Source organism: Ramlibacter sp. AN1133, from assembly GCF_037890035.1.
Lineage (GTDB): Bacteria > Pseudomonadota > Gammaproteobacteria > Burkholderiales > Burkholderiaceae_C > Ramlibacter.
In genome coordinates this window covers 1-55,958 of the sequence record NZ_JBBKTQ010000032.1, presented here as the reverse complement: position 1 = coordinate 55,958, position 55,958 = coordinate 1, and the positions used below count along the sequence as shown (strand labels likewise).

At 69.0% G+C, this 55,958-nt stretch carries 50 protein-coding genes (1 of these 50 running past the window's edge); 34 read left to right on the top strand and 16 right to left on the bottom strand.

All coding sequences use genetic code 11. The features are described 5' to 3' along the window. The 8 genes from WG923_RS27365 to WG923_RS27330 all read left to right on the top strand — a co-directional run. Positions 1-3: the 3' portion of an ABC transporter ATP-binding protein gene (locus tag WG923_RS27365; protein ID WP_340354196.1), read on the top strand. The gene continues 702 nt to the left of window position 1, outside the view; the window shows 3 of its 705 coding nt (coding positions 703-705); its start codon lies off the left edge, out of view; it ends in the stop codon at positions 1-3. A gap of 4 nt (positions 4-7) precedes the next feature. Further along, on the top strand, positions 8-988 hold the full coding sequence (locus WG923_RS27360) for a Bug family tripartite tricarboxylate transporter substrate binding protein (protein ID WP_340354195.1): 981 nt from the start codon (positions 8-10) through the stop codon (positions 986-988). Positions 989-999: 11 nt separating this feature from the next. Beyond that, positions 1,000-1,902 carry an NAD(P)-dependent oxidoreductase gene (locus WG923_RS27355; protein ID WP_340354194.1) on the top strand — a complete coding sequence of 301 codons (903 nt, stop codon included), beginning with the start codon at positions 1,000-1,002 and terminating at the stop codon, positions 1,900-1,902. 526 nt (positions 1,903-2,428) lie between these two features. Beyond that, the gene (locus WG923_RS27350; protein WP_340354193.1) at positions 2,429-3,367 is read left to right on the top strand and encodes a sulfide/dihydroorotate dehydrogenase-like FAD/NAD-binding protein; all 939 of its coding nucleotides are present in this window, start codon (positions 2,429-2,431) and stop codon (positions 3,365-3,367) included. A gap of 15 nt (positions 3,368-3,382) precedes the next feature. Beyond that, complete coding sequence (gene gltA, locus WG923_RS27345) at positions 3,383-4,879, top strand: NADPH-dependent glutamate synthase (protein ID WP_340354192.1); 1,497 nt, start codon at positions 3,383-3,385, stop codon at positions 4,877-4,879. 25 nt (positions 4,880-4,904) lie between these two features. Beyond that, positions 4,905-6,824, top strand: coding sequence for a 2-oxoacid:acceptor oxidoreductase subunit alpha (locus WG923_RS27340; RefSeq protein WP_340354191.1), 1,920 nt, complete (start codon positions 4,905-4,907; stop codon positions 6,822-6,824). Position 6,825: 1 nt separating this feature from the next. Then, positions 6,826-7,797: a thiamine pyrophosphate-dependent enzyme gene (locus WG923_RS27335; RefSeq protein WP_340354190.1), complete on the top strand. Its 972-nt coding sequence runs from the start codon at positions 6,826-6,828 to the stop codon at positions 7,795-7,797. Continuing rightward, on the top strand, positions 7,797-9,962 hold the full coding sequence (locus tag WG923_RS27330; protein ID WP_340354189.1) for a ferredoxin: 2,166 nt from the start codon (positions 7,797-7,799) through the stop codon (positions 9,960-9,962). The genes WG923_RS27335 and WG923_RS27330 overlap by 1 nt, the downstream gene beginning before the upstream one ends. Positions 9,963-9,978: 16 nt before the next feature. Here the strand turns inward: WG923_RS27330 and WG923_RS27325 are convergent, their stop codons facing one another. Continuing rightward, entirely contained in the window at positions 9,979-10,725 is a 747-nt protein-coding gene (locus WG923_RS27325; RefSeq protein WP_340354188.1) for a substrate-binding domain-containing protein, read from the bottom strand. Between the two features lie 10 nt (positions 10,726-10,735). Beyond that, the gene (locus WG923_RS27320; RefSeq protein ID WP_340354187.1) at positions 10,736-11,650 is read right to left on the bottom strand and encodes a LysR substrate-binding domain-containing protein; all 915 of its coding nucleotides are present in this window, start codon (positions 11,648-11,650) and stop codon (positions 10,736-10,738) included. Positions 11,651-11,748: 98 nt separating this feature from the next. Between WG923_RS27320 and WG923_RS27315 the strand changes: the two genes are divergently transcribed. The 8 genes from WG923_RS27315 to WG923_RS27280 all read left to right on the top strand — a co-directional run bounded on the left by WG923_RS27315 (position 11,749) and on the right by WG923_RS27280 (position 19,218). Further along, positions 11,749-12,438 (top strand): substrate-binding domain-containing protein, encoded by a 690-nt coding sequence (locus WG923_RS27315; protein WP_340354186.1) that lies wholly within the window; start codon positions 11,749-11,751, stop codon positions 12,436-12,438. Between the two features lie 19 nt (positions 12,439-12,457). Next, entirely contained in the window at positions 12,458-13,492 is a 1,035-nt protein-coding gene (locus WG923_RS27310; RefSeq protein WP_340354185.1) for an amidohydrolase family protein, read from the top strand. Positions 13,493-13,642: 150 nt separating this feature from the next. After that, positions 13,643-14,326 carry a 4-carboxy-4-hydroxy-2-oxoadipate aldolase/oxaloacetate decarboxylase gene (ligK, locus tag WG923_RS27305; protein ID WP_340354184.1) on the top strand — a complete coding sequence of 228 codons (684 nt, stop codon included), beginning with the start codon at positions 13,643-13,645 and terminating at the stop codon, positions 14,324-14,326. A 23-nt stretch (positions 14,327-14,349) separates the two neighbouring features. Beyond that, positions 14,350-15,291 carry an amidohydrolase family protein gene (locus WG923_RS27300; protein ID WP_340354183.1) on the top strand — a complete coding sequence of 314 codons (942 nt, stop codon included), beginning with the start codon at positions 14,350-14,352 and terminating at the stop codon, positions 15,289-15,291. Position 15,292: 1 nt separating this feature from the next. Continuing rightward, on the top strand, positions 15,293-17,011 hold the full coding sequence (locus WG923_RS27295; RefSeq protein WP_340354182.1) for a tannase/feruloyl esterase family alpha/beta hydrolase: 1,719 nt from the start codon (positions 15,293-15,295) through the stop codon (positions 17,009-17,011). A gap of 13 nt (positions 17,012-17,024) precedes the next feature. Further along, the gene (gene ligA, locus WG923_RS27290; protein ID WP_340354181.1) at positions 17,025-17,411 is read left to right on the top strand and encodes a protocatechuate 4,5-dioxygenase subunit alpha; all 387 of its coding nucleotides are present in this window, start codon (positions 17,025-17,027) and stop codon (positions 17,409-17,411) included. Beyond that, entirely contained in the window at positions 17,411-18,268 is an 858-nt protein-coding gene (locus WG923_RS27285) for a class III extradiol dioxygenase subunit beta (protein ID WP_340354180.1), read from the top strand. The genes ligA and WG923_RS27285 overlap by 1 nt, the downstream gene beginning before the upstream one ends. Continuing rightward, positions 18,265-19,218, top strand: coding sequence for a Gfo/Idh/MocA family oxidoreductase (locus WG923_RS27280; protein ID WP_340354179.1), 954 nt, complete (start codon positions 18,265-18,267; stop codon positions 19,216-19,218). The genes WG923_RS27285 and WG923_RS27280 overlap by 4 nt, the downstream gene beginning before the upstream one ends. Before the next feature lie 470 nt (positions 19,219-19,688). On the opposite strand, the gene WG923_RS27275 is transcribed toward WG923_RS27280, so the two are convergent. Continuing rightward, positions 19,689-19,928 (bottom strand): hypothetical protein, encoded by a 240-nt coding sequence (locus WG923_RS27275; RefSeq protein WP_340354178.1) that lies wholly within the window; start codon positions 19,926-19,928, stop codon positions 19,689-19,691. Positions 19,929-20,011: 83 nt separating this feature from the next. Between WG923_RS27275 and dbpA the strand changes: the two genes are divergently transcribed. Further along, on the top strand, positions 20,012-21,406 hold the full coding sequence (dbpA, locus tag WG923_RS27270) for an ATP-dependent RNA helicase DbpA (RefSeq protein ID WP_340354177.1): 1,395 nt from the start codon (positions 20,012-20,014) through the stop codon (positions 21,404-21,406). Between the two features lie 3 nt (positions 21,407-21,409). On the opposite strand, the gene WG923_RS27265 is transcribed toward dbpA, so the two are convergent. Next, positions 21,410-25,732, bottom strand: a complete 4,323-nt coding sequence (locus WG923_RS27265) for an Lhr family helicase (RefSeq protein WP_445322987.1) — start codon at positions 25,730-25,732, stop codon at positions 21,410-21,412. A gap of 74 nt (positions 25,733-25,806) precedes the next feature. On the opposite strand from WG923_RS27265, the gene arfB reads away from it, so the two are divergent. Beyond that, the gene (arfB, locus tag WG923_RS27260) at positions 25,807-26,208 is read left to right on the top strand and encodes an alternative ribosome rescue aminoacyl-tRNA hydrolase ArfB (protein WP_340354175.1); all 402 of its coding nucleotides are present in this window, start codon (positions 25,807-25,809) and stop codon (positions 26,206-26,208) included. Between the two features lie 7 nt (positions 26,209-26,215). Here the strand turns inward: arfB and WG923_RS27255 are convergent, their stop codons facing one another. Then, complete coding sequence (locus tag WG923_RS27255) at positions 26,216-27,469, bottom strand: DEAD/DEAH box helicase (RefSeq protein WP_340354174.1); 1,254 nt, start codon at positions 27,467-27,469, stop codon at positions 26,216-26,218. Continuing rightward, a complete protein-coding gene (locus tag WG923_RS27250) occupies positions 27,466-27,693 on the bottom strand; it encodes a hypothetical protein (protein ID WP_340354173.1) in 228 nt (75 codons plus the stop codon). Before WG923_RS27250 ends, WG923_RS27255 begins: the two co-directional genes overlap by 4 nt. A 96-nt stretch (positions 27,694-27,789) precedes the next feature. Here WG923_RS27250 and WG923_RS27245 point away from each other — a divergent pair, with 96 nt between their 5' ends. Beyond that, positions 27,790-28,233 carry a VOC family protein gene (locus tag WG923_RS27245; RefSeq protein WP_340354172.1) on the top strand — a complete coding sequence of 148 codons (444 nt, stop codon included), beginning with the start codon at positions 27,790-27,792 and terminating at the stop codon, positions 28,231-28,233. 3 nt (positions 28,234-28,236) lie between these two features. On the opposite strand, the gene WG923_RS27240 is transcribed toward WG923_RS27245, so the two are convergent. The 7 genes from WG923_RS27240 to WG923_RS27210 form a co-directional block, all read right to left on the bottom strand. After that, on the bottom strand, positions 28,237-29,019 hold the full coding sequence (locus WG923_RS27240) for an aldolase (RefSeq protein ID WP_340354171.1): 783 nt from the start codon (positions 29,017-29,019) through the stop codon (positions 28,237-28,239). A 22-nt stretch (positions 29,020-29,041) separates the two neighbouring features. Further along, complete coding sequence (locus tag WG923_RS27235; RefSeq protein WP_340354170.1) at positions 29,042-29,983, bottom strand: tripartite tricarboxylate transporter substrate binding protein; 942 nt, start codon at positions 29,981-29,983, stop codon at positions 29,042-29,044. Between the two features lie 247 nt (positions 29,984-30,230). After that, entirely contained in the window at positions 30,231-31,307 is a 1,077-nt protein-coding gene (locus WG923_RS27230) for a ketopantoate reductase family protein (protein WP_340354169.1), read from the bottom strand. An 81-nt stretch (positions 31,308-31,388) separates the two neighbouring features. Further along, positions 31,389-32,903 carry a tripartite tricarboxylate transporter permease gene (locus WG923_RS27225; protein ID WP_340354168.1) on the bottom strand — a complete coding sequence of 505 codons (1,515 nt, stop codon included), beginning with the start codon at positions 32,901-32,903 and terminating at the stop codon, positions 31,389-31,391. 16 nt (positions 32,904-32,919) lie between these two features. Then, the gene (locus WG923_RS27220) at positions 32,920-33,432 is read right to left on the bottom strand and encodes a tripartite tricarboxylate transporter TctB family protein (protein WP_340354167.1); all 513 of its coding nucleotides are present in this window, start codon (positions 33,430-33,432) and stop codon (positions 32,920-32,922) included. 28 nt (positions 33,433-33,460) lie between these two features. After that, positions 33,461-34,462, bottom strand: coding sequence for a tripartite tricarboxylate transporter substrate binding protein (locus WG923_RS27215; RefSeq protein WP_445322986.1), 1,002 nt, complete (start codon positions 34,460-34,462; stop codon positions 33,461-33,463). A gap of 40 nt (positions 34,463-34,502) precedes the next feature. Then, positions 34,503-35,750: a pyridoxal-phosphate-dependent aminotransferase family protein gene (locus WG923_RS27210; protein ID WP_340354166.1), complete on the bottom strand. Its 1,248-nt coding sequence runs from the start codon at positions 35,748-35,750 to the stop codon at positions 34,503-34,505. 131 nt (positions 35,751-35,881) lie between these two features. Between WG923_RS27210 and WG923_RS27205 the strand changes: the two genes are divergently transcribed. Further along, the gene (locus tag WG923_RS27205; protein WP_340354200.1) at positions 35,882-36,571 is read left to right on the top strand and encodes a GntR family transcriptional regulator; all 690 of its coding nucleotides are present in this window, start codon (positions 35,882-35,884) and stop codon (positions 36,569-36,571) included. A 25-nt stretch (positions 36,572-36,596) separates the two neighbouring features. On the opposite strand, the gene WG923_RS27200 is transcribed toward WG923_RS27205, so the two are convergent. After that, entirely contained in the window at positions 36,597-37,718 is a 1,122-nt protein-coding gene (locus WG923_RS27200; protein WP_340354165.1) for an ABC transporter substrate-binding protein, read from the bottom strand. 165 nt (positions 37,719-37,883) lie between these two features. Here WG923_RS27200 and WG923_RS27195 point away from each other — a divergent pair, with 165 nt between their 5' ends. The 6 genes from WG923_RS27195 (at position 37,884) to WG923_RS27170 (ending at position 45,019) form a co-directional block, all read left to right on the top strand. Next, the gene (locus WG923_RS27195; protein ID WP_340354164.1) at positions 37,884-38,885 is read left to right on the top strand and encodes an aldo/keto reductase; all 1,002 of its coding nucleotides are present in this window, start codon (positions 37,884-37,886) and stop codon (positions 38,883-38,885) included. A gap of 126 nt (positions 38,886-39,011) precedes the next feature. Next, positions 39,012-40,061, top strand: coding sequence for an ABC transporter substrate-binding protein (locus WG923_RS27190; RefSeq protein ID WP_340354163.1), 1,050 nt, complete (start codon positions 39,012-39,014; stop codon positions 40,059-40,061). 19 nt (positions 40,062-40,080) lie between these two features. Further along, positions 40,081-41,832: an ABC transporter permease gene (locus WG923_RS27185; protein ID WP_340354162.1), complete on the top strand. Its 1,752-nt coding sequence runs from the start codon at positions 40,081-40,083 to the stop codon at positions 41,830-41,832. 88 nt (positions 41,833-41,920) lie between these two features. Next, positions 41,921-42,994, top strand: coding sequence for an ABC transporter ATP-binding protein (locus WG923_RS27180; protein ID WP_340354161.1), 1,074 nt, complete (start codon positions 41,921-41,923; stop codon positions 42,992-42,994). A gap of 25 nt (positions 42,995-43,019) precedes the next feature. Beyond that, entirely contained in the window at positions 43,020-44,225 is a 1,206-nt protein-coding gene (locus WG923_RS27175; RefSeq protein WP_340354160.1) for a CaiB/BaiF CoA transferase family protein, read from the top strand. After that, positions 44,222-45,019 (top strand): enoyl-CoA hydratase, encoded by a 798-nt coding sequence (locus tag WG923_RS27170; RefSeq protein WP_340354159.1) that lies wholly within the window; start codon positions 44,222-44,224, stop codon positions 45,017-45,019. Before WG923_RS27175 ends, WG923_RS27170 begins: the two co-directional genes overlap by 4 nt. A 128-nt stretch (positions 45,020-45,147) precedes the next feature. Here the strand turns inward: WG923_RS27170 and WG923_RS27165 are convergent, their stop codons facing one another. After that, entirely contained in the window at positions 45,148-46,059 is a 912-nt protein-coding gene (locus WG923_RS27165; protein ID WP_340354158.1) for a DMT family transporter, read from the bottom strand. A 111-nt stretch (positions 46,060-46,170) separates the two neighbouring features. On the opposite strand from WG923_RS27165, the gene WG923_RS27160 reads away from it, so the two are divergent. The 3 genes from WG923_RS27160 to WG923_RS27150 all read left to right on the top strand — a co-directional run bounded on the left by WG923_RS27160 (position 46,171) and on the right by WG923_RS27150 (position 47,722). Beyond that, entirely contained in the window at positions 46,171-46,545 is a 375-nt protein-coding gene (locus tag WG923_RS27160) for a protocatechuate 4,5-dioxygenase subunit alpha (protein ID WP_340354157.1), read from the top strand. A 6-nt stretch (positions 46,546-46,551) separates the two neighbouring features. Further along, on the top strand, positions 46,552-47,388 hold the full coding sequence (locus WG923_RS27155; protein ID WP_340354156.1) for a class III extradiol dioxygenase family protein: 837 nt from the start codon (positions 46,552-46,554) through the stop codon (positions 47,386-47,388). A gap of 82 nt (positions 47,389-47,470) precedes the next feature. Then, positions 47,471-47,722 carry a hypothetical protein gene (locus tag WG923_RS27150; RefSeq protein ID WP_340354155.1) on the top strand — a complete coding sequence of 84 codons (252 nt, stop codon included), beginning with the start codon at positions 47,471-47,473 and terminating at the stop codon, positions 47,720-47,722. 142 nt (positions 47,723-47,864) lie between these two features. Here the strand turns inward: WG923_RS27150 and WG923_RS27145 are convergent, their stop codons facing one another. Continuing rightward, positions 47,865-49,010: an NAD(P)/FAD-dependent oxidoreductase gene (locus WG923_RS27145; protein WP_340354154.1), complete on the bottom strand. Its 1,146-nt coding sequence runs from the start codon at positions 49,008-49,010 to the stop codon at positions 47,865-47,867. 137 nt (positions 49,011-49,147) lie between these two features. Here WG923_RS27145 and WG923_RS27140 point away from each other — a divergent pair, with 137 nt between their 5' ends. The 5 genes from WG923_RS27140 to WG923_RS27120 are packed head-to-tail and all read left to right on the top strand — an operon-like array spanning position 49,148 to position 55,666. Then, a complete protein-coding gene (locus WG923_RS27140) occupies positions 49,148-51,934 on the top strand; it encodes a type I restriction endonuclease subunit R (RefSeq protein WP_340354153.1) in 2,787 nt (928 codons plus the stop codon). A gap of 35 nt (positions 51,935-51,969) precedes the next feature. Next, a complete protein-coding gene (locus WG923_RS27135; RefSeq protein WP_340354152.1) occupies positions 51,970-53,091 on the top strand; it encodes a restriction endonuclease subunit S in 1,122 nt (373 codons plus the stop codon). A gap of 43 nt (positions 53,092-53,134) precedes the next feature. Further along, positions 53,135-53,758 (top strand): nucleotidyltransferase domain-containing protein, encoded by a 624-nt coding sequence (locus tag WG923_RS27130; protein WP_340354151.1) that lies wholly within the window; start codon positions 53,135-53,137, stop codon positions 53,756-53,758. After that, positions 53,742-54,167, top strand: coding sequence for a hypothetical protein (locus tag WG923_RS27125; protein WP_340354150.1), 426 nt, complete (start codon positions 53,742-53,744; stop codon positions 54,165-54,167). The genes WG923_RS27130 and WG923_RS27125 overlap by 17 nt, the downstream gene beginning before the upstream one ends. Further along, positions 54,164-55,666, top strand: coding sequence for a type I restriction-modification system subunit M (locus WG923_RS27120; protein ID WP_340354149.1), 1,503 nt, complete (start codon positions 54,164-54,166; stop codon positions 55,664-55,666). The genes WG923_RS27125 and WG923_RS27120 overlap by 4 nt, the downstream gene beginning before the upstream one ends. Positions 55,667-55,958 lie beyond the last annotated feature (292 nt).

Genomic DNA, 55,958 nt, shown 5'->3' with positions numbered 1-55,958 from the left:
TAGTCCGATGAGCATTCGTCGCAGGACCTTCGCGCTGGCCGGCGTGGCCACCGCGCTCGCCACGCCGTGGCTGGCAGCGCAGGACAAGTGGCCCGCCAAACCGATCCGCATCGTCGTGCCTTTCGGCGCCGGCGGCGTCGCCGACCTCACCGCGCGCGCCGTGGGGCAGAAGCTCGGCGAGCAACTGGGACAGAGCGTGGTGATCGACAACCGTCCGGGCGCGGGCGGCGTGACGGCGGGCACCCTCGTCGCCCAGGCGGAGCCGGACGGCACCACCCTGCTTCTCATGAGCAACGGCACGGCGGTCAGCGAAGGCCTGTTCCAGAAGCTGCCCTTCGACGCGCAGAAGGACTTCGCGCCGATTTCCCTGCTGGGCACTTTCGACATCGCGCTGGTCGTGCCGGAGAACTCGCGTTTCCGCTCGCTGGCCGACCTGCTCGCCTACGCGAAGGCCAACCCGGGCAAGCTGAATGTCGCGACGGTTGCCATCGGCAGCACGCAGAACCTCGCGGCCGAACTGTTCAAGACCACCGCGGGCATCGACGTGCAGGTCGTGCCCTTCAACGGCACGCCGGCCGTGATCACCGCCTTGCGCGGCGGCTCGGTGGACGCCGCCGTGGAGATCCTCGCGCCCGTGAAGTCGCAGCTCGCCTCGAAGGCGCTGCGGGCACTGGCCACCTTCGGCGACCACCGGCCCACGGGCCTGCCGGACGTGCCGACCGCCGCCGAGTCCGGCGGGCCGCTCGCGCAGTTGCGCGTCGCCTCGTGGAACGCACTGGCCGCGCCGGCGAAGACGCCCGCGCCCGTGCTGCTGCGCGTGAACGCGGAGCTGAAGAAGGCGCTGGCGACGCCGGAGCTGAAGAAGAAGCTGGCCGACCTGAACGTCGACGCCCGCTGGAGCACGCCCGAGGACCTGGGCAACCTGCTGGCCAGCGAGATCCGGCGCTGGAGCGACGTGATCGCGCGGGCGAAGATCCCGCGCCAGTGAAGGAGGACGGCATGCAAGTCAAGCGCCTGGGCCTCGTCGGCTACGGCGAGGTCGGCAAGATCTTCGCCGGCGGCCTGAAACCCTTCGTGGGCGAAGTGGCCGCGTGGGACCTGAAGTTCGCGGATAGCGCCACGGCCGAGGCGGAGACGGGCCATGCGCGCACCCACGGCATCCGCGCCTGCACCTCGATGCGCGAGCTGTGCGAGGCCAGCGACCTCGTGATCTCCGCGGTGACGGCGTCGAACACGCTGGCGGTGGCACAGGAGGCCGCGCCCTTCCTGCGCGCGGGCGCCCTGTTCCTCGACCTGAATTCGGCCTCGCCCGGCACCAAGCAGGCAGCCGGCGCGGCCGTCGACGCGCGCGGTGCGCATTACGTCGAAGCGGGCGTGATGACCTCGGTGCCGCCCCACGGCGTGAAGGTGCCGATGCTGCTCGGCGGCGCGCGCGCCGCGCAGTTGGCGACCTTGCTGCAGTCCTGGGGCCTGGACGCCAAGGCGGTGAGCGAGCAGCTCGGCGTGGCCAGCGCGATCAAGATGTGCCGCAGCGTGATGATCAAGGGCCTGGAGGCGCTGGTCATCGAGAGCTACAGCACGGCGCGCGCCTACGGCGTGGAAGACCACGTGCTGCCCACGCTGCAGGAGACCTTCCCCGCCATCGACTGGGCGCAGCAGGGCGCGTACTTCTTCAGCCGCGTCGTGCAGCACGGCCAGCGCCGCGCGGAGGAGATGCGCGAGGCGGCCCACACGGTGCGCGAGGCCGGTTTCGCCCCGTTCATGACGGCCGCCACGGCGGACAAGCAGCAGTGGATGGCGGACCAGGCGCGCGAAGGCATCTTTCGCGGCCTCGCCCGGGGCGCGCCCTGGCAGGACTATGCGGACCGGCTGCTGGCCGCGCGGGGCGGAAGTAAGTCCTAGGGTTTCCTCGGATTGCAATGTCGCGTGGGCGTGATCCTTCGCGTTGATGCGCATCAAGGTCCCGCCCGGCCGCAAGCCTACGATGGCTTGCAAGAGGGTGCAGGGAGGATTTCCCAGGCTGGAACCAGGAGGTTCCGACCCTCTCCTCAGGGTGTCTCCATCCCCTTGGCCCTGAGGATTCGCGTGGCCCCCGGGCCGCGCAAGGCCGCCGTTCAGCTCCTGGCTGCGGCGGCCTTTTTCATGGCGACCGCCGGCCGCCGCGATCGGGCCCGCGGCCCGTGTTGCCCTCCATTTCGCAGCGGCACTGACGTCCCGGTGACTATTCGCGTTGCCATTGCGCGCACGCCTCCGGCCGCGCGCGGCCTTCATTGATGGCGGTCAACGTTCCGCCCTCCTTGACTTTCATACTCCTGACAACCATCGCGGCCCTTCGGAATGCGCAACGCGCACCGGCGATGGTGCAAAGAGCAGACGCCGCCCGAGCGAACCGAAGCGCACCGGAGCCGGCCGATCGGAGGCAAGCGCTATGTCCGAATTCGCTGTCGTGGCCCGCGAGGACTTCTCCGATGTCACCTTCCTGCTGGAGGTGCGCCATCCGCAGATGGCGCGCGCCGCACGGCCGGGACAGTTCGTGATCGTGATGCTGCACCCGCAGGGCGAGCGCATCCCGCTCACCATCGCCGACTACGACCGCGGCCGCGGCACCATCACCCTCGTGATCCAGGCGGTCGGCAAGACCACCCGGCAGATGCAGCAGGAGTGCCGCGTGGGCAGCGCGCTGTTCGCGCTGGTCGGCCCGATGGGCATGCCCAGCACCATCGGCAGCGCGCGCAAGGTGCTGTGCGTCGGCGGCGGCCTCGGCGTCGCGCCGGTGTTCCCGCAGGCGCGCGCGTTCAAGGAGGCAGGAGCGCAGGTCACCGCGGTGCTGGGCTTCCGCACCCGCGAACTGGTGTTCTGGGAGGACAAGTTCCGCCGCGCCTGCGACGACCTGATCCTGTGCACCAACGACGGCTCCGCCGGCATCCGGGGCCTGATCACCGACGGCGTGGCGCTGGCGCTCAAGCGCGAGCCGCACATCGAGGAGGTGATCGCCATCGGCCCGCCCGTGATGATGAAGGCGGTGGCCGAGGCCACGCGCCCGCACGGCATCCGCACCATGGTGAGCGTCAACCCGATCATGGTCGACGGCACCGGCATGTGCGGCGGCTGCCGGGTGAAGGTGGGCGGCGAGGTCCGCTTCGGCTGCGTCGACGGACCCGACTTCGACGGCCACCTGGTGGACTTCGACGACCTGATGGCGCGGCTGCACCGCTTCGACACGCAGGAGAGGACGGCGCAGTCGCGCTGGTCCGAGTCCTGCCGCATGCCGGAGCCGGCGCAGGAGCCCGCGCCACCGCAGTCCCGCGCGGCCGCGCCGGACGCCTACGAACTGCCCGATCCGGCCGAAGAAGTCTTCGGCGGCTAGCCAGGAGGGGATGCCATGGCCAAGAAGAAGACGATCCGCACCATCCCGCAGGAGCGCACCCCGATGCGCGAGCAGGATCCGCTAAGGCGCGCGCGCAACTTCGAGGAGGTCGCATGCGGCTACAACCAGGACGAGGCGCTGCGCGAAGCGGACCGCTGCCTGCTGTGCCCGGACCAGCCCTGCATCGGCGGCTGCCCGGTGGGGATCGACATCCCGGGCTTCATCGCAAGGGTGGCGGAGCGCGACCTGCGCGGCGCCTACGAGGTGCTCACCGCCACCAACCTGCTGCCCTCGGTGTGCGGGCGCGTGTGCCCGCAGGAGAACCAGTGCGAGGGCGAGTGCACGGTGGGCGAGTCGCTGGAGCCGGTGGCGATCGGGCGGCTGGAGCGCTTCGTCGGCGACACGGCGCTGCGCGAGGGCTGGGTCAGCGTGCCCTTCATCGAGCCGGTGCGACGGCGCGTGGGCATCGTGGGATCGGGGCCGGCGGGCATGGCCTGCGCGGCCGACATGGCCAAGGCGGGTTGCGAGGTGATCGTGTACGAGGCCTTCCACGAGCCGGGCGGCGTGCTGAAGTACGGCATCCCGGACTTCCGCCTGCCCAACCCGGTGATCGACGCCGAGATCGACAAGCTGCGCGCGCTGGGCGTGCAGTTCGAGTGCAACACGCTGGTGGGGCGCCTCTTCACGCTGGAACAGATGATCGCCGAGATGGGCTTCGACGCCGTCTTCGTGGGGGTGGGGGCCGGCTACCCGAGCATGCTGGGCATCCCCGGCGATTCGCTCAATGGCGTGCTCTCCGCCAACGAACTGCTCACGCGCTGCAACCTGATGCGCGGGCGCGACTTCCCGGCCTTCGACACGCCGCTGCCGGCGGGGCGGCGCGTGGCGGTGGTCGGTGCCGGCAACACCGCGATGGATGCGTTGCGCGTGTCGCTGCGGCTGGGGGCCGACAAGGTCCATTGCATCTACCGCCGCTCGCGGGCGGAGGCGCCGGCGCGGGCCGAGGAAGTGCATCACGCGGAGCAGGAGGGCATCGAGTTCCACTGGCTCACCAACCCGGTGGAGGTGCTCGGCGACGGCCAGGGCAACGTGCGCGGCATGCGCTGCGTGCGCATGGCCCTGGGCGAGCCGGACGACTCCGGCCGCCGGCGGCCGGTGCCGGTCCCCGGTAGCGAATTCGATTTCGAGGCCGACCTCGTCGTCTACGCGATCGGCACCAACGCCAACCCGATCATGGGCCAGACCTCGGGGCTGAAGCTGAACAAGTGGGGCTACATCGCCACCGACGACAACCTGGCGACCTCGATCGCGGGCGTGTTCGCCGGCGGCGACATCGTGACCGGCGCCGCCACCGTCATCGAGGCGATGGGGGCCGGGCGCAAGGCCGCGCGCGCCATGAAGGCGTACCTGGGCATCCGCGACGCGGCCCAGCCCTATCGCGAGGAGGGCGAGCCGGCCTTCCTGGGAATCGCGGCGCACGAGCGCAATTTCACGCGCGTGCACCTGGCCTGAGCAGCAACGCAAGCATGGGGACTCCATGGACGCATCCGTCATCCTGAATCCGCAACCGGCGCGCGAGGAGGCCACGGGCCGCGCGCCCGCGGCGCGCACGCGCCTGAAGGAGCACGTCGTCGAGATCATCAGCGACTCGGGCGAGGGCGCGCAGAAGTGCGGGCAGTCGCTGGGCTCGATCGCGGCCCAGATGGGCAACGGCATCTGGACGACGGAGATCATCCCCGCCGAGATCCGGCCGCCGGCGCGCAGCGTGGCGGGCGCCAGCGGCAACCGCATCCGCATCGGCGCGGGCGCGGTCACCAACGGCGGCGACAAGACCGACCTGGTGGTGAGCTTCAACGAGCAGGTGCTGCTGGGGCGGGTGCGGGCCGACGAACTCAAGCCCGGCTGCATCGTCCTGCTGGAAAGCATGTGGCGCACGCACAAGGACACGGCCGTCCAGGCCTCGTACGCGGGCACCTGCGAGCGCCTGCGCGCCGCCGGCTACCGCCTGTACGAGGTGCCGATGGAGCAGGAGTGCCGCAAGCTGGTGCCCGATGCGCGCCGCGGCAAGAACATGTTCGCGCTGGGCATGCTGTGCCAGATCTACGCGCTGGACCTGAAGCTCGCCGTCGACCAGATCGCGCACACCTTCGGCAAGAAGGACCGCGCGATCGTCGAGGCCAACGTCCGCCTGCTCGAATCCGGCCATCGCTGGGCGCGCGACAACCTGGACTTCTGCTTCGAGATTCCGGCGAAGCGCGCGACCGAGCCGCAGATCGTGGTCAACGGCAACACCGCGCTGGCGCTGGGCGTGCTCGCCTCGGGCATGGAAATCTGCGCGATGTACCCGATCACGCCGGCCACCTCGGCGTCGCACTACCTCGCCGAAGTGTTCGAGAAGGTCGGCGGGATCGTGCACCAGGCCGAGGACGAGATCGCGGCCTGCGCCTTCGCGATCGGCGCGTCGTACGCGGGCAAGTGCGCCGTCACCATCACCTCGGGGCCCGGCTACTCCCTCAAGCAGGAAGGCATCGGCCTGGCGGTGATGGGCGAGATTCCGCTGGTGGTGGTGAACGTGCAGCGCGGCGGGCCGAGCACCGGCCAGCCGACCAAGATGGAGCAGGGCGACCTGCTCACGGCCATCTACGGGAGCCACGGGGACGCGCCCAAGATCGTGCTGGCGCCCGGGACGATCGAGGAGTGCTTCTACGCCCCGATCATGGCGCGGCGGCTGGCCGAGACCTTCAACATGGTGGTGGTGGTGCTCACCGACGCCGGCCTCGCCACTTCGCAGCAGCCGTTCCGCCGGCCCGAGTTCAGCGCAAGCTGGATGGCGCCGCCGGTCGACCAGGCGCCCGTGCCGGAAGGCGCGCAGCCCTACGAATGGGACGAACTGACCGGCCTGTCGCGCCGCTTCAAGCCTGGGCAGCCCGGGGGCATGCACACCTTGACCGGGCTGGCGCACGACCGCGACAGCCACGTGGCCTACGACGCGGTGTCGAACCAGGAAGGCCTGCGCCGGCGCAGCCTCAAGCTTGCGGCGCTGCAGAAGACATTGCGGCCGCCGACGATCTTCGGCAAGCCCGAAGGCGAACTGCTGGTGGTCGGCTGGGGCAGCACCAAGGGCGCGATCGAGGAGGCCGTGGCCGGCCTGCAGGCGCAGGGCCATGCGGTGTCCTCGCTGCACCTGCAGTTCCTGCAGCCGATGGCACCCGGTATCAAGGAGGCCATGAGCGGCTTCCGGCAGGTCATGACGATCGAGGGCAACTGGAGCGACCGCCCCGAGGACGAACTGATCGACGACAGCAACCGGCGCTATGCGGCGCTGGCCACGCTGCTGCGCGCCCGCTTCCTGGTCGACGTCGACTGCTTCACCGAAGTCTGCGGGCAGCCGATCAAGCCTTCCACCATCCGCCGCGTGCTGCTGCAGCGGCTGCGCCATTCCGGAAAGGCGGCCTGAGATGGACCTGAGCTCACCCACCGAATGCCTGCTGAGCATGTGCGAGCAGCAGTTCGCGCTGGAGGACTACCAGGGCGGCGTGCCGCGCTGGTGCACCGGCTGCGGCGACAACGCCATCCTGGCCGCGGTGCAGCGCCTGTGCCGCGACGAAGCCCTGCGCCCGGAGCGCACGGTGTTCGTCTCCGGCATCGGCTGCTCCAGCCGCTTTCCGCACTACATGAAGACCTACGGCTTCCACGGCATCCACGGCCGGGCGCTGCCGGTGGCCGAGGGCGTCAAGATGTCGCGGCCGGAGCTCACCGTGTTCGTCAACACCGGTGACGGCGACTGCTGCAGCATCGGGGCGGCGCACTGGATCCATGCGATCCGCTACAACATGGACCTCACGGTGTTCCTGCACGACAACCAGGTCTACGGCCTGACCAAGAAGCAGGCCTCGCCGACCTCGCCGCAGGGCACCCGCACCAACACCACGCCGGGCGGCAGCTACCTCGCGGCGCTCAATCCGCTGTCCGTGACGCTGGGCGTGCAGAACGTCTCCTTCGTGGCGCAGGCGGTCGACTGGATCCCGGAGCTGCTGTACGACATCGTCAAGGCGGCCTACCGGCACAAGGGCCTGTCCTTCGTGCGCATCCTGCAGCGCTGCCCCGAGTGGCTGCCGGACGCCTGGGAACCCTGGATGCAGGACCCCAACCGGGTGCAGGTGCTGCACCACGCGGACGGCCTGCAGCCCAGCGCGGCCCTGTCGAAGATCTACCGCAACCAGCGCGAGCACGACCCGCTGGACCTGGATGCGGCGCGCGAGATCGCGGGGCACGTCGACGCCATCCCCGTCGGCATCCTGTATCGCGATCCGTCCGTGCCCTGCTACGAGCAGACGCGCGGCGGCGAGCGCATCGTCACGCCGGAGCGCACGCGCGCCGGCCTGAACGCCGAACTGGACAAGTACACCGTATGGCCCGAGGTGAAGTGATGCAAGCCGACACCCATGCCCTCGTCACCTTCTTCCTGACCGGTCGGCGCTCCGGCGAAGCACTCGAGCCGGTCGCCGGCCTGGGCCTGAAGCCTGCGCTGCTGGCCCCCTACCGGGACCTCGGGTCGCTGCGCTACGACTATCCGCTGGTGCTGGTCACCCAGGGCCGCGGCGCGGCGGCCGTCGAGTCGCTGTCCGGCCTGTTCGACCGCGCCCTGCGGCAAGCCGCGGCCGGCCCCGACGGCGAGCGCGTGCGCAAGCAGGACCTGCGCGTGGAGCGCGAGATCCGGCAGCTGGTCGCCGCCGGAACCACCGGATCGCTGTCGACGCTGATCGACCAGGCCGCGGCGCACGTCGCACGCGAGCCCGGCTTCGAGGACAGCCGGCGGCGGCTGCGGGTCGCGCTGGCCTGCGATGGCGAGCTGGCCGACTGCGACGCGGCGCTGCCGCGGCGGCTGTTGCGGCATCTGTGGCGGCAGGCGCAGGACGCCAAGGCGCGGTCCTTCGCCGCCAGGCTGCAACGGCTCACGTTGAAGCTCTCGGGCCTGCTGCAGGCGGACGTGGAGCGCTCCGTGCGCGGCGTGGCGCCGCAGCGGCTGCAGGCCAGCGTCGGCCCGGGCTTCGCCGATGCCTTCGATTTCGACGTCATGTCGCGCCTGCTGGCGCGCATCGCCTCCGGCGCGGGCCTGCCCGTGGCGCGCCGCCAGCGCATCCGCTCGCTGCTGGCGGTGCTCGGGTCGCAACGCTTCTTCCCGGCCGAGGGCACCGAACCCTACGGCTTCGAGTTCGACAGCTGCGCGGCGGCGCTGAAGGCCTGGCGCGAGCGGGCGCCCAAGCTGGCTGCACTGGCACGGGCGCTGGCGATGGCGGAGCTGGAAGTGCGCGGCGAATACGATCCCGCGCGCCACGATGCGCTGTTCGCGGCCGAGGACCCGCCCGAGCCGGAGGCGCTGGCTGACTTCCCCGACTACCTCGTGTGCGTGGCGGTGGAGCGCCTCGACGGCGGCGAGCACGCCCGCCTGATGGAGATCCTGTCCTCCCACCTGCCGGTCAAGGTCCTGCTGCAGACGGACGACCTCACCGGCGAAGCGGGCGCCGAGTCTCCGGGCATGCGCAGCCGCCAGCTGGCGAGCCTGGCCATGTGCCTGAACACGGCCTACGTGCTGCAGGCGGGAAGCTCGCACCTGCTGCAGTACCGCGAACGCCTGCAGCGAGGCCTCGCCTTCGGCGGCCCGGCCCTGTTCAGCGTGTACTCGGGAGCCGCGCCGGACGAGGCCCTGCCGGCCTACCTGATGGCCGCCGCGGCGATGGAAGCGCGCGTGTTCCCCGCCTTCGTCTACGACCCCGCCGCCGGCGCCAACTGGGCCGAGCGCTTCTCGCTGGAGGGCAATCCGCAGGTGGAGCGCGACTGGCCGGTGCGTGCGTTCGGCTACGAGGACCAGCGCCACCAGGCCATGGCGCAGGAGCTCGCCTTCACGGCGGTCGACTTCCTGGCGCTCGATGCGCGCACTGCGGCGGGATTCGCCCGCACCCCGGCGGACGCCTGGAACGGCCGCCTGGTGCCCGTCGAGGATGCCCTCGGCGCCGAGGGGCAGGGCCTGTTCGACCGCATCCCGAGCCTGCTGATGGTCGACAGCCACCAGCGCCTGCACAAGGTGGTGGTGGCGCGCAGCCTGCTGCGGCAAGCGGGACGCTGCCGCGACCTGTGGCACAGCCTGCAGGAGCTGGCGGGCATCCACAACTCGCATGCCGAGAAGGCGCTGGCGCGGGCGCAGCGCGAATGGAACGAGCGCGCGCGCGAGGAGGCCGCGCCGCAGGCGGCCCCGGCACCGGCGGTGGAGGCCGCCCCGGCGACGCCGGCGACCGCGACTGCCGTTGCCGCCGCGCCGCCGGCCGCCGAGGAGCCCCAGCGCTCCCCTGACGAGCCCTACATCGAGACCGCCCGCTGTTCGAGCTGCAACGAGTGCATCCAGCTCAATCCGAAGATGTTCGCCTACGACGCCAACCAGCAGGCCTACATCGCCGACCCGGCTGCCGGCACCTACGCCCAGCTGGTCGAGGCGGCGGAGAACTGCCAGGTGGCGGTGATCCATCCGGGCAAGCCGCGCAGCGCCGATGAACCCGGCGTGCAGGAACTGCTGAAGAGGGCGGAAGCCTTCGCCTGAGACCGGCGCGCGGGGTTCAGGGCGCTTCCATGCCCCGCGTGCGCAGGACGGACACGGCATCGGGGCCGCGCAGGGCCGCCAGCAGCGCGCGGGCTGCGGCGGCCTCTTTCGTCTGCGCCGCGAGCGCGCCTGCATACACGGTGTAGTTCTGGATCTCCGCCGGCAGCGGGCCGACCAGCACGGCCTCCGGCACGGCGAGGATCTCGCTGATCTGGTGGATGCCGACCTCGGCGCTGCCGTCGACCACGCGCGTGGCCACCAGCCCGCCCGGCACCAGCACCGCCTTGGCGCGCACCTGCGGCGCGATGCCCCAGCGCTCGAAGAGGCGGTCCAGGTACACGCCGCTGGAGCCGCCCGCCGCCGGGTCGATGTAGGCGACGGAGCGCGCGTCCAGCAGCACGGAACGGAACGCGTCCACGCTGGAGATGTCCGGCAGCGGCGCGCCCTTGCGCACCGCCACGCCGATCGCCACCCGCGCCAGCGGCACCGGCTCCGCGTCGGCCAGCTTGCCGGCTTCGCGCAGCGGCTTGAGCGAAGCGGGGCTGGAGAACACCACGTCGAACGCTTCGCCGCCGGCGATGCGCTTTTGCAGCCCGCCGGCCGTGTCGTTCTCGATGCGCAGCCTGTGGCCGGTCTGCTGCTCGAACGCCGGCTGCAGCGCCAGCACCACCGGCTTGAACGCACCGGCCGTCAGGACCTTCAGTTCCGCGGCGGCCACGGACTGGGCGGCGAACGCGCAGGCGAGGGCGAACAGCAAACGCATGGCACTCTCCTCAAAGGGCGTGCGCCACGACCGCTGGGGCCTTGGCGCGGATCAGGTCCAGCGTCGCCTTCTGCACCGGCGTGGCCGGCCGCTGCAGGCTCGTGGCCAGCGACAGCCGGATGCGCAGCGGCGGCGTGCCGATGGCCTGGGTGGTGTAGGCCGAGGGCCGCGGCGAGTTCAGCACCGCATTGCGCGAGAGGATGGCACAACCCGCGCCATCGAGCACGAGGTCGAGGATGGCGAACACGCCATCGATCTCCAGCGCCACGTCGGGCCGGCAGCCGATGTCCGCCATCTCGGCCTCCACGTGCATGCGGATCGCGTTCGGCCGGGTGGGGATCACGAGCGGCAGCCTGGCGACGTCGGCCAGCGAGATCGGCCCGGGCGGTGGGTCTTCGTGCAGGCCCGGAGGGCGGGCGCGCACCAGCACCAGCTCCTCTTCCAGCAGGGGCCCAAGGTCCAGCTCGCGCGAGGGCTGGGCGTTGTAGAGCACCGCGATGTCCAGGCGGCCGCTGACCAGGCCTTCCTGCAGCCCGCTGGACAGCCCCTCGCTGATCGACAGCCGCGCTTGCGGCAACTGCTCGCGGAAGGCGCGGGTGAGCGGCACGGTCAGCACGCGCGCCACGCTGCTCGGCAAGCCGACGGCGACGCGGCCCGCCAGCCCGCCGCGCAGGCGTCCCAGGTCCTCCCGCGCCCGCTCCACCTGGTGCAGGATCCCCCGGCCGTGCTCCAGCAGCAGCTTGCCCGCCTCGGTCGGCACGGCGCCGCGGCCGTTGCGCACCAGCAGGTTCTGGCGCAGCTCCACCTCCAGCAGGCGCACCTGGCGGCTGAGCGCGGGCTGCGCCACGTCGAGCTCGATCGCGGCCCGCGTGAAGCTGCCCAGCTCGGCCACGCGAACGAAGTACTCCAGCTGCTTGAGGTCCATGAATCCGAATACCTTCGCGGGCATTATGCCGAAGCGGCATAGCTGCTAGTCGCACGCTTCGCTGTTGCGGAGGCCGCAGCGCGCCCACAATCCGCGCCATGACTGCGACGCTCCAGGGCATCTCCTCGATGGCGACCCGCCAGCTGCTCAATGAACTGGCGCGGGTGTACGGACAGCGCACCGGCGCGCAGGTGGCGGTGGAGTCCGTGGGCGGCGTCGACGCGGCCCGGCGCGTGGCCGCCGGCGAGCCCTTCGACTTCGTGGTGCTGGCCGCCGATGCGATCGACAAGCTGGTCGCCTCCGGGCAGGCCGTGGCGGGCAGCCGCGTCGACATCGTGGAATCGGGCGTCGCCGTCGCGATCCGGGAGGGCGCGACCCGCCCGGACATCGCCAGCGAGGAAGCGCTCAAGCGCGCCGTGCTCGCCGCGCCGACGGTGGGCTATTCCACCGGCCCGAGCGGCGTGGCGCTGGTGAAGCTGTTCGAGCGCTGGGGCATCGCACAGGAGCTGCAGGGCCGGCTGGTGCAGGCGCCCCCGGGCGTGCCGGTGGGCTCGCTGGTCGCGCGCGGCGACGTCGCGCTGGGCTTCCAGCAACTGAGCGAGCTGATCCACCTCGAAGGCATCACGATCGTCGGCCTGATGCCGCCCGCAGCGCAGATCGACACCATCTTCGCCGGCGCGCTGTGCGCCGGCTCGCGGCAGCCGGACGCGGTGCGCGCGCTGCTCGCCTTCATGGCCTCCCCCGACACGGCCGCGGCCAAGCGCCGCTACGGCATGGAACCCGCCTGACCTGCAGGAAGGAAACGACATGAGCATCATCATCGACTGCCACGGCCACTACACCACCGCGCCGAAGCAGCTGGAGGACTGGCGCAACCGGCAGGTCGCCGGCCTCAAGGACCCCGCGCAGGAGCCGAAGGTCTCGGAGCTGAAGATCAGCGACGACGACATCCGCGAATCGATCGTGAACAACCAGCTGCGCCTGATGCAGGAGCGCGGCAACGACCTGACGCTGTTCTCGCCGCGGGCGAGCTTCATGGCGCACCACATCGGCGACTTCGAGGTCTCCAGCACCTGGGCCGCCATCTGCAACGAGCTGTGCCACCGCGTCGCGCAGCTGTTTCCCGAGCACTTCGTGCCGGTGGCGATGCTGCCGCAGTCGCCGGGCGTGGACCCGAAGACCTGCATCCCGGAGATGGAGAAGTGCATCCGCGAATACGGGGCGGTGGGCATCAACCTGAACCCGGATCCCTCCGGCGGCCACTGGAAGGAGCCGCCGCTGACGGACAAGTGGTGGTACCCGATCTACGAGAAGATGGTGGAGCACGACGTACCCGCCATGATCCACGTCTCCACCTCGTGCAACCCGTGCTTCCACACCACCGGCGCGCACTACATCAACGCCGACACCACGGCGTTCATGCAGCTGATCCAGGGCGACCTGTTCAAGGACTTCCCGCAGCTGCGCTTCATCATCCCGCATGGCGGCGGCGCGGTGCCTTACCACTGGGGCCGTTACCGGGGCCTGGCGCAGGAGATGAAGAAGCCGCTGCTGGACACGCACGTCATGAACAACGTGTTCTTCGACACCTGCGTGTACCACCAGCCGGGCATCAACCTGCTGAACACGGTGATCCCGGTGAAGAACGTGCTGTTCGCCTCCGAGATGATCGGCGCGGTGCGCGGCATCGACCCGACCACCGGCAACTACTACGACGACACGAAGCGCTACATCGACGCCTCGCCGATCCTGTCGGCCGAAGACAGGCACGCGATCTTCGAAGCGAACGCGCGGCGGGTGTTCCCGCGGCTGGATGCGCAGTTGGCCAAGCGCGGGAAGTAGAAAACCGGATACCGGACGCAGAGGACGCGAAGGGTACGCAGAGGACGCAAAAGATTCCAAAAGGAATTCTTTTCAATGTCTTTTTTGCGTCCTCTGCGTCCCCTTTGCGTCCTCTGCGTCCGGCTGTTCTGAATTCAGGAGAAACCCACCATGTACGAACTAGGCGTCGTCTACCGCAACATCCAGCGGGCGGACCGCGAAGTGGCCGATGCGCTGGCGCAGTTCGGCGCGTCGACCGTGCACGAGGCCATGGGCCGCGTCGGGCTGATGAAGCCCTACCTGCGGCCGATCTATGCCGGCGCGCAGGTCTCCGGCACGGCCGTCACCGTGCTGCTGCATCCCGGCGACAACTGGATGCTGCACGTGGTGGCGGAGCAGATCCGGCCCGGCGACGTCGTCGTGGCCGCCTGCACCGCCGACAACACCGACGGCTTCTTCGGCGACCTGCTGGCCACCTCCTTCCAGGCCCGCGGCGCGCGCGCGCTGGTGATCGACGCCGGCTGCCGCGACGTGCGCACGCTCACCGAGATGAAGTTCCCGGTGTGGAGCAAGGCCATCAGCTCCAAGGGCACGGTGAAGTCCACGCTCGGCTCCGTGAACATCCCCGTCGTCTGCGCCGGCGCCTATGTCACCCCGGGTGACGTGATCGTCGCCGACGACGACGGCGTGGTCTGCGTGCCCGCCGCGATGGCGCAGAAGGTGCTGGAGGCCGCCCGCGCGCGCGAAGCCAACGAGGGCGAGAAGCGCGCGAAGCTGGCCTCCGGCGTGCTGGGCCTCGACATGTACAAGATGCGCGAGCCGCTGGAGAAAGCCGGCCTGCGCTACATCGACTGATGTTTCCGGCGTACGGTGACACCATGAGCAAACCCACCTCTGGCGGCTTCGAGAAGACACCCGGCTGGCTGGACTGGTACGCCGGCCCGAGCAAGCCGCAATTCAAGCTGCCGCCCGACAGCGTCGATGCGCACTGCCACGTGTTCGGGCCGGGCGCGCAGTTCCCCTACGCGCCCGAGCGCAAGTACACGCCCTGCGATGCCAGCAAGGCGCAGCTGTTCGCGCTGCGCGACCACCTGGGCTTCGCCAGGAACGTGATCGTGCAGGCGACCTGCCACGGCGCCGACAACCGCGCGCTGCTCGATGCGCTGGAGCACTCGGACAACCGCGCCCGCGGCGTCGTGACCGTGAGGCGCAGCGTGACCGACCAGGAACTGCAGGACATGCACCGCGCCGGCGTGCGCGGCGTGCGCTTCAACTTCGTCAAGCGGCTGGTGGACTTCACGCCCAAGGACGAACTGATGGAGATCGCCGGTCGCATCGCCCCGCTCGGCTGGCATGTCGTGATCTACTTCGAGGCGGTGGACCTGCCCGAGCTGTGGGACTTCTTCACCGCGCTGCCCACCACGGTGGTGGTCGACCACATGGGCCGCCCCGACGTGAGCAAGCCGCTGGACGGCCCGGAGTTCGCGCTGTTCCTGAAGTTCATGCGCGAGCACCCCAACGTCTGGAGCAAGGTGAGCTGCCCCGAGCGCCTGTCGGTCTCCGGGCCCCCGGCGCTGGATGGCGAACGCAACGCCTACCGCGACGTGGTGCCTTTCGCGCGCAAGGTGGTCGAGACCTTCCCGGACCGCGTACTGTGGGGCACCGACTGGCCGCATCCGAACCTGAAGAACCACATGCCGGACGACGGGCTGCTGGTGGACTTCATCCCGCACATCGCCGCCACGGCGGAACTGCAGCACAAGCTGCTGGTGGACAACCCGAACCGCCTGTACTGGGCCGACGAGATCGAAGGGGGATGACATGAAGAAGCTCACGGGTGCCGCGGCGCTGCTGGTCCTGCTGGCAGCCTGCGCGAGCGCGCCGGCTCCGGCCCCGACGCAGGCGCCCGCCGCGCTCGCCGCCAACCTGCGGATCCCGCTCGGTGCCGACCCGCAGGCGACCTGCACGGGCCTGCAGGGAAGGACGATCCCGCCGTCGGTGATCGGCTTTCCCAGCGGGCCGGCGACGATCACGGCTGCCGTGATGGTGGAGGCCACATCGCTCGCCGTCGCGGACCGCGCCTCCACGCCGGCGGCCGCCATCCGGCCGGCCCTGCCGCAGCGCTGCAAGGTGCAGGGCCGCATCGCGCCGATCGATCCGAACGCGCCCGCGATCGAGTTCCAGGTCAACCTGCCGCTGCAGTGGAACGGCCGCTCGGTGCAGTACGGCGGCGGCGGCTTCAATGGCACGCTCGTTTCCGGCGAGGCGCTGCTGCCCGCCGCCCGCTACGACCAGCCGCCGCCGCTGGCGCAGGGCTACGTGACCTACGGGACGGACTCGGGCCACCAGACCCGGCAGGGCGACGCGCCGCAGGCCTTCGCCCTGAACAGCGAGGCCTTCCTGAACTTCGCCCACGCTTCGTACAAGAAGGTGCGCGACGTGGCGGTCGTCATCATGAGGACCGTGTACGGCCGCTCGCCCGAGAGGATGTACTTCGTCGGCAGCTCCGAGGGCGGGCGCGAAGGGCTCACGATGGCGCAGCGCTATCCCACCGATTTCGACGGCATCTTCAGCCGCGTGCCGGTGATCCACTGGACCGGGCTGCAGCACGCCGGGCTGCGCGACGGCCTGGCGCTCATGAACGGCGGCTGGATGAACCACACCCACGTGCAGCTGGTGCACGACGCGGTGCTGGCCGCCTGCGACGCCGCCGACGGCGCGGCGGACGGCATCGTGTCCGACCCGGTCGGCTGCCGCACGCGCTTCGACGTGACGAAGCTGCGCTGCACCGGCGCCGCGGCGCCCAACTGCCTCACCGAGGCGCAGGTGCGCGCGGTGCAGACGCTGCACTCGCCGCTCGACCTCGGCGTGGAGCTGGCCAACGGCCTGCGCACCTACCCGGGCCGCGGCCCGAGCGGCGAAGCCACGCCGGCTGGCGGCTCCGCCGGCGGCTGGGAAGCCTGGTGGACCGGCACCCGCAGCCCCTCCATTCCGCCGGTCGCGGCCAACGGCATCGGCTGGTTCTACGGCGCGGGCGCGATCCAGTTCATCTACGCGGTCAGCCCCAATGTCGATTTCCGCACCTACAAGGCCGCGGACCACGCCGCCCGGGTGCGCGAGGTGTCGGCCCTGATGGATTCGACCAACCCGGACCTGTCGGCCTTCGCGCGCCACGGCGGCAAGCTGATCCTGCTGGAGAACCTGGGCGACTACGCACAGAGCCCGTACGCCGGCATCGACTACCACCAGGCCGTGGTGCAGCGCATGGGCCGCGCCAACGTGGACCCGTTCTTCAAGCTCTTCACCGCGCCCGGCGTCGACCACGTGGGCACCGGCGCGCCGGGCAACGCGGAGCTGTTTGCCGCGCTGGTCGCCTGGGTGGAGCAGGGCCGGGCACCCTCGGGCCTGGTGCTGGTCGAACAGGAACCGCGGCCGCCCTTCGCCGTCAGGCGCAGCCGGCCGCTGTGCGAATGGCCGCAGTTCCCGCGCTACCGCGGCGGCGACCTGAACGCCGCAGGCAGCTTCGCCTGCGCGCAATGAGAGGAGGCTTGCGATGCCTTTGGACAAACCGTATGCCGGCATTCCCGGCACGACGATCTTCGATGCCGACCAGAGCCGCAAAGGCTACTGGCTCAACCAGTTCTGCATGTCGCTCATGAAGGCGGAGAACCGCGAGCGCTTCAAGAAGGACGAGCGCGCCTACCTCGACGAGTGGCCGATGAGCGAGGACCAGAAGCTGGCCGTGATGGCGCGCGACCTCAATCGCTGCATCGCGCTGGGCGGCAACATCTACTTCCTGGCCAAGATCGGCGCCACGGACGGCAAGAGCTTCCAGCAGATGGCCGGCTCCATGACCGGCATGAGCGAGGACGCCTATCGCGACATGATGGTGGCCGGCGGGCGTGCGGCCACCTGGGGCCGCGAGGAGGACAAGAAGTAATGGCGCGCATCACCGCATCCGTCTATACCTCGCACGTGCCGGCCATCGGCGCGGCGATCGACCTGGGCAAGGCCCAGGAGCCGTACTGGCAGAAGGTCTTCTCGGGCTACGAGTTCTCGCGCCAGTGGATGAAGGAGAACCGGCCCGACGTCGTGTTCCTGGTCTACAACGACCACGCCACCGCCTTCAGCCTGGAGATCATCCCCACCTTCGCGATCGGCACCGCGGCCGAATTCAAGCCGGCCGACGAGGGCTGGGGCCCGCGCCCCGTGCCCACGGTGATCGGCCATCCCGAACTGGCCTCGCACATCGCGCACTCGGTGATCCAGCAGGACTTCGACCTCACCATCGTCAACAGGATGGACGTGGACCACGGCCTGACGGTGCCGCTGTCGCTGCTGTGCGGGCAGCCGCAGGAGTGGCCCTTCAAGGTCATTCCCTTCGCCGTGAACGTGGTGCAGTACCCGGTGCCCAGCGGCATGCGGTGCTTCCGTCTCGGGCAGGCGATCCGCAAGGCCGTGGAGAGCTTCGACGAGGACCTGAACGTGCAGATCTGGGGCACCGGCGGCATGAGCCACCAGCTGCAGGGCCCGCGCGCCGGCCTGATCAACAGGGAATGGGACAACCGCTTCCTCGACCGCCTCATCGCCGAGCCCGAGGCGCTGGCAGCCGTGCCGCACATCGAATACGTGCAGGAAGCGGGCAGCGAAGGCATCGAACTGGTGATGTGGCTGATCGCGCGCGGCGCGATGGCCGACGTGGCGGGCGGCCCCACGCCCACCGTGAAGCACCGCTTCTATCACGTGCCCGCATCGAACACCGCGGTGGGCCACCTGATCCTGGAGAACAATCAATGACGCAGACCATCCGCATCGCGCTCGCCGGGCCCGGCGCCTTCGGCCTCAAGCACCTGGACGCGCTGAAGAACATCGCCGGCGTGGAGGTCACCTCCATCATCGGCCGCGAGCTGCCCAAGGCGCAGGAAGTGGCGCAGAAGTACGGTGCCAGGCACGCCACCACCGAACTGGACGAAGCCCTGGCGCGCCCGGACGTCGACGCGGTGATCCTGTGCACGCCCACGCAGCTGCACGCCCAGCAGTCCATCGCCGCCATGAAGGCCGGCAAGCACGTGCAGGTGGAGATTCCGCTGTGCGACCGGCTCGAGGACGGCCGGGCCGTGGTCGAGACGCAGAAGAAGACCGGGCTGGTCGCCATGTGCGGGCACACGCGGCGCTTCAACCCCAGCCACCAGTTCGTGCGCAAGCGCATCGAGGCGGGCGAGTTCCACATCCACCAGATGGACGTGCAGACCTACTTCTTCCGCCGCACCAACATGAACGCGCTGGGCCAGCCGCGCTCGTGGACGGACCACCTGCTGTGGCACCACGCGGCGCACACGGTGGACCTGTTCCAGTACCAGACCGGCAGCAAGGTGGTCCAGGCGAATGCCGTGCAGGGCCCGATCCATCCGGACCTGGGCATCGCGATGGACATGAGCATCCAGCTGAAGGCGGAGAACGGGGCGATCTGCACGCTGTCGCTGTCGTTCAACAACGAGGGACCGCTGGGGACCTTCTTCCGCTATATCGGCGATACGGCGACGTACATCGCGCGCTACGACGACCTGTTCAACGGCAAGGAAGAGAAGATCGACGTTTCGAAGGTGGACGTGTCGATGAACGGGATCGAGCTGCAGGACCGCGAGTTCATCGCGGCGATCCGCGAGCAGCGGGAGCCGAATGCGAGCGTGGCGAAGGTGCTGCCTTGCTACGAGGTGCTGGCGCGGCTGGAAAGGCAGCTGGGGTAGGACAGCGAAAACAAGACAGCCGAACGCAGAGGGCGCAGAGGTTGCGCAGAGGACGCAGAAGAGACCGAAAAGGAAACCTTCAGGTTTCTTGTGCGCCTCTCGCGTACTTTTGCGGGCCTTGCGTGCGGCTGTTCGGGTTCTTCGAGATTCGGTCCTGCACCAGGTGCTCCAGCACGGAGGCCGAGCCTTCGCCGGATCGGCGGCCGGCCATCTGGAGGGGGGCAGGGGTGGGGGCCGAGGCGTTGGGGTGCCCGCCCGGCGGGGGAAGGGTGTCGCGCATGCTCATCTCCGGGTGCAGGAACTGGACCTGTGGAGGCGCCGTGCGCTTCAGCCGGCTAGGGGCACGAGGGGAGCCGGCCAGGGGACAAGAGGGACTCTACTCCTTCGCCGGAGGACAGGTGCCGCCGGGAATCCACTTTGCACGCGCGAAGCACTCGCCTGGCGGGTGCCGGGAAGATTCGACGTTTCCCTCAGGAGGCCGGCTTGGCGTCCATCGCCATGGCCCAGGCGCCCCAGGCTTCGTCGGATGCGTGGCGGGCGGCCATCCATGCCTGGAACTCGGGCGTTTCCGTGACCTTGTCGGCACGGCCTTCGGCTTCGCATCGGGCCCGCGCGGCATCGAAGCGTTCGTGCGCGGATGCCTCGGCGGCCTGTCTCTCTTCGGCGGCGGCCTCGGCTGCAGCGACGGTCTCGTTCCATTCCTTGCTCATGGGGCCCCCCTGATAAAACCACAGTATGGGGCATGCGGCCCGGCCGCGCCGGGAAAGGGTCTTGGCTGTGGAATGATCGCGGGATGTCCCAAGCGCCCCCTGCCGGTTTCGATACGCTCGCCCTTGCCCCCTCCACGCTCGAGAACCTGAAACGGCTCGGCTACCTGCAGATGACGGCCATCCAGGCCGCCAGCCTGCCGCCCGCGCTGCTGGGCAAGGACCTGATCGCCCAGGCCAAGACCGGCAGCGGCAAGACCGCGGCCTTCGCCCTGGCCCTGCTGGCCAACCTCAACCCGCGCCGTTTCGCCGTGCAGGCGCTGGTGCTGTGTCCCACGCGCGAGCTGGCCGACCAGGTCACGACCGAGATCCGGCGCCTCGCCCGCGCGGACGACAACATCAAGGTCGTGACGCTCTCGGGCGGCGTGCCGCTGCGCGGCCAGACCGCGAGCCTGGAGAACGGCGCGCACATCGTGGTGGGCACGCCGGGCCGCGTGCTCGACCACCTGGATCGGGGCAACCTGCAGCTCGATGCGCTCAACACGCTGGTGCTCGACGAGGCGGACCGCATGCTGGACATGGGCTTCGTCGACGACATCGCGAAGGTCGCGCGGCAATGCCCGCCCAAGCGGCAGACGCTGCTCTTTTCCGCCACCTATCCCGAAGGCATCGCGCAACTGGCGGCGCGCTTCCTGCGCGACCCGGTCACCGTGCAGGTGGAGTCACAGCACGCCAGCGGGCAGATCGAGCAGCGCTGGTACGAGGTGCGCGAATCCGAGCGGCTGCCCGCGGTGGCGCGCCTGCTGGACCACTTCCGCCCCGCCAGCACGCTGGCCTTCTGCAACACCAAGGTGCGCTGCCGCGAGCTGGTCGAACTGCTGCAGGCGCAGGGCTACAGCGCGCTGGCGCTGCACGGCGACCTGGAGCAGCGCGATCGCGACCAGGTGCTGGTGCGCTTCGCCAACGGGAGTTGTTCGGTGCTGGTCGCCACCGACGTGGCCGCGCGCGGCCTCGACGTCGCGGGGCTCGCTGCCGTGATCAACGTGGACGTGACGCCGGACGCCGAAGTGCACGTGCACCGCATCGGCCGCACCGGCCGGGCCGGCGAGACCGGGCTGGCCTTGAGCCTGGCGAGCCTGGACGAGATGGGCGCGGTGGGCCGCATCGAGCAGCTGCAGGGCCGCGAGTCGCAATGGCATGCCCTCACCGAGCTCACGCCCGCGCCGGGCGAGCGCCTGCTGCCGCCCATGGCCACCATCCACATCCAGGGCGGCCGCAAGGAGAAGATCCGCCCCGGCGACGTGCTGGGCGCGCTGACGGCGGACCTGGGCTACACCCGCGAGCAGGTCGGCAAGATCGACATCAACGACTTCGCCACCTATGTGGCCGTGGAACGCGGCATCGCGAAGGACGCGGTGGCGCGCCTGAACGAGGGTCGCATCAAGGGTCGCGGGGTCAAGGCGCGGCTGCTGAAGGACTGAGGGTCACGACAGGCCCGGCGGCGGCACGACGTAGCTGGCCGGCTGCTGGCGCCGGATCAGGAGGTTCTTCACCTCCCATTGCACGGCCGCCTCCAGCTCGCGCAGGTAGCGGATGTCGCCGCCGCTTTGCACCGCGATCGGCACGCCGCCTTCGAACAGCAGCCGGTTGCCGGCCAGCCGCGGCACCTTGTCGCCGGGCGTGACGATGCCGGCCAGGTTCAGGGGATCCAGCGCGGAGATGGCGACCCGTTCGCGGCCCGGCGTCTTCGCCGTGCGGCGCAGCGCCGCGGCGGCTTCCGGCAGCGCGAACTGCTCGCCGGAGAAGCCGCTGACGAAGCGGCCGCCGCGCACCTCGCCGCGCGCTTCCAGCCGGCGCAGCACGTAGTACAGCTCGCGCCAGGGCGGCAGGCCTTCCTCGCGTTCCAGCAGCTTGCGGAACAGCACGCCATAGCGGCGCAGCAGCACGCGGGCGATGTGCTCCACGTGGGGCGCCGCCAGCGCGCCGGGCGCTTGCGCCGGTGCGCGCGCACGGCGCGTGAGCGACCAGCGGCCGGCATCGTCCATCGGGTCGTGCGCGCCCCGCTTGCGGCGCAATTTGTTGCGCTTGTCCTCTGGCATCACGAGCGCACGCAGGCCGGCGAAGGAGTCGCAGGTCACCAGGCCGTGCGCCACCAGTTCGGCCAGCGCCTGTTCGGCCTGCGTGCCCAGCAGCCGCGCGTCGCGCTGCAGGTCGGCGAAGAAGCTCGCGCCGTGGGTGCGCAGCACCTCCAGCACTTCGCGCGCCTTGCCGGAGAGCGCCGCGTCGTCATCGCTCGCCGTGCCGGCGGCCTGCTGCCAGTGGGCGAGGGCCTCGCGCTCGCACAGGAGCACCGGCGTGCCGCGGATCGGCCCGGTCTTGCGGGCCGCCGCATCGCCCGGCTCGGTCGGGCGCCACCACGCCACGCGGCCCACGGCGCACAGCTTGTCCAGCATGGGCGGCAGGTAGTCGGCGACGCGCGCCGACAGCAGGTCTTCCTCCCAGGCCGCCGCCGGCGCAGCGTGGCCTTCGAGCTGGCGCAGCACGTCGGCCAGGCCGCCTTCGCCCTGCCGGCGCTCGTCGCCCTCGCTGGTGGCCAGCTGGTGCCATCGGAACAGGAAGCGCATGAACTGGGCCGGCGGCACCGGCTGGAACTCGGCGCGCAGCTTCTCGCGCGTGCCGCGGTGGATGCGCGCGAGCAGGCGGCGGTCGCACCATTCGTCCGCGCCGGGGGCGCCGAAGGCCCCGCGCATCACGGCGCCTTGCGCTTCCAGCTGCAGCAGGGCCGCCAGCAACGCATTGCCGTCGATGCCGAGCGGCGCGCCCAGCTCGGCGGCGGTGACGGGGCCGAGCAGCTCCAACCGTCCCCGGAGGATTTCGCGCAGCGCGTCCTCGCTTGCGGGCCGTTGCGTGGCGATCGGCGCGATCGCCGGCGCCGCGTGGGGGAACAGGGCCAGCCACTCGTGCAGGCGCTCCGCCGCCACCCACACGGTGTCGCCGCCCGGCGTGGCGATGCGCGCGATGCGCCGCTGCCGCACCAGCACCTCGGTGAATTCGGGGAAGGGCGCCTCGGCGGACGTGAGGAAGCCGTGCACCACCAGCGCGTCGTGCAGTTCCTCGGCGTCGCGGATCTCGGGCCAGGCGTCCTCGCGCACCTGCGCGATCACCTGCGGATCCAGCCGGCCGACGTCCTGCACCGTCTGCAGCTCGGTGAAGGGCCGCATGCTGACGGCCTTGGTGCGCCGCTCCTCCGCCGCGCCGTCGTCCAGGAAGGCATAGGGGCGGGCGTTGAGGATCGCGTGCGACAGCGGCGAGGGCGTCGGCAGGTCGAGCGCGGTGATCCGCACCTCGCCGCGCTCGATGCCCTGGAGCAGGCGCACGAAGCCGTCGACGTCCATGGTCTCGTGCAGGCAGTCGTGCAGCGTCTGCGCCACCAGCGGGTGCTCGGGGATCTCGCGTTCGCCGGCCAGGTTCTCCGCGCACGCGAGCTGGTCGGGGAAGACCACCGTGAGCAGGTCCTCGGCGTCGCTGCGCTGGAACTGCGGCGGCACCTTGCGGCCGCCGTTCATGCGGCGCACGGCCAGCGAGGCGGTGGCGTTCCAGCGCCAGCGGGTGCCGAACATGGGCGCATCCAGCAGCGCCTGCACCAGCACGTCGCGCGCGGTGGCCGATTTCAGGTAGTGCCGCACCTCGTCGAGCGCGAAGCTGTGCGTCGGCCCGAGCGACAGCACGATGCTGTCTTCCAGCGCGCTCGCTTGCAGCTCGAAATTGAACTTGCGGCACATGCGCTTGCGCAGCGCCAGGCCCCAGGCGCGGTTGATGCGCGAGCCGTAGGGCGAATGGATCACCAGGTGCGTGTCGCCCACCTCGTCGAAGAAGCGCTCGAACACGATATGGCGGCGGCTGGGCAGCACGCCGAGCGCTGCGCGCGAGGCCGCCAGGTACAGCGCGAGCTGGTGCGCCGCGGCCTCGGGCAGGTGCAGCGCCTCGCGCAGCCAGCGCTGGCAGGCCGCCACGCCGTCCTCCAGCACGGTATCGGCGGTCTCGCAGATGCGCGACACCGCCTCGCACAGTTCGTCGGTGCGGCCCAGGCTCTCGCCGAGCCAGAAGGGCATCGTGGGCGGCTGGCCCTTCGCGTCCTCCACCATCACCTTGCCGGTCTCCACCTTGGCGATGCGGTAGGAGGTGTTGCCCAGCTGGAAGATGTCGCCGGGCAGGCTCTCGAAGGCGAAGTCCTCGTTCAAGGTGCCGACGCGGTGGCCTTCGGGCAGCAGCACCACCTCGTAGTCGAACTGGTCGGGGATCACGCCCGCGTTGGTGACGGCGGCCATGCGCGCGCCGCGGCGGGCGCGCAGCATGCGGTTGACGGCGTCGTAGTGCAGGTAGGCACCGCGGCGGCCGCGGCGCGTGGTGTAACCGTCGGCGAGCATCTGCACCACCTGCTCGAATTCGTTCAGGGTGAGCTCGCGGTAGGGTTGCGCGCGGCGCAGCACCTCGTACAGCGCATCGAGTTGCCAGTCGCGGCAGGCCGTCTCGGCGATCAGGTGCTGCGCCAGCGCGTCCAGCGGCTGGTCCGGCACGCGGATGCGATCGAGCTCGCCGCGATCCACCGCCGCCAGCAGGGCGGCGCATTCCAGCAGGTCGTCGAGCGCCAGCGGGAACAACCGCCCCTTGGGCACCGCGCCGATGGCGTGGCCGGCCCGGCCGACGCGCTGCAGGAAGGCGTTGATCGCGCGCGGCGAGCCGAGCTGGCAGACCAGGTCGATGTCGCCGATGTCGATGCCCAGTTCCAGCGAGCTGGTGGCGACCAGCGCCTTCAACTCGCCCTGCTTGAGCCGCTGCTCCGCGTGCAGCCGGTGCTCGCGCGCCAGGCTGCCGTGGTGCGCGGTGACGTGCTCCTCGCCGAGGCGTTCGGCGAGATGGCGGGCCACGCGTTCCGCGATGCGGCGCTGGTTGACGAAGATGAGCGTGGTGCGGTGCTGCGCCACCATCTCGGCGAGGCGGTCGTACATCTCGGCCCACACCTCGGTGGGCATCACGGCGCCGAGCGGCGAGCGCGGCATCTCGATCGCGAGGTCGCGGTCGCGCACGTGGCCGGCGTCGATGATCTCCACCGGCGCCTCGCGCGCCCCGACCAGGAAGCGCGCCATGGCGTCCAGCGGCTTCACCGTGGCCGACAGGCCGATGCGCACCGGCGGCTGCGCGCACAGCGCCTCCAGCCGTTCCAGCGACAGCATCAGGTGCGAGCCGCGCTTGCTGCCCGCCACCGCATGCAGCTCGTCGACGATCACGCTCCTGACGGACTGCAGCATCGCGCGGCCCGACTCCGAGCTGAGCAGGATGTAGAGCGACTCGGGCGTGGTCACCAGGATGTGCGGCGGCGCGCGGCGCATGCGCTCGCGCTCCGCGGTCGGCGTGTCGCCGGTGCGCACGGCGGCGCGGATGCCCACCTCCGGCAGGCCCGTGGCGGCGAGCTGCGCGCGGATCCCCGCCAGCGGCTCCTGCAGGTTCTTGCGGATGTCGTTGGACAAGGCCTTCAGCGGCGACACGTACAGCACGTGCACTTCGTCCGGGAGCCCGCGCGCGAGCCCTTCGCGCACGAGTTCGTCGATGGCGGAGAGGAAGGCGGCGAGGGTCTTGCCGGAGCCGGTGGGGGCGGCGATCAGCGCGTGGCGGCGCCGCGAGGTGACGGCCCAGGCCTGCGCCTGGACCTCGGTCGGGCGGCCGAAGCGGCCCTGCAGCCACGCGGCCACGGCCGGATGGAACGGAAGCGGGGACACGGACCTATTGTCGCCGGTGGCCGGTATCATCGTCGGCAGTGTGGCCGGCGCGGCGATGCGGATCCGCCGCCCCGCGCGCCGCGCGCCGACGACCGCTTCCCACCATGCCCTCCCTCGTCCGCGAAGACGAAGTCGAATTCACCGTGATGCGGTCCCAGGGGCCCGGCGGGCAGAACGTCAACAAGGTCTCCACCGCGGTGCAGTTGCGCTTCGACATCCGGGCGTCCTCGCTGGCGCCGGGGACCAAGGAGCGCCTGCTGGCCCTGCCGGGACGGCGCGTCACCAAGGAGGGCGTGCTGGTGCTGAAGGCGCAGACCACCCGCAGCCAGGAGCAGAACAAGGCGCTGGCGCTGGAACGCCTGGAGGAGATCGTGGCCCAGGCAGCGGTCGTGCCGGAAATCCGCCGGCCCACGAAACCGACCTACGGCTCCAGGCAGCGCCGGCTGGAAGGCAAGGCGATCCGCTCGCAGGTGAAGGCCGGGCGCAGCAAGAAGATCGAGGACTGAGCGGCCTTCAGCGCCGCGCGGTTGCGGCGGCCGCGGCCGCCCTGAGCTTGTCCTTCTTGCTGGGCCTGCGGCCCTTGATGCCGCCCGTGCCGGATTCGGCGGGCTGCGCCACTTCCACAGGCTCGAATCCCGCGATCTGCTCGCGCGTCAAGGCCAGGTTCTGCCGCTTCTCGATCAACCGGAAATGCGCCTCGGTGGCGGCGCTGACGAAGCTCACGGCCAGCCCGCTGGCGCCGGCGCGGCCGGTGCGGCCGATGCGGTGCACGTAGTCGTCGGGCGAGCGCGGCAGGTCGTAGTTCACCACGACCTCGAGCCCCGGCACGTCGATGCCGCGCGCGGCGAGGTCGGTGGTGACCAGCACGTCGATGAGGCCGTCCTTGAAGTCCGCCAGCACGCCGCTGCGCTGCGACTGGCTCAGCTCGCCATGCAGCGGCGCGGCGGGGATGCCACGCTCGACCAGCTTGCGCGCCACGTGCTCGGTGGCGTAGCGGGTGGCCACGAACACCAGCACGCTGCGCCAGTCGCCCTCGTGCACCAGGCGGCGCAGCAGCTCGGTGCGCCGCGGCGCGTCGACCGCGATCGCCCGCTGCACGATGGCCGGCCCGGCCCCATCCGGCAAGGAGGCCTCGATGCGCACGGCGTCGTGCAGCAGGCCGTCCGCCAGCTCCTGCACCTGCGGCGGGAAGGTGGCGGAGAACAGCAGGTTCTGGCGCCGCGGCGGCAGCGCCGCGAGCAACCGTTCGCGTTCGGCGGAAAAGCCCAGATCCAGCAGGCGATCGGCCTCGTCCAGCACGAGGGATTCCACGGCATCGAGGCGCAGCGCATTGCGCTCCATCAGGTCCAGCAACCGGCCCGGCGTGGCCACCACGACGTCGGCGCCGCCGCGCAGGCCCATCATCTGCGGATTGACGGAGACGCCGCCATACACGACCGCCATCTTGGGCGGATGCGCCAGCGCGGCGCCCAGGCGGCGGAACACCTCCCCGACCTGTGCCGCCAGTTCGCGCGTGGGCACCAGCACCAGCACGCGCACGCGCCGTGCCCCGTGCGGCTTGCCGGCCGCCAGCCGCTGCAGCAGCGGCAGCGCGAAGGCGGCCGTCTTGCCCGAGCCCGTGGGCGCGAGGCCCAGCAGGTCCTGGCCGCGCAGGAGCGGCGGGATCGCCTCGGCCTGGATGGGGGAGGGCGTGGTGAAGCCCGCCTCCCGGCACGCCTGCGAGAGCGGCGCCGAGAGCCCGAGCGAGGCGAAGGTGGTGCCCGTCATGGCGACCGGTGCAGCCGCGGCGCGGACAGCGCCTGCAGGCTCTCGGTGATCGCGGCATCGACGTCGCGCCACTTCCCCGCCAGTTGCGCGGCGGCCAGCGCCTTCTCGAGCGCGCGCAGGTCGCGCACGCTGGGCGCCACCTTCACCTGCGCGATCGCGGCCGCCGGATTGCCGGCGCGCAGGAGCGCCAGGACCTTGTCAGGCCAGGGGGAGGGACGTGCCAAGTCGGTCTTTCATCGATGCGGTGAAGCCCGCATTGTCCGCCCGCGGGCCCGCGCCGCGCTAAGCTTGCGGTTTTGCAGTACCCAGCGCCTTTCCCCATGCAAGCTCCCGCCACCAATCCCGCCCCCCTGTCGCCCTTCCACCTCGCGTTCCCGGTGCACGACCTCGCCGCCGCGCGCCGCTTCTACGGCGAGCTGCTCGGCTGCCCCGAAGGCCGCAGCTCCGACGAGTGGGTGGACTTCAACTTCTACGGCCACCAGATCGTGGCGCACCTGGCACCGTCGGAGACGGGCGCGGCCCAGCGCAACGCCGTCGACGGCCACGGCGTGCCGGTGCGGCACTTCGGCATCGTGCTGCCGATGGCGGACTGGGAAGCGCTGGCCGCGCGCCTGAAGGCGCAGGGCACCGCATTCGTGATCGAGCCCTACATCCGCTTTGCGGGCCAGCCCGGCGAACAGGCGACGATGTTCTTCCTCGACCCGTCCGGCAACGCCATCGAGGTCAAGGCCTTCGCGGACATCACGCGCCTGTTCGCGAAGTAGGCGTCAGCCCAGCACTTCGTCCCCTTCGCGCCGCAGCACCCTGCGCGCGAAGTAGTGGAAGGTGGCGCCGGTCGCCTTGGGCTTCAGGCGGTAGTCGTGCGCTTCCTTGGCGTATTCGGCGCGGATCGGCTGGATCTCGCCGGCCGACTGCGCCAGCAGCTGCATGCGCGCGGCCCGCTCGATGAAGACGGACAACTGCGCGGCCTCCTCGATGGTGCCAGTGGCCACCAGCTGGCCGTGGTGCGCCAGCAGGATCGCGCGCTTGTCGCCGAGCGCCTCGTGGATCAGGCGGCCTTCCTCGTCGCCGATCGGCACGCCGGGCCATTCCGGCAGCCAGGCGCAGTCCTCGTGGAACATGGTGGTGTCCATGTGCGCCACCTTCAGCGGCTGGCCGATCAGCGACAGCGCCGATGCGTAGGGCGGGTGCGTGTGCACGATCGCGTTGACCTGCGGGCGGTGGCGGTAGATCCACAGGTGGAAGCGGTTCGACGGGTTCACGAAGCCCTCGCCTTCCAGCAGGTTCAGGTCGTCGTCGCACAGCACGATGTTGGACGCGCGGGCCTCGTCGAAGCCGAGGCCGAAGCTGAGCATCCAGTAGGTGCCGGGGCGCGGGCCGCGCGCGGTGATCTGGCCCGCCAGGCCGGACTCGTGCCCTTCCGCCGCCAGGATGCGGCAGGTGAGGGCGACCTTCTGCTGCGCGGACCAGTCCGGGACCTGGAAGAACTTCTCCATGTTCCGGGTGGTCTGCTCGTGGTAGGCCTCCTTGGGCCGGATGACTGCGTTCATTCTTCTTTCCCCAGGGTGGCCTTCAATCGGCCGTGATGCGGGCCTGGCGCGCGACGCCATGCCAGCGCTGGATCTCGCGCTTGACGTACAGGCCCAGCTGCTCGGGCGAGCTGGCCGGAACGGTGGTGCCCTGGACCCACAGGCGCGCCTTGAAGTCGCTGCCGTTGGCGACCTTCAGCACGGCCTGGCTCAACTGCCGCACGATGGCCTTGGGCGTGCCGGCGGGTGCGTACAGGGCGTAGTCGTTGCTCACGGTGAGTTCCGGGTAGCCCAGCTCCGCGATGGTGGGCACGTCCGGGAACAGCGGGCTGCGCTGCGGGCTCGTCACCGCGTACGGGATCACCGCGCCGGACTTCACGTGCGGCTGCAGGGTGATGGCCGTCTCGAACAGGATCGGGATCTCGCCGGCGACGAGCGCCGCCGTGGCCGGGCCGCCGCCGCGGTAGGCGACGTGCTGCAGGTCCAGTTGCGTCGAGCGGCGGAACTGCTCGGCGACCAGGTGGAAGACGGTGCCGTTGCCGGCGGAGCCGTAGTTGGCGAGCTGCGCGTTGCCCTTCCTCGCCGCGGCGATGTAGCTCTTGAGGTCCTTCGCCGGCACCTTGGCGTTGGCCGCGAGCAGCACGGTGGCCGAGGCGACGAGCGAAATCGGTTCGAAGGCCTTTTCGGTGTCGTACGGCAGACGCGTGTAGACGGAGGGATTCACGACGTGGCTGGAAGGCGCGAGCAGCAGCGTGTAGCCGTCGGGGGCCGCCTTGGCCACGATGTCGGTGCCGATGACGCCGCCGGCGCCGCTCTTGTTGTCGACGACGAACTGCCCCTTCATGCTCTCGCCCAGGCGCTGCGCCAGAAGGCGGCCCACCACGTCGGCGCCGCCGCCGGGCGCGAAGGGCACGACCAGCCGCACGGGCTTGGCGGGATAGTTCTCGGCCTGGACGCCGAACGGGGCCAGGAAAGGAACGGCCAACAGCACCGCTGCGGCACGCCGCGAAAAACCACTACGCATGTTCTCGATCTCCCTGATGGGCCCGCCAGGCGGCAGGCGCAGGCCAATCTAGGGGTGCGCAGGCGCGGCGCCCGTCAGGGTTATCGCCAGCGGCAGCCGCGCCGGCGTGACAAGCGCCACGCCCGCAGTGCGCGCCGTCGACATAGGAAAATGAGCGACGCGATCGCGCCGCCCTTTTGCCGTATACGCGCGCGGGCGCCGGGGCCTGCTACTTCACGCCCGCCTTGCGCCGGTTCGCCTCCAGCCGCCGGTCGACGAGGGCGACGATCTGGTCGACCACCGGATGGGTCAGGCCCTTCTGGCGCGCCACGAGTTGCACCAGCTTGTCGGCGCGTTCGATGTAAGGCGCGCCGTTCTGCAGCGCGCGCGCCGCGGAGGACGGGCGCACCAGGCTTTGCGCCGCGGCGGCGTACTTCTCGAACGGCACGAGGTCGGCGGGGCTCGCCCCGATCTTCACGCACAGGTCGAACACGAAGTCGTACACCGACTTGGCCTCGGCGTAGTTCGAATGCACCGCCTCCTGCGCCGTGCGCATGCCGTCCTCGGTGATGCAGCGGTAGTTGCCGGCCAGCAGCATCGACCACTTGGCGAGCGGCACGAAGATCGAATCGGACACCCGCAGCTTCACCGGCAGCTCGATGGGGCCTTCCGGCGCGGCGAAGCGCACGGCCTCGATCTCGGCCTCGAGCCGGCGCAGCAGGGCGGTGTGCACGGGCGAGGCGAAGCGGGCCACCTTGAAGTTGGTCGGCAGCGTGACCTGCAGCACGTTGACCTTCTCCTCGGGCGGGCGCACGGCCTGCGGGTCGGGGCTGCACAGCGTGAGCAGGTCGGGCGTGAAGGCGTCCCACACGCTGGCGTCGGTGAACGCCGGCTTGAGCGCGTTCGCGTCCAGGCCGGGGATGCGCTTGAGGTAGGGCAGCGGCGGCATGTTCATGATCGACATGCAGGGCACGCCGGAGCGGCCCACCGCGGCGAGCAGCTCGCGCACGCCGGGCGAGCGGTACTGCGGCTCCTGCATCGCCAGGCCGACGAGGTCGTAGTCCGCCGGATTCACTTCCGACGTGCCGGCGGCGCGCACCTTGCCGGGCAGCTGGCGCGAGTCGATCACGACGGGCTCGGCGCGCCCGCGGATCGGCATGCGCACGCGGAAGCCCTCGGTGTTGATCAGGTCCGCTTCCGCGGGCAGGCACACGAGCGTCACTTCGTGCCCGGCGAACAGCAGCTTGGAGGCAAGCAGCGAACCGTAGGAGGCGCCGAGGATGAGGATCCTGCAAGGTGCAGACATGGGTGGTCCTTTCGGGAAGAGGTTCAGGGTGGGGGCGGGCGCGGAACCCGGGCGCGAGGGCCCGGGCGCGCCCGGCCACGATCAGGCATTGGCCGTCCGGGCTTCCGCGCGCGCGAACTGGCGGCGCACGAAGCCGATCACCGGCCAGAACAGGAGCACGAGCGCCACGGTGGTGATCGTGCCCACGAGGGGGTTGGACCAGAAGATGGCGAGGCCGCCCTTGGGACCGATCATCGACTGGCGGAACGCCGACTCCATCTTGTCGCCCAGCACCACGGCCAGCACCAGCGGCGCCAGCGGGTAATCGAGCTTCTTGAGGATGTAGCCGATGACGCCGAACAGCGCCATGAACCACACGTCCATCATCGCCCCGTGCACCGAGACCGCGCCGATCGTGCAGACCACGATGATGACGGGCGCGATGATGGAGAACGGGATGCGCAGGATGGCGGCGAACAGCGGCACGGTGGACAGCACGACGAACAGGCCGACGATGTTGCCCAGGTACATGCTGGCGATCAGGCCCCAGACGAAGTCCTTCTGCTCCACGAACAGCAGCGGGCCGGGCTGCAGGCCCCAGATCATCAGGCCCCCCAGCAGCACGGCGGCGGTGGCCGAGCCCGGGATGCCCAGCGACAGCATGGGCAGCAGGGCGGCGGTGCCGGCGGCGTGCGCCGCGGTTTCCGGCGCCACCACGCCTTCGAGCTGGCCCTTGCCGAAGTCGTCGGGGTTCTTCGCGAAGCGCTTGGCGATGCCGTAGCCCATGAACGAAGCCGCGGTGGCACCCCCCGGGGTGATGCCCATCCAGCAGCCGATCACGGAACTGCGGATCAGGGTGAGCCAGTAGCGCGGCAGCTGCTTCCACGTCTGCCACACCACCTTGGCGTTGATCTTGGCGGTCTTGCCTTCGAAGGCGAGGCCTTCTTCCATGGTCACCAGGATTTCGCCGAGCCCGAAGAGGCCGATCACCACCACCAGGAAGTCGACGCCGCGCAGCAGCTCCGACAGGCCGAAGGTCAGGCGCAGCTGGCCGCTGACGGTGTCCATGCCGATGGCCGACAGGCCGAATCCCAGCATCATCGAGATGATGGTCTTCGAGGGCGCCTTCGTGTCCGCGCCGACGAAGCTGCAGAACGTGAGCAGGAACACCGCGAAGAATTCGGGCGGACCGAACTTCAGCGCGAACCTCGAGACCAGCGGCGCCAGGAAGGTGATCAGCAGCACGCCGACGAAGGCGCCGATGAAGGAGCCGGTGAACGAGGCCGTCAAGGCCTCACCGGCCCGTCCCTTCTGCGCCAGCGGATAGCCGTCGAAGGTCGTCGCCACCGCGGAGGTCTCGCCGGGGATGTTGAACAGGATCGAGGTGATCGCGCCGGCGAACAGCGAACCCCAGTAGATGCACGACAGCATGATGATGGCCGACGTGGGGGGCATCGTGAACGTGAGCGGCAGCAGGATCGCCACGCCGTTCGGGCCGCCCAGGCCCGGCAGCACCCCGATCAGGATGCCCAGCACCAGGCCCACGGCCATCATCAGCCAGTTGAAGGGGCTCAGGGCGACCGAAAAGCCCTGCAGCAGCAGTTCCAGGTTTTCCATGACTTCGTCCTTTCGCCTAGAGCCCGAACAGGGCTTCGAGCGGCCCCTTGGGCAGCGGCACCATGAACTGCTTCTCGAACATCCAGAACAGGCAGCCGGCGACGCCGAGGCTCACCAGCCCGACGCTCAGCCAGCTGCGCTTGTCCATCGCGCGCATGAAGATCGCGATGAAGATCGCCGAGGCGACGTAGATGCCGATGAAGTGGATGGCCAGGATGTAGACCAGGGTGGGCACCAGCACCATGAGCACCAGGCGCAACCGGTCCCAGGTGACGAAGACCCGGTGGTCGCGCGACTGGCCGAACAGGCAGCGCACCACCACGTTGGCGGCGGCGATGCACAGGATCGCGCCGACGCGGAACGGGAAGTAGCCGGCCGCGGGGCCGTCCGCCTCCCAGCCGGCGCCGATGCGCCAGCTGTCGACCATCATCACGATGCCGATCAGGATGATCGCCACGCCGGCGATGGCGCCGACGTGGCTGTGGGACAGTCCGCTTGCGCGGAGGCCCACCGTCTTGTTGCTGTCCATGGTTTGCCTCTCGCGCCTGCCTGCCGGTCTACTTCGCCATGAATCCGGCTTCGGTCATCAGCTTGTTGTTGAACGCCTCGTCCTGCTCCAGGAACTTGACGAAGTCCGCACCCGTCACGAAGGATTCCTTGAGCGCCTGGTTGGCGATGTAGTCCTTCCACTCGGGGGTGGCGGTGGCCTTCTTCAGCACGTCGACGTAGTACGCCACCTGGTCCGGCGTGGTGCCGCCGGGCAGGAAGAACGCCCGCAGCATCTGGTAGCTCACGTCCAGCCCCGACTCCTTGCAGGTGGGGATGTCGCTCCAGGCCTGTTCCTTGGTGATCTTCTGGTTGTAGACGATGCGCGTGGGCGAGAGCACGCACAGCGCGCGCACCTGGCCGGCGCGCCACTGGGCGACGTTCTCGCTCGGGTTGTTGACGTTGGACTCGGTGTGCTTGCCCACCAGCTGGGTGGCGGCCTGCCCGCCGCTGGTGTACGGGATGTACGAGAACTTCACGCCGGCGGCCTTCTCGATCGCCACGGTGATGATCTGGTCCTCGCGCTTGCTGCCGGTGCCGCCCATCTTGAAGGCGCCGGGGCCCGCCGTCCTGGCGGCCGCCAGGAAGTCCTTGGGGGTCTTCTCCTTGGCTTCGGAGTTGTTCCACAGCAGGAATTCGTCGAGCGCGACCAGCGCCACCGGGTTGAGGTCCTTCCAGTGGAAGGGCAGCTTGGCGGAGCCCGGCACCGTGTAGATCGCCGAGAAGGCCATCATCAGCTTGTGCGGGTTGCCCTTGGACGCCTTGGTGTCCATCAGCCCCTCGCCGCCGCTGGCGCCGCCCATGTTCAGCACCACGATGGGCTGCTTCATCAGGTGGTGCTTGGTGATGATGGCCTGCAGGGAGCGGACCATCTGGTCGGCCGCGCCGCCGGGACCGGCGGGCACCACGATCTCGACCGGCTTGGTGGGCTCCCATGCGTGCGCCGGCAGGGCGGCGAGCGTGGCGAGGACGGCCGCCGCCACGGGCAGCAGGTTGCGGATCATGTTCGTCATGCAGTTCTCTCCTCTTGGATATCTGGCTGGATGGGTCTTCTCACGCCGCGCGCAGCGGGCCGGACGGCTTGTTCGCGCTGAAATGGTCCATGGCCGCCTGCACGCCGGAGCCGGCGAGCTGCACGCCCGCGAGCTTCAGGCCCATCTCGCAGCCGGCGAGCGTGGCCATCAGCGTGAGGTCGTTGCAGTCGCCCAGGTGGCCGATGCGGAACATCTTTCCCTTGACCTTGCCCAGGCCGGTGCCCAGCGACAGGTCGAAGCGTTCGTAGATCAGCCGGCGCACCGCGTCGGCGTCGACGCCCTTGGGCATGACGACGCCCGTGAGCACGGGGGAGTACACCGCCGGGTCGGCGCACTGGATCGAAAGGCCCCAGGTGCGCACGGCGGTGCGGACCGCCTCGCCCCAGCGCCGGTGGCGCGCGAACACGCCCGGCAGGCCGCCGGTGGCCGCATCGAGCAGCATGTCGCAGGCCTCGGCGAGGCCGTAGAGCAGGTTGGTGTTGGGCGTGTACGGCCAGTAGCCGGTCTTGTTGGTCTCCACGATCTCGTCCCAGGCCCAGAAGGACCGGGGCAGCTTCGCGGCCTTGCTCGCCGCCAGCGCCTTCGGCGACAGCGCGTTGAAGCTGATGCCCGGGGGCAGCATCAGCCCCTTCTGCGAGCCGCTGACCGTGACGTCCACGCCCCACTCGTCGTGGCGGTAGTCGGTGCAGGCCAGGCCCGAGATGGTGTCGACCATCAGCAGCGCGGGATGCCTGGCCGCATCGATGGCGCGGCGCACCGCCGGGATGTCGCTGGTGACGCCGGTGGAGGTTTCGTTGTGCACCACGCAGACGGCGCGGATCTGGTGCGCGGTGTCGGCACGCAGGCGCTCCTCGATCAGGTCCGCCTGCACGCCGTGGCGCCAGCCGGCCGCATCGGGCAGCACGTCGTCGCTGCCGCGGTACGCGAGGAACTCGGGCTGCAGCCCCAGCCGCACCGCCATCTTCTGCCACAGCGTCGCGAAGTGCCCGGTCTCGAACATCAGCACGCGGTCGCCGGGGCTCATGGTGTTGGCGAGTGCCGCTTCCCACGCGCCCGTGCCCGAGGCGGGGTAGATCATCACGGGATGCTTCGTCTGGAAGATCTGCTGGATGCCCGCGAGCACCTTCAGCCCCAGCGCGCCGAACTCGGGGCCGCGATGGTCGATGGTCGGCAGGCTCATCGCCCGCAGGATGCGATCGGGGACCGGCGAGGGCCCCGGGATCTGCAGGAAGTGGCGGCCGGTGGGGTGGAAGTCGAGCGTCAGCATCTCGGGTGGGTCCTCGCTTTGAAGAGCTGATCTGGATTTTTGCATTCAAAATTCATTCAACATTGACCGTGCTCAACGGTTGGCGATCGGCCTCTGTTGCAACTTCCGGCGTGTTGCCCACACACTTCGACATGCTTGCGCACGAGTTGTCCATTCCGCGCTCCGCCCTGCACGAGCAGGTGGCGGATCGGCTGCGCGTCATGCTGGTGGAGGGCGGCATCCCGCCGGGCGCGAAGCTGAACGAGCGCGAACTCGCCGGCGTGCTGCGCGTGTCGCGCACCCCGCTGCGCGAAGCGATCAAGCTGCTGGGCGCCGAGGGCCTGGTCGAACTCGTGCCGAACCGCGGTGCCACGGCGGTGCGGCTGGGCGAAGCCGACGTGCGCCATACCTTCGAAGCGATGGCCGGCCTGGAGGCGCTCTCCGGTGAACTGGCGGCGCAGCGCATCACCGATGCCGAGCTGGCCGCGATCGAGGCGCTGCAGGCGCAGATGCGCGTCGCTTTCGGCCAGCGCGACCTGTCGGCCTATTACCGGCTCAACGCGCAGATCCACCAGGCGATCAACGCCGCGGCCAAGAACCCGGTGCTCGGCACGCTGTACGGGCAGCTCAATGCGCGGCTGCAGGCGCTGCGCTACCGCTCCAACCTGGACGAGGCGAAGTGGAGCCGCGCCGCACAGGAGCACGAGCAGATGATCGAGGCCTTGCGCGCACGCGACGGGCCGCGCATGCGCGACCTCCTGACGTCGCACCTGAACCTCAAGCGCGACGTGGTGCTCGCGAAATTCGCCCAGCAAGGGGACGCCGCCGCACGCCAGGCGTGAGCGCGGCGCCCGGTGCCGGGCCGCGTCAGCGCGCGAACGAGCCGTCCTTGCGGACCATGGTCAGCACCACGAAGTGCGAACCCTGGTTGTTCTGCCTGCCGAAGGTGATCGCGAAGCCGCCGAGGTCCTCGTTGTGCAGGCCCTTCACGGTGGCGATGACCTTGGCCCGCGTGAGCGGCGGCGCCGTCTTCTGCAGCACCGCCGTCACCAGCTTGGCGTTGAGGAAGCCTTCCATGCTGTTGAAGCTGAAGGCGGAGTTGTCCAGCGCGGCCATCGTCTTCTGGTATTCGCGCACCACCGTCTGCCCCGTCACGGTGAAGGGGTAGGGCACGACCTGCGTGACGATCACGCCCGCGGCGGCCTCGCCGAGGTCCGCGTGCAGGCCGGAGGCGACGCTGAGCACGAAGAACTGCGTGCGCACGCCCTTGGCGGCGAGCCCCTTGAGCACGGCCGCGGCGGGCTTGGCCTGGCCGAGGTACATCACGGCCTGGGGATTGCTCGCCGCGATGATGTCGACCGCGCGGGCGACGTCGACGGTGCCGCGCGGCACTGGCGCCACCGCCACCGGTTGGGCGCCGCGCTTCTTCAGGGCGACATTGAGCGCCTCCAGCGCCTCCTTGCCGAAGGGGTCGTCCTGGTACCCGGCGGCGATGCGCGTGATGCCGACGGTCCACGCGTGGTTCACGGCCGCCTCGATCTCGTCGCCGGTGCTGGCGCGCAGGTGGAAGATGCCCTCCACGTACGGCTCGCGCAGCGATTTCGCGCCGGCGGTGTTGCCGATCTGGGCGATGCCGGCCTCCTGGATCAGGGGAATGATCTTCTGCAGGTTGGCGGTGCCGCGGTAGCCCACCAGCGCCAGCGCGTTCTGCTCGATCAGCGCCTTGGTGTTCACGACCGTGCGGGCGGGATCGAAGCCGTCGTCCATGCTCACGAGCGTGATCTTCTCGCCGCGGATGCCGCCCTTGCGGTTCACCTCGTCGAAGTACGCGTTCATGCCGCGCAGGTAATCCTTGGTCAGGGCGGCGGAGTTGCCCGAGAGGTCGCCGGAGTGGCCCAGCAGGATGTCGGCGCCGGACAGGGCGGGGGCCAGGGCGACGGCCAGCAGCGCCAAGGCGCGGCCGGCACGGGCGAGCGTGGAAACGTGCATACGAACTCTCTCCCTTTTTTGGTGGCGTCAGGCTACTGCCGCGCCATGCCGGGCAGGTCGATTGCCCGACCTTGCGAAGCGGGTAGTGCGCAGCGGGCAACAGTCGTGCCCGCCGCATCGAGGATCGTTTGACGTAAGCTCTTGCGATTTTTGCGATCCACTGCCATGCACACACGCACCATCGGCCCCTTCCAGGTCACCGCCATCGGCCTCGGCTGCATGAACCTGAGCCATGCCTATGGGGTGCCTCCGCCGCCGGAGCAGGGCGAACGCGTGCTGCGCGCCGCCATCGACGCAGGCGTGACGCTGTTCGACACCGCCGCGCTCTACGGCTTCGGCAGGAACGAGGAGCTGGTGGGCCGCGTGCTCAAGCCCCACCGCGGCAGGATCACGCTGTGCAGCAAGGGCGGCCTCGCCGGCGTGCCGGATGAAAACGGCGTTCTCAAGCGGGTGATCGACGGCCGGCCCGCGTCGGTGCGCAGGAACTGCGAGGACAGCCTGCGCCGCCTGCAGACCGACGTGATCGACGTCTACTACCTGCACCGCTGGGACAAGCAGGTGCCCATCGAGGAGAGCGTCGGCGCGATGAGCCGCCTCGTGGAAGAGGGCAAGGTGCGCAGCATCGGCCTGTCGGAGGTTTCCGCGGCCACGCTGCGCCGCGCGCATGCGGTGCATCCGGTCGCGGCGGTGCAGAACGAGTACTCGCTGTGGACGCGCAACCCCGAGATCGCGATGCTGGCGGCGTGCCGCGAGTTGGACGTGTGCTTCGTCGCCTTCAGCCCGGTGGCGCGCGGCTTCCTGTGCGACGCGGTGCCGGACGTGAGCGCCTTCGAGGCGAAGGACATCCGCCGCACGATGCCGCGCTTCGATGCACAGAATCATGCACGCAACCTGGAGCTGCTGCCCGCGTACCGGGAGCTGGCGCGCGAAGCGGGCTGCACGCCCGCGCAGCTGGCGCTGGCGTGGCTGCTGCACCTCGGCGACAACGTCATTCCGATCCCCGGCACGACGAGCGTGGAGCACCTGAAGGAGGACCTGGGGGCCGCGGACGTGCGGCTCGCGCCGGACCTCATCGCCAGGCTCGACGCGCTGATCAACGAGAGGACGGTGGCGGGCAACCGCTACAGCGAGCAGTCCAGCCGCGAGGTGGATACCGAAACGTTCTAACGCCGGTACCTATGCTCTATTGGTTATGGAGATGGAACCTAAGGAAACTCCCATTCCGGTTGGCATGCCACCGCCCTAGAGTGGCGCGCTTGGAGACAACGCGGCCCGCGCCGCTGGGAGCAGTGCATGAACCGGAATCTCTCGAAATGGATCCTGGCGGGCGCGGCGATGGCCGCCCTGGCCGCCGCACCCGTGCGGGCGCAGCAGATGCAGCCCTGGGAAAAGGAGCTGTACGAGGCGGCGAAGAAGGAAAAGCCCGTCACCGTCTACACCGCGCACTACAACACCGATGAAGCCGCGGCGCTGTGCGCCGGCTTCGAGAAGAAGTACCCGGGGCTCAAGTGCAACTTCGTGCGCACCACCGCGCAGGTGGCCTTCCAGCGCCTGCAGCAGGACATGCAGGCCAACGCGGCGGTCGCCTCCGTCTTCAGCAGCACGGACGTGAGCCACTACCCCGAGCTGAAGAAGAAGGGCCTGCTGCTCGATTACAAGCCGCACAACGCGGCCAACATGGTCGACTCGCTCAAGTCGTACAACGACAAGGACGGCCAGTACTGGGTGACCGCCGCGGCGCTGATGCTGCTGACCTACAACACCAGCGAGGTCGCCGAGAAGGACGCGCCGAAGAACTGGCCCGACCTGCTCGATCCCAAGTGGAAGGGCAAGGTCTCCATCGGCCACCCGGCGTACAGCGGCTACGTGGGCACCTGGGTGGTCCTGATGCAGAAGCTGTACGGCTGGGACTACTTCAAGAAGCTGGAGAAGAACCAGCCGCAGATCGGCCGCTCCGTCAACGACACCGTCACGATGCTGAACTCCAAGGAGCGGCTGGTGGCGGCCGGCCCGGAAGCGACCACGCTGCTGTCGAAGGACAAGGGCAACCCGCTCGCGGTGGTGTACCCCACCGACGGCGCGCTGCTGATGGTCTCGCCCAGCGCCGTCCCGAAGAACGCACCTTCGCCCAACGCCGGCAAGCTGTACATGGAGTACCTGCTGTCGAAGGAAGCGGGCGAGATCCAGGTCAAGACGCACTCGCTGTCGGTGGTGAAGGGCGTGGCGCCCGCGCCGGGTGCGAAGCCGCTGGAGCAGATCAAGGTCGTGCGGCCGACGGAGGACGAGATCACCAAGGGCATCCCGGAGGTCAAGGAGAAGTTCCGCGACACCTTCGGCGTCTGAAGCGCGCCGCGGCAGTCGCATGGCCTACGCCAAGACAACGCTGGAAGCGGCGGCGCTGCCGGAGGGCGGCGGCTTCGCGCAACGCTGGCGGCACTGGGACAAGACCTCGATCGTGTGGCTGGTGGCCATCGCGATCCTGGTCCTGCTGGTGGTCAACCCGCTGCTGCGCCTGCTGGTGGTCAGCTTCCAGGACGGCGAGGGCGCCTTCACGCTGGCCAACTACGTCGCCGCCTACGGGCGCAGCCGGCACGTCGAGGCCCTGCTCAACTCGCTCATCCTGGGCGTCTCCGCCGGCGCGCTGTGCCTGCTGTTCGGGGTGCCCATGGCCTGGGCGCTCTCGCGCACGGACATGCCGTGCAAGGGCCTGGTGTGGATCGCGATCCTCGGCACCTTCATCATCCCGCCCTACCTGGGCGCGGTCGGCTGGATCCTGCTCGCCGGGCCCAACGCCGGCTGGCTGAACAAGGCGGTGGTGGCGCTCACCGGCGCCGACAAGGGCCCGTTCAACATCTACTCCATGCCGGGACTGGTGCTGGTGGTGGCCTGCTACAGCTTTCCCTACGTCTTCGTGCTGACCAAGTCTGCGCTGGACCTGGTGTCTTCCGAGATGGAGGACGCCGCCAACATCCTCGGCGCCGGGCACGTCAGGACCACCTTCCTGATCACGCTGCCGCTGGTGCTGCCGGCGATCCTGGGTGCGTTCATCCTGGTGTTCCTGGAGGCGATCGCGCTGTTCGGCTCGCCCGCGCTGCTGGCGCTGCCGGGGCGCTTCCACGTCGTCACCACGCAGCTGTGGCAGTTCTTCGAATTCCCGCCGAAGATCGGGCTGGCCGCGGCCTATGCGATGCCGCTGCTCGCGATCACCGTGCTGCTGTTCTGGCTGCAGAGGCGCATCACGCACCGCAAGGGCTACGTGTCGCTCACCGGCAAGGGCGGCGAGCGCCGCAACATCGCGCTGGGGCCGTGGAAGTGGGCGGTGCTGGGCTGGTGCGTGTTCGTCACCACGCTGTCGTTCTTCATGCCGCTGGCCGTGATCTGCCAGGCCGCCTTCGCCAAGGCCTGGGGGCGCGGCTGGTCGCTGGACAACCTCACCTTCCGCAACGTCTACGCGATCGTGTTCGAGAACGCGCTCACGCGCACGGCCACCTGGCACACCTTCCTGTACGCCGGCACGGCGTCCCTCATCGCGCTGGTGCTGGCGCTGTGCATTGCCTACATCACCAACCGCAACCTGGTGAACCGGCACGTGGGCAACGCGCTGGGGTTCCTCACCATGGCGCCTTTCGTGGTGCCCGGCATCGTGCTGGCCATCGGCTTCTACGCCGCCTACACGCATCCGCCGCTGCTCCTGTACGGCACGGCCTGGATCCTGATCCTGGCCTTCACCACGCGCTTTTTGCCGATCGCCTACGTGAACAGCAACGCGGCGATCCGCAGCATCAACCCGGAGCTGGAGGAGGCGGTGCGCACGCTGGGCGGCTCGCGGCTGACCGCCATCCGCCACGTCGTGCTGCCGGTGCTCAAGCGCAGCATGGCCGGCGCCTTCATCCTGGTGTTCATCCCCGCCACGCGCGAGCTGAGTACGGCGATCTTCCTGTATTCGATCAACACGCAGGTGCTTTCGGTGCTGCTGTTCGACAAGAGCGACGAGGGCAACTTCGAGACGCTGGCCTCCATCGGCCTGGTGCTGGTGGTGATCACCGTGGCCCTGATCCTGGCGGGCTTCCGCCTGATGGGCCGCGACTTCATGCTGAGGAGGACCGTCGCGTGAGCGCCGCACGGCCGCCCGAAGGCGCTCGCCCCCTCCGCTTGCGGAGGGGGGAGGCGGAGTCGAAGACGCAGCCTGGGGGAGGGATTCAATGAGCGTACTGGTGTTGAGGAACGTGACGAAGATGTTCGGCAAGTCCACGGTGGTGGACGGCCTGAACCTGACCCTGCGCGAGGGCGAACTGGTGTCGCTGCTGGGGCCCTCCGGCTGCGGCAAGACGACGACGCTGCGGATGATCGCCGGCTTCATCAACCCGAGCGCCGGCACCATCGAGCTCGATGGCAGGGTGATCTCCTCGGCGCAATCGAGCCTGCCGCCCGAGAGGCGCGGCATGTCGATGATCTTCCAGAGCTACGCGATCTGGCCCAACATGACGGTGGGCGAGAACGTCGCGTTCGGCCTGAAGCTGCAGAAGGTGCCGTCCGCCGAGATGCAGCGGCGCGTCGACCAGATCCTCGATGTGGTGAAACTGCGCCAGCTGCGCGACCGCTATCCGGCGGAATTGAGCGGCGGCCAGCAGCAGCGCGTGGCGCTGGCGCGCGCGATCGTGGTGAATCCCAAGGTGCTGCTGCTCGACGAGCCGCTGTCCAACCTCGACGCCAACCTGCGCGAGGAGATGCGCTACGAGATCCGGCGCCTGCACGACGAGTTCAACATGACCATGGTCTACGTCACGCACGACCAGGCCGAGGCCATGGTGACCTCCGACCGCATCGCCGTGATGAACCAGGGCCGCATCGAGCAGATCGATGCGCCGTTCGAGCTGTACGGCCGCCCGCGCACGCGCTTCGTCGCGGGCTTCATCGGCCGCACGAACTTCCTCACCGGCTTGCGCAGCGACGACGGCGTGGATTTCGGCGGCTTTTGCCTGCCGGCGCGGGCGCTCGCCGCCGACGGCCAGTTGCCGCAGGAAGTGCAGGTGTCGATCCGGCCGCAGGGCATCCACCTGCTGCGCGACAAGCCTGCCGAGCGCGATGACCGCTACTGCATCGAGGCCAGCATCGAGCGCCGCGCGTATCTCGGCGAATCGTGGGACTATCACATCAGCGTGGCGCCGGCCCTGGAGCCGATGCGCGTCACGGCCCGGCCGGCCGAAGTGTTCGAGGTCGGCCAGCGCATCTACGCCGAGATCGACACTTCGCAGATCACGCTCGTTTCCAACTAGTCATCAACCAGAGGAATCCCGTTTCATGCCGCTTCCCCTCGAAGGCGTCCGCGTTCTCGACCTGACCAACGTGATGGCGGGTCCCTATTGCAGCATGGTGCTGGGCGACCTGGGCGCCGAGGTGATCAAGCTGGAGAGCCTGGAAGGCGACAGCACCCGCAATTTCGAACCCAGGGTCAACGACGAGTCCTACTGCTTCGCCGTGCTGAACCGCAACAAGAAGAGCATCGCGGTGGACATGAAGTCGCCGGCGGGCAAGGAGATCGTGATGAAGCTCGCCGCCGGCTGCGACATCATGATGGAGAACTTCCGCCCCGGCGTGGTGAAGAAGCTGGGCATCGACTACGAGGCCGTCCGGAAGGTCAATCCGGGGATCATCTTCGCCTCGATGTCGGGCTTCGGGCAGACCGGGCCGTACGGCAGGAAGGGCGGCTTCGACATCATCGCGCAGGGCATGTCCGGCATCATGATGATGACCGGCCACCCCGGCGGCCGCCCCGCCAAGGTCGGCATCGCGATGAACGACATCGCCTGCGGCGTGACCACGCTGTACGGCATCCTCGGCGCCTTCATCGGCAAGCTGCGCCACGGCCAGGGCCAGTACATCGAGACCTCGCTGCTGGAGGCCGGCATGGCCTGGAGCATCTGGGAGTTCGGCGCCTATTTCGGCGGCGGCGAGCTGCCGACCGCCACGGGCACGCGCCATCGCCGCTCGGCGCCCTACCAGGCCTTCCGCACGCAGGATGGTTACGTCACGGTGGGCGCTTCGGGCGACAAGCTGTGGCGCGCCTTCGTCACGCAGGTGGTGGAGCAGCCGCAGTGGCTGGAGGACCCGCGCTTCGAGCGCAACCCGCTGCGGGTGAAGAACGCCGATGCGCTGGAGGCGCTGATCGAGGAGATCACGACGACGCGGCCGACGGCGCACTGGGTCGAGAAGCTCGACGCGGCCGGCGTGCCCGGCGGGCCGGTCTACACCTACGACCAGACCCTGGCCGACCCGCACGTGAAGCACCGCAGGATGGTCCACGAGATCGAGCACCCGGTGATCGGGCCGATGAAGACGCTGGGCCTGCCCGTCAAGTCCAGCGGCGACCTGACGCAGATCCGCAAGCCCGCGCCGCTGCACGGCCAGCACACCGAGGAGGTGCTGCGCGGCCTGGGCTACAGCGATGCCCAGGTGGGTGGCCTGGTCGCCGAGGGCGTGGTGCGCGCGCGGGGAGTGCCGGCATGACGGCCGCCGCCGTGAAGACCACGATCGCCCAGAAGGACGGCGCGATCGGCTGGATCACCTTCGACAACCAGGCGCGCCGCAACGCGATGTCGCTGGCCATGTGGCAGGGCCTGTTCGATGCCGTCACGGCCTTCGCTGGCGATCCCGAAGTGCGGGTGATCGTGCTCAAGGGCGCGGGCGACAAGGCCTTCGTGTCCGGCGCGGACATCTCCGAATTCGAGGAGAAGCGCTCGAGCGAGCAGACGGTGCGGGCCTACGACGAGGTGGCGCATGCGGCCACCGAGGCGCTGAGCGCGGTCAACAAGCCCACGATCGCGATGATCCGGGGCTACTGCGTGGGCGGTGGCTGTTCGATCGCGCTGTCGTGCGACATGCGCATCGCCTCCGAGGGCTCGATCTTCGCCGTCCCGGCCGCCAAGCTCGGCCTGGGCTATGCGTTCGAGGGCGTGCGCAAGCTGGTCGACGTCGTCGGGCCCTCGTTCGCGCGCGAGATCTTCTACACCGCGCGCCAGTTCTCGGGCGAGGAAGCCGTGACCATGGGGCTGGTGAACCGGCTGGTGCCCGCCGGCGGGCTGGAGTCGTACGTGCGCGACTACGCCGCCACCATCGCGGCCAATGCGCCGCTGACGGTCGCGTCGATCAAGACCCTGGTGGCGCAGGCGATCAAGGACGAATCCGAGCGCGATGCGCAGCTGTGCCGCGACGTGGTGGCGCGCTGCTTCGCCAGCGCCGACTACGTCGAGGGGCGGACGGCGTTCATGGAAAAGCGCAAGCCGAAGTTCCAGGGGCGGTGATCCGTTGCCATTCGCTGGCTGACCCGTTGGTTGGCTGGCCCGTAGGCTGGCGGTGAACCGCGAAGCGCGTGAACCCCAGCGCTTCGCTGCGCTCGCTCGATCGCTGGGGTTCCTTCGTCACCGCCAGCCTACGCGGCGGCCCCGATCTCCGGCTTGGGCGCCGGCCGGCGGCCCCCATGCAGGATGTACAAGCCGGCGGCGACCAGCAACGCGATCCCCGCCCAGGCGAGCGCGTTCGGCACGTCGCCCCACACGGCGTACCCCAGGACCACGGCGAACAGCAGCCCCGTGTACCGGAACGGCGCGATCAGGCTCATCTCCCCCGCGCGCATGCTCACCGTCAGCAGGAAGTAGCCGCCGCTCAGGAACACGCTGGCCGCGGCCAGCAGGCCCACCTGCTGCCATGTCACGGCCTGCCAGGCCTGGAACAGCCCCCAGATCCCTGCCAGCACCGTCACCGACAGGGCGGTGCTGAAGGTGATCAGGATCGAAGGGATGCGGCGGTCGATCACGCGCGTGGTGAGATCGCGGCTCGCGTGCAGCAGCGTCCCGCCCAGGCACAGGAGCGCATAGGCATTGAACGCCGCGCCCGTGGGCTGCACCACCAGCAGCACCCCCGTGAAGCCGGTCGCGATCGCCACCCACCGGCCGGCCCCCACGCGCTCCTTGAACGCCACCACCGCGAACAGCGTGATGAACAGCGGCGTGGCCATGTTGATCGCCGTCGCATCGGCGATCGGCAGGTGGAACAGGGAGGTGAGGTAGGTGACGGTCGCGAAGGAGTCGAACAGCGCCCGCACCACGACGCGCCGGTCGCCCAGCGAGCGCAGCTGGGGGAGTGCGCGCATCGCATGCGCCACCGCCAGCAGCAGCAGGCTGGCGAACACGCCGCGCAGGAAGATCAGCTCCGAGGACGGCAGGCCCTGGCTCACGTATTTGACGAGCGTGTCGTTGGCGACGAAGCTGGCCATGCCGGCGGCCATCGCCAGCACGCCGCGCCTGTTGGCCGCGCGCAGCGCCTGGGCGGAATCGGTGGTCATGCGGGCGCGATCTTAAAGGCGAAGCATTTCCCGCCTGCGCGCCGCTTGATCTTCATCAAGCAACAGGCCATTGCGGCGGGGAAACTTGGCGCAATTCTTCGGCGCCCTCCCATGAACCCGCCACGCCCCATCCCCGGCACCACCATCTTCGACGGCACCCAGGCGCGCAAGGGCTACGCCCTCAACCGCATGTGCTTTTCCTTCAACGAGGCGGCCAGCCGCGCCGCCTTCCTGGCCGACGAGGAGGGCTACATGCGCCGCTATGCGCTGACCGAGGAGCAGCGCAACGCGATCCGCGACCGCAACGTGCTGCGGCTGCTGGCCGTCGGCGGCAACGTGTATTACCTGGCGAAGTTCGCCGGTATCCTGGGGCTCGACGTGCAGGACCTGGGGGCGATGCAGACCGGCTTGAGCAAGGACGAATTCAAGCAGCGCCTCGTGCGCCAGAACGACCAACCCGCCGCGATCGTCGGCTGGCAGGAGTAGCCCGACATGGCCCGGATCATCGGCGGACTCACCACCTCGCACGTGCCCGCTATCGGCGGCGCGATCGCCAGGGGGCTGCAGCAGGAGCCTTACTGGAAGCCCTTCTTCGACGGCTTCCTGCCCGTGCACAAGTGGCTTCAGGACATGAAGCCCGACGTCGCGGTGGTGTTCTACAACGACCACGGCCTGAACTTCTTCCTGGACAAGATGCCGACCTTCGCGGTCGGCGCGGCGCCGGAGTACCGCAACGCGGACGAGGGCTGGGGCCTCCCCACGCTGCCGCCGTACCAGGGCGAGGTGGACCTGTCGTGGCACGTCATCGAGCACCTGGTGGAGCGGGAGTTCGACGTGACGACCTGCCAGGAGATGCTGGTCGACCACGCCTTCACCATCCCGCTGAAGCTGTTCTGGCCCGGGAACTGCCCGGTCACGACGGTGCCGATCTGCATCAACACCGTGCAGTTCCCGCTGCCCAGCGCGCGCCGCTGCTACCAGCTGGGGCAGGCGGTGGGCGAGGCGATCCGCTCGTGGAACAGCGACAAGCGCGTGGTGGTGATCGGCACGGGCGGGCTGTCGCACCAGCTCGATGGCGAGCGCGCGGGCTTCATCAACAAGCCCTTCGACCTCAAGTTCATGGACAGCCTGGTGCACGACCCCGAGTGGGCGACGCAGTACAGCATCCACGAGCTGGTGGAAAAGACCGGCACGCAGGGCGTGGAACTGCTGATGTGGCTGGCCACGCGGGGCGCCGTGCCGGGCTACGTGCGCAAGGTCCACACCAACTACCACATCCCGATCTCCAACACGGCGGCGGGCATGATGGCGCTCGAAGCTCTGGAGTAAACGGGCTCGTAACCATCTCCTGCTTGATGCCGCGCGTGGGCGGGCGCATACTGTTCTTGTGCACTGCAGCAGAGGAACGCGCATGAACCACACAGCGGAGAACGAGACCCGGGCCGGCCTGGGCACCTTCGAGAAGACCTGCGGCTATTGCGGTGCGCGCTTCCGCGTCCTGGGGACCGTGGCCAAGGATCCGCTGCGCTCGCAGGCGTACGAATACGATTGCCCCGCCTGCGGCAAACGCTACGAGGTGCAGTCGGGTGCCGAGCCCGAAGTGCGCCTGCTGCGCGGACGCACCGACGGCAAGGACGACCAGTACCAGGAAACGATGTTCTGAGCCGGTGACGCTGGGATCGAGTGCCCGTGGCGACAGGAGTGCCATGCATCTCGTAGGCTGGTGGTGAGCGCCGAAGGCCGAACCCCAGCGCTCGCGACGCTCGCATCGCTGGGGTTCCGGCGCTTCGCGCGTCACCGCCAGCCTACAGGCCCGAAACCGGCGCCCGCAGCCGTGCGGGACCGAGCATCGCCTGCGTCAATCCACAGTCGGCGATGTGCTCCGGCAGCGGCAGGCCGCGCGCCAGCGCGGCGCAGGCCTCGCCCATCGCCGGAGAGGTCTGGATGCCGTAGCCGCCCTGCGCGGCGAGCCAGAAGAAGTCCGGTGCGCCGGGATCGAATCCTCCCACCAGGTCGCCATCGGCCACGAAGGAACGCAGGCCGGCCCAGGTGCGCAGCGGCCGGCGGATCTCCAGCGTGGTCATGCCGGCGATGCGGGCGATGGCCGTGGCGATGTCCAGTTCCTCCGGCTGCACGTCGTGCGGCGGCACCGGGTCCGCGTTGGCCGGCGAACCGAGCAGCACGCCGGCGTCCGGCTTGAAGTACCAGCTCTCGTCGGCGCTGATCACGCAGGGCCATGCGCGCACGTCCATGCCCGCGGGTGGCGCGAAGGTGAAGGCGGAGCGACGCTTCGGTTGCAGGCCCAGCGGCGCCACGCCGGCACGGAGCGCGACCTCGTCGGCCCAGGCTCCGGCGGCGTTGACCAGGACCGGCGCGCGGAATTCGCCTTGCGGCGTCGTGACCTGCCATCCGCTGCCGACGCGTTCGATGCGCGTGGCCTCCGCGTCGCACACGATGGCCCCGCCGGCGCGGCGCAGGCCGCGCAGGAAGCCCTGGTGAATCGCATGCACGTCCATGTCGGCGGCTTCGGGTTCCAGCACGGCGCCGATCACGCATTCGCGTTTCAGCGCCGGCACGAGCGCCAGCGCTTCGTCGGTGGTGAGGCGACGCGCTTGCGGCGTCATGGAGTGCAGCAGTTCCCAATGGGCTTGGAGCAGCGCCTCCTGGCCGGGGGCGGCCAGGAGCAGGCAACCGCGGGGCGTGACGAGCGGCTGCTCGGCGAAGCCGGGCGGAGGTGATTCGAGGAAGGCGCGGCTCGCCCGGGTGAGGGCGCGGACCTGCGGCGTGCCGTAGCTTTCGATGAACATGGCCGCGGAGCGGCCGGTGGAGTGGTAGCCGGGTTGGGATTCGCGCTCCAGCAGCACGACGCGGGCGTGCGGGGCGAGGAAGTAGGCGAGGGAGGCGCCGGCGATGCCGGCGCCGAGGATGAGGAAGTCTGCGTCGTGTGTCACGTGGCTGATCGTAGCGCCGGAGTGCCCCCACCCCCGCCCTCCCCCGGAGGGGGAGGGAGAAATCGTACGGACCTGTCCTGCGATCGGCGCTGCGCCGATGCAAGAGCATTGTTACCCCTCTCCTACAATGGCAATTCATGGCCACCAATCCGGAAGCGCGTGCGCGCCTGACCATCGACGCGCTACTGGCCGCTGCGGGCTGGGCCGTTCAGGACGTCGCTGCGGTCAACCTGCACGCCAGCCCGGGGGTCGCGTTGCGAGAGTTCCCGCTGAACACGGGCTTCGGCTGTGCGGATTACCTGCTGTACGTGGACGGCAAGGCTTGCGGCGTGATCGAGGCCAAGAAGCAGGGCGCCACGCTGACCGGCGTGGAAACGCAATCCGGACGCTATGCCCAAGGCCTGCCGGCCAGCTTGCCTGCGTGGCACAGGCCACTGCCTTTCCTGTTCGAATCGACGGGCGTCGAAACGCACTTCACCAACGGACTGGACCCGCAGCCGCGCGCCCGAAGCGTCTTTGCCTTCTTCCGTCCGGAGCTTCTGGCGGAGTGGCTGGTCTATCTGTCCGGAGCGCCGGGCCAGCCGGCCGCCAACGACGAGGCGCGGACCTTCCTGCACCGCATGCGCAACATGCCGCAGCTCGTGACCGCATGGGGCGCCGGTGGCGCCACCTTCCAGCTCTGGCCGGCACAGATCGCGGCCATCCAGAACCTCGAAAAGAGCCTGACCGCGAACAAGCCCAAGGCGCTGATCCAGATGGCCACCGGCAGTGGCAAGACGTTCACTGCGATCAGCTTCATCTATCGCCTGATCAAGTTCGCCGGGGCGCGGCGCGTGTTGTTCCTGGTGGACCGGGGCAATCTTGCGCGCCAGACCAAGAAGGAGTTCGACCAGTACGCTTCGCCGTACAACAACTTCAAGTTCGGCGAGGAGTACATCGTCCAGCACCTGCAGAACAACCAGTTGGACAAGAGCGCCCGGGTGGTCATCTGCACGATCCAGCGCATGTTCAGCATGCTCAAGGGGCGTGAGCTGCCGGCCGAGGCCGACGAAGAATCGACCGAGGGGCTGGAGAACCTGTTCAAGGAGCCGGAGCCGATCGGCTACAACAGCGCGATTCCGATCGAGACCTTCGACATCGTCGTCACGGACGAAGCGCACCGCAGCATCTACAACCTGTGGCGGCAGGTTCTGGAGTACTTCGATGCCTACCTGATCGGCCTGACGGCCACGCCCAACAAGCAGACCTTCGGCTTCTTCAACCAGAACCTGGTGATGGAGTACGGCCATGCGCAGGCCGTGGCCGACGGCGTCAACGTCAATTACGACGTGTACCGCATCAAGACCGAGGTGACCGAGAAGGGATCCAAGGTGGAGAAGGGCTACTGGCTGGAGACGCTTGACAAGGCAACGCGGAAGAAGACCGCCTGGCAACTGGACGAGGATTTCGAGTACGACCCGAGCGAGCTGGATCGCTCGGTCCAGACGCCCGACCAGATCCGCACCGTGGTGCGCACGCTGCGCGACAAGTGGAACGTGGACCTGTTCCCCCAGCGGGAGGAGATGCCCAAGACCTTGGTGTTCGCCAAGGACGACAACCACGCCGAGAAGATCGTCGAGATCCTGCGCGAGGAGTTCGGCCGCGGCAACGAGTTCGCGCAGAAGATCACTTACCGGACGACCGGCACCAGCCCCGAGCAGTTGATCAAGGACTTCCGCACCGCCTACTACCCCCGCATTGCCGTGACGGTGGACATGATCGCCACCGGCACCGACATCAAGCCGGTGGAGGTTGTCGTCTTCATGCGCAGCGTGAAGAGCCGCAGCTTCTTCGAGCAGATGAAGGGCCGGGGCGTGCGCATCTGCAACACCACGGACCTGCAACAGGTGAACCCCGGCGAGCATGTGGTGAAGGATCACTTCGTGATCGTCGACGCGGTGGGCGTGTGCGAGCGTGACAAGACGGACAGCCGGCCGATGGACCAGAAGAAGGGCGTGCCGCTGGACAAGCTGCTGCAGGCCGTGGCGCTGGGCAACGTGGAGGAAGAGGTGCTATCGAGCGTCGCGGCACGTCTGGCGCGACTGGATCGGGACAGCAGCGACGAAGACAAGGCCAAGGTGATCGCAACCAGCGGCGGGCTCAGCCTGCGCGATCTGGCCAAAGCCATCGTCGAAGCGCTCGATGATGACGAAACTCCCTCTCCCGCCGGGGCGGGAGAGGGCAGGGGTGAGGGTGGCGATCGTCTGGGCGAGGCCGTGCGCCCCTTCAGCAACCCCGACTTGCGCTCGCTCATCCTGCAACTGCGCCAGAAGGCTGACCAGGTCATCGACATCGTCACGAAGGACACGTTGATCAGTGCCACCTTCGCCGAAGGTTCGGATCGGGCCAAGGAACTGGTGCAGACCTTCGAGCAGTTCATCGCGCAGCACAGGGACGAGATCACTGCCTTGCAGATTCTCTACAGCCGTCCGATCCGCGCGCCGCTGAAGTTCGAAGACATCAAGCAACTGGCGGACACGCTGCACGCACCGCCGCACTTGATCGACGAAGGCGCGCTATGGCAAGCCTATGCCGCGCTGGACAGGAGCAAGGTGAAGGGCACGAGCGCGCGCCGCATCCTTACCGACCTGGTCAGCCTCGTGCGCTTTGCCATGCACCAGGAGAACGAACTGGTTCCGTATCCGGAGCGGGTGCAGGCGAACTTCAACGCGTGGATGGCGCAGCAGGGCAAGCCGTTCACTCCAGAGCAACAACATTGGCTGGAAATGATCCGCGACCACATCGCCGCGAACCTTGACATCGAGATGGAAGATTTCGAGTTGGCGCCGTTCATCAACGAGGGTGGGCTGGGCAAAGTGCACCAGCTCTTTGGAGCGGAGTTGCCGAACGTCATTGAGGAATTGAATCGGGGGTTGGCGGCGTGATGCGCGAGGCGCGCTTGGGCGACGTAGTGACGTCCATGAAGAACGGGATTTACAAGCCAGCATCGGAGTACGCTGACGAAGGTCGCCCTTGTCTGCGTATGTACAACATTGATGCAGGCAATATCGTATGGCGCGATATCAGGCGCATGCGCGTAACGGAGAAGGAGTTTTCCGAGTACGGCTTGCGCGAAGGCGATCTGCTCGTCAATCGCGTCAACAGCCGCGAGTTGGTTGGCAAGGCAGCCTACATCCCGGCGTCGCTTGAGCCCAGTGTCTTTGAGAGCAAGAACATCCGCGTGAGACTTGATACTGCGAAGGCATTGCCCAAGTTCATCAACTATCAACTCTTCGCACGCGGCAGTAGATATTTTGCGAACAACGCCCAACAGGTCGTTGGCATGGCGTCCATCAGCCAGGGGCAGTTGGCGGACTTTCCTATTGTCTTGGCTGACACCGGTGAGCAGCAAAGCATCGTTGCCGAGATCGAAAAGCAGTTCTCCCGCCTCGACGAAGCTGTCGCCAATCTGCGGCGCGTCAAATCTAACCTGCATCGCTACGAGAGGGCAACGATCGAGGGCATGACCAACCCTTACTCGTTCAAGCCCTCGTTTGTCGGGACGATTGCAGAGATTGCTACTTCGCTAGACAACAGGCGCGAGCCGGTCAACAAGCGAGAGAGAGCGAAACGCCCGGGCAACATCCCCTATCTCGGTGCGAATGGTCAAACGGGGTGGATTGACGTTCCAATCTTTGACGAAGAACTTGTCCTCGTTGTGGAGGACGAAACGTTTGTCGGCCGGACGGCGCCCTTTTGCTATTACTTCTCCGGCAAGTGCTGGGTGAACAATCACACGCATGTCTTGCGTGCGAAACCGGAGATGGTCACTGCAAAGTACCTGAATCTGGCCTTGTCGTACTATCCGTTCATTCCGTTAACCACGGGATCAACAGGTCGCCGAAAGCTTACGAAGGCAGCTCTGATGGCGGCGCGCATCGTCGTCCCATCGTTGAAGGTGCAAGCTGACATCGTCGCCGAAGTCGAGCGCCGCCTCTCCATCGTCCGCGAAGTCGAGACAGAGGTCGACGCGAACCTCAAGCGGGCCCAGTCCCTGCGGCAGGCGATCCTCGCCAAGGCGTTCTCCGGCGCTCCTACCTGATTTGGGCATGAACATTCCCAAATTGGGTATTAGAATGCCCGAAATGGGTACAAGCCACGCTGCCAACCGCGCCCCAGCTCCGGCGAGCCTCGCTTCCGCGCTCTTCGGCAGCACGCAGCAGCGCGTGCTCGGCCTGCTCTTCGGCCAGCCGGATCGCAGCTTCTATGCGACGGAGCTGATCGCGCTCGCACGCGCGGGTTCGGGTGCCGTGCAGCGGGAGCTCGGGCGGCTCGCACAGAGCGGGCTCGTGACGGTGCGGGCCGTCGGCAACCAGAAGCACTACCAGGCCAATCCGGCCTCTCCCATCTACGAGGAGCTGTGCGGCATCGCGCGCAAGACCGTGGGGATCGCCGAGCCGCTGCGGGCGGCTCTGGCCCCGCTGCAGGACCGGATCCAGGCGGCGTTCGTCTTCGGCTCCGTGGCGAAGCAGACGGACCACGCAGCGAGTGACATCGACGTCATGATCATCAGCGACACGCTGGACTACGCGGACACGATCCTGGCCTTGCAGCCTGTCTCGGAAGGCCTGGGCCGGGAGATCAATCCGATCCTCTACTCCGCGAAGGAGCTGGCCAAGCGCGCGAAGGAGGACGGCGGCTTCGTGGGCCGCGTGTTGTCCCAGCCCAAGATCTGGCTGTTCGGAGGCGAAGATGCCCTCCGCGTTTGACAACCTGTGCGGACCCGGCAAGCCGCTGCAGGCCGAGCCCCCGAATGCCAAGGAGTTCGAGGGCCTGTGCGCGATGGGTCTCGACAAGCTGTCGGATGCACGCGGCCCGGGGCTCAAACTCGTCAGCCAGTTCGACCTGGCCTACAACGCCGCCCACGCACTGTGTCTCGCGGCACTTCGCTGGCACGGCTACCGCTCGAGCAACCGCTACATCGTTTTCCAGCTGCTGCCGCACACGTTGCAGCTCGGCCCCGAAGTCTGGCGCATCCTGGCCAAGTGCCATGACGTGCGCAACCGCGGCGAGTACGAAGGCATGCTCGAAATCACCGAGCGCCTCGTGATCGACCTGCTGGGTGCGTGCGACAAGGTTGCCGCAAAGGTTAGTGCGCTGACACCTCCTTCCCCATGAACACCACCACCCTCGTCCAGAAACTCTGGAACTACTGCAACGTGCTGCGCGACGACGGCATGAGCTACGGCGACTACGTGGAGCAGCTCACGTACCTGCTGTTCCTCAAGATGGCCGACGAACGCGCGCAGCCACCGCACAACCAGGCCAGCATCGTCCCCGGAGCCTATTCGTGGCCGTCGCTGCTGGCCAAGGACGGCGACGAGCTGTTCGATCACTACCGGCACGTGCTGGAAGCGCTGGGCCAGCAGAAGGGCACGCTCGGCCTGATCTTCGGCAAGGCGCAGAACAAGTTCCAGGACCCCGCCAAGCTGCGCCGCGTGATCGCGGACCTGATCGACGCCGAGACGTGGACCATCCTGGGCGCAGACGTGAAGGGGGACGCGTACGAGGGCCTGCTGGAGAAGAATGCGCAGGACACCAAGAGCGGCGCGGGCCAGTACTTCACGCCGCGAGCGCTGATCCAGGCGATGGTGGACTGCATCGCGCCCAAGCCGGGGGAGACCATCTGCGACCCGGCGTGCGGAACGGGGGGCTTCCTGTTTACCGCGCACAACCACATCGTCGATCACCACAAGAACCTCACGCGGGACCAGCTCAAGCACCTGAAGGAGAAGGCTTTCACGGGCTACGAGCTGGTGCAGGCCACGGCCCGCGTGTGCGCGATGAACCTGATGCTGCATGGCATCGGCTCGGAGAAGTCGGTGCCGGTGATCGTGGGCGACGCGCTCGCTGCCGATCCGGGACAGCGCTTCGACGTGGTGCTGGCCAATCCGCCCTTCGGTAAGAAGAGCAGCACGGTCATCGTGGGTGAAGACGGACGCACCAGCACCGAGAAGGACATCATCGAGCGCGACGACTTCTGGGCCACGACGAGCAACAAGCAGCTCAACTTCGTGCAGCACATCAAGACGTTGATGAACATTCCGGGGCGCGCGGCCGTGGTGCTGCCGGACAACGTGTTGTTCGAGGGCGGGGCGGGGGAGACCATCCGCCGCAAACTGCTCCACGAGTGCGAGGTGCACACGCTCCTGCGCTTGCCCACGGGCCTGTTCTACGCGCAGGGCGTGAAGGCCAACGTGCTGTTCTTCGACAAGAAGCCGGCCAGCCAGACGCCCTGGACGAAGAAACTGTGGATCTACGATCTGCGGACGAACAAGCACTTCACGCTCAAGACCAACCCATTGAGGCGGGAAGACCTGGAGGAGTTCGTCGGTCTGTACAACGTCGCGAACCGCAACAAGCGCAATGCGACATGGAGTCCCGAGACACCCGAAGGACGCTGGCGGGTCTATAGCTACGACGAACTGGTGGCCCGTGACAAGGCCAGCCTGGATATCTTCTGGCTCAAGGACGAATCCCTGGCGGACAGCGACAACCTTCCGGCGCCGGAAGTGATCGCGCAGGAGATCGTGGAGGACCTGCAGGCGGCGCTGGAGCAGTTCAGGCTGATTGCCAGTGATCTCGGCGCCGACGTCGCGGAGGCTGGGGAGCAGTAGCGCGAGGCCGGCAGCGCCCCCACCCCAGCCCTCCCCCGGTGGGGGAGGGAGCAAGAACAAGGTTCTTTCGCCGATTTACGGGGACGTTGGAAACTCTGCGCAGGCTTCGAAGTGCGGGGTACGTCGCGGCAGGCGCTGTCCGTGCGAGGCTCGCAGGTGCCGCCCGTCTCACGCGCGCACGGTGCAGGACCAGGACGGGTCCCTGTCCGACTCGTCGACATAAAGGAGGAGGCGCGGGCGCGGCGCCAACGCTGGCAACGGTTCTTACCCGCGCCGGGGGACAGTCGCAGAG

Excerpts from the sequence above, each read along its gene's own strand:
- WG923_RS27335 (WP_340354190.1), top strand. The coding sequence starts at position 6,826 with ATGGACCTGAGCTCACCCACCGAATGCCTGCTGAGCATGTGCGAGCAG.
- WG923_RS27140 (WP_340354153.1), top strand. The coding sequence starts at position 49,148 with ATGGCCACCAATCCGGAAGCGCGTGCGCGCCTGACCATCGACGCGCTA.
- WG923_RS27175 (WP_340354160.1), top strand. The coding sequence starts at position 43,020 with ATGCCGCTTCCCCTCGAAGGCGTCCGCGTTCTCGACCTGACCAACGTG.
- WG923_RS27265 (WP_445322987.1), bottom strand. The coding sequence starts at position 25,732 with ATGATACCGGCCACCGGCGACAATAGGTCCGTGTCCCCGCTTCCGTTC.
- WG923_RS27330 (WP_340354189.1), top strand. The coding sequence starts at position 7,797 with ATGCAAGCCGACACCCATGCCCTCGTCACCTTCTTCCTGACCGGTCGG.
- WG923_RS27230 (WP_340354169.1), bottom strand. The coding sequence starts at position 31,307 with ATGTCTGCACCTTGCAGGATCCTCATCCTCGGCGCCTCCTACGGTTCG.
- WG923_RS27155 (WP_340354156.1), top strand. The coding sequence starts at position 46,552 with ATGGCCCGGATCATCGGCGGACTCACCACCTCGCACGTGCCCGCTATC.
- WG923_RS27120 (WP_340354149.1), top strand. The coding sequence starts at position 54,164 with ATGAACACCACCACCCTCGTCCAGAAACTCTGGAACTACTGCAACGTG.
- WG923_RS27135 (WP_340354152.1), top strand. The coding sequence starts at position 51,970 with ATGAAGAACGGGATTTACAAGCCAGCATCGGAGTACGCTGACGAAGGT.
- WG923_RS27245 (WP_340354172.1), top strand. The coding sequence starts at position 27,790 with ATGCAAGCTCCCGCCACCAATCCCGCCCCCCTGTCGCCCTTCCACCTC.
- WG923_RS27150 (WP_340354155.1), top strand. The coding sequence starts at position 47,471 with ATGAACCACACAGCGGAGAACGAGACCCGGGCCGGCCTGGGCACCTTC.
- WG923_RS27215 (WP_445322986.1), bottom strand. The coding sequence starts at position 34,462 with ATGACGAACATGATCCGCAACCTGCTGCCCGTGGCGGCGGCCGTCCTC.
- WG923_RS27320 (WP_340354187.1), bottom strand. The coding sequence starts at position 11,650 with ATGGACCTCAAGCAGCTGGAGTACTTCGTTCGCGTGGCCGAGCTGGGC.
- WG923_RS27180 (WP_340354161.1), top strand. The coding sequence starts at position 41,921 with ATGAGCGTACTGGTGTTGAGGAACGTGACGAAGATGTTCGGCAAGTCC.
- WG923_RS27295 (WP_340354182.1), top strand. The coding sequence starts at position 15,293 with ATGAAGAAGCTCACGGGTGCCGCGGCGCTGCTGGTCCTGCTGGCAGCC.
- WG923_RS27315 (WP_340354186.1), top strand. The coding sequence starts at position 11,749 with ATGACTGCGACGCTCCAGGGCATCTCCTCGATGGCGACCCGCCAGCTG.
- WG923_RS27190 (WP_340354163.1), top strand. The coding sequence starts at position 39,012 with ATGAACCGGAATCTCTCGAAATGGATCCTGGCGGGCGCGGCGATGGCC.
- WG923_RS27220 (WP_340354167.1), bottom strand. The coding sequence starts at position 33,432 with ATGGACAGCAACAAGACGGTGGGCCTCCGCGCAAGCGGACTGTCCCAC.
- WG923_RS27355 (WP_340354194.1), top strand. The coding sequence starts at position 1,000 with ATGCAAGTCAAGCGCCTGGGCCTCGTCGGCTACGGCGAGGTCGGCAAG.
- WG923_RS27280 (WP_340354179.1), top strand. The coding sequence starts at position 18,265 with ATGACGCAGACCATCCGCATCGCGCTCGCCGGGCCCGGCGCCTTCGGC.
- WG923_RS27165 (WP_340354158.1), bottom strand. The coding sequence starts at position 46,059 with ATGACCACCGATTCCGCCCAGGCGCTGCGCGCGGCCAACAGGCGCGGC.
- WG923_RS27170 (WP_340354159.1), top strand. The coding sequence starts at position 44,222 with ATGACGGCCGCCGCCGTGAAGACCACGATCGCCCAGAAGGACGGCGCG.
- WG923_RS27160 (WP_340354157.1), top strand. The coding sequence starts at position 46,171 with ATGAACCCGCCACGCCCCATCCCCGGCACCACCATCTTCGACGGCACC.
- WG923_RS27195 (WP_340354164.1), top strand. The coding sequence starts at position 37,884 with ATGCACACACGCACCATCGGCCCCTTCCAGGTCACCGCCATCGGCCTC.
- arfB (WP_340354175.1), top strand. The coding sequence starts at position 25,807 with ATGCCCTCCCTCGTCCGCGAAGACGAAGTCGAATTCACCGTGATGCGG.
- WG923_RS27200 (WP_340354165.1), bottom strand. The coding sequence starts at position 37,718 with ATGCACGTTTCCACGCTCGCCCGTGCCGGCCGCGCCTTGGCGCTGCTG.
- ligK (WP_340354184.1), top strand. The coding sequence starts at position 13,643 with ATGTACGAACTAGGCGTCGTCTACCGCAACATCCAGCGGGCGGACCGC.
- gltA (WP_340354192.1), top strand. The coding sequence starts at position 3,383 with ATGGCCAAGAAGAAGACGATCCGCACCATCCCGCAGGAGCGCACCCCG.
- WG923_RS27325 (WP_340354188.1), bottom strand. The coding sequence starts at position 10,725 with ATGCGTTTGCTGTTCGCCCTCGCCTGCGCGTTCGCCGCCCAGTCCGTG.
- WG923_RS27125 (WP_340354150.1), top strand. The coding sequence starts at position 53,742 with ATGCCCTCCGCGTTTGACAACCTGTGCGGACCCGGCAAGCCGCTGCAG.
- WG923_RS27300 (WP_340354183.1), top strand. The coding sequence starts at position 14,350 with ATGAGCAAACCCACCTCTGGCGGCTTCGAGAAGACACCCGGCTGGCTG.
- WG923_RS27185 (WP_340354162.1), top strand. The coding sequence starts at position 40,081 with ATGGCCTACGCCAAGACAACGCTGGAAGCGGCGGCGCTGCCGGAGGGC.
- WG923_RS27130 (WP_340354151.1), top strand. The coding sequence starts at position 53,135 with ATGGGTACAAGCCACGCTGCCAACCGCGCCCCAGCTCCGGCGAGCCTC.
- WG923_RS27285 (WP_340354180.1), top strand. The coding sequence starts at position 17,411 with ATGGCGCGCATCACCGCATCCGTCTATACCTCGCACGTGCCGGCCATC.
- WG923_RS27240 (WP_340354171.1), bottom strand. The coding sequence starts at position 29,019 with ATGAACGCAGTCATCCGGCCCAAGGAGGCCTACCACGAGCAGACCACC.
- WG923_RS27340 (WP_340354191.1), top strand. The coding sequence starts at position 4,905 with ATGGACGCATCCGTCATCCTGAATCCGCAACCGGCGCGCGAGGAGGCC.
- dbpA (WP_340354177.1), top strand. The coding sequence starts at position 20,012 with ATGTCCCAAGCGCCCCCTGCCGGTTTCGATACGCTCGCCCTTGCCCCC.
- ligA (WP_340354181.1), top strand. The coding sequence starts at position 17,025 with ATGCCTTTGGACAAACCGTATGCCGGCATTCCCGGCACGACGATCTTC.
- WG923_RS27310 (WP_340354185.1), top strand. The coding sequence starts at position 12,458 with ATGAGCATCATCATCGACTGCCACGGCCACTACACCACCGCGCCGAAG.
- WG923_RS27205 (WP_340354200.1), top strand. The coding sequence starts at position 35,882 with ATGCTTGCGCACGAGTTGTCCATTCCGCGCTCCGCCCTGCACGAGCAG.
- WG923_RS27350 (WP_340354193.1), top strand. The coding sequence starts at position 2,429 with ATGTCCGAATTCGCTGTCGTGGCCCGCGAGGACTTCTCCGATGTCACC.
- WG923_RS27360 (WP_340354195.1), top strand. The coding sequence starts at position 8 with ATGAGCATTCGTCGCAGGACCTTCGCGCTGGCCGGCGTGGCCACCGCG.
- WG923_RS27255 (WP_340354174.1), bottom strand. The coding sequence starts at position 27,469 with ATGACGGGCACCACCTTCGCCTCGCTCGGGCTCTCGGCGCCGCTCTCG.
- WG923_RS27275 (WP_340354178.1), bottom strand. The coding sequence starts at position 19,928 with ATGAGCAAGGAATGGAACGAGACCGTCGCTGCAGCCGAGGCCGCCGCC.
- WG923_RS27210 (WP_340354166.1), bottom strand. The coding sequence starts at position 35,750 with ATGCTGACGCTCGACTTCCACCCCACCGGCCGCCACTTCCTGCAGATC.
- WG923_RS27225 (WP_340354168.1), bottom strand. The coding sequence starts at position 32,903 with ATGGAAAACCTGGAACTGCTGCTGCAGGGCTTTTCGGTCGCCCTGAGC.